Source organism: Synechococcus sp. LTW-R, assembly GCF_014217875.1.
Lineage (GTDB): Bacteria > Cyanobacteriota > Cyanobacteriia > PCC-6307 > Cyanobiaceae > Vulcanococcus.
Genome location: NZ_CP059060.1, coordinates 57,672 through 111,244 on the forward strand (window position 1 = coordinate 57,672; position 53,573 = coordinate 111,244).

Annotated in this window: 61 protein-coding genes and 1 tRNA gene (2 of these 62 cut by a window edge); 34 read left to right on the forward strand and 28 right to left on the reverse strand. The window is 65.7% G+C overall.

The window, feature by feature from the left end; all coding sequences use genetic code 11:
* Positions 1 to 4, reverse strand: partial view of a DUF2214 family protein gene (locus H0O22_RS00320; protein WP_185187111.1) — the beginning only. 494 nt of this gene lie to the left of the window's left edge; 4 of the gene's 498 nt are visible here — the first part of the coding sequence; the start codon lies at positions 2 to 4; the stop codon falls past the left edge of the window.
* Positions 5 to 196: 192 nt separating this feature from the next.
* Here H0O22_RS00320 and H0O22_RS00325 point away from each other — a divergent pair, with 192 nt between their 5' ends.
* The 5 genes from H0O22_RS00325 (at position 197) to H0O22_RS00345 (ending at position 2,649) form a co-directional block, all read left to right on the forward strand.
* On the forward strand, positions 197 to 1,132 hold the full coding sequence (locus tag H0O22_RS00325) for an RNA polymerase sigma factor RpoD/SigA (protein WP_185187112.1): 936 nt from the start codon (positions 197 to 199) through the stop codon (positions 1,130 to 1,132).
* A 44-nt stretch (positions 1,133 to 1,176) separates the two neighbouring features.
* Positions 1,177 to 1,542: a YkvA family protein gene (locus H0O22_RS00330; RefSeq protein WP_185187113.1), complete on the forward strand. Its 366-nt coding sequence runs from the start codon at positions 1,177 to 1,179 to the stop codon at positions 1,540 to 1,542.
* Positions 1,542 to 1,871: a hypothetical protein gene (locus H0O22_RS00335; RefSeq protein WP_185187114.1), complete on the forward strand. Its 330-nt coding sequence runs from the start codon at positions 1,542 to 1,544 to the stop codon at positions 1,869 to 1,871. Before H0O22_RS00330 ends, H0O22_RS00335 begins: the two co-directional genes overlap by 1 nt.
* A 47-nt stretch (positions 1,872 to 1,918) precedes the next feature.
* The gene (locus H0O22_RS00340) at positions 1,919 to 2,164 is read left to right on the forward strand and encodes a hypothetical protein (RefSeq protein WP_185187115.1); all 246 of its coding nucleotides are present in this window, start codon (positions 1,919 to 1,921) and stop codon (positions 2,162 to 2,164) included.
* 65 nt (positions 2,165 to 2,229) lie between these two features.
* Positions 2,230 to 2,649: a phosphate-starvation-inducible PsiE family protein gene (locus H0O22_RS00345; protein ID WP_255439362.1), complete on the forward strand. Its 420-nt coding sequence runs from the start codon at positions 2,230 to 2,232 to the stop codon at positions 2,647 to 2,649.
* Here H0O22_RS00345 and H0O22_RS00350 read toward each other — a convergent pair.
* Complete coding sequence (locus H0O22_RS00350; RefSeq protein WP_185187117.1) at positions 2,585 to 3,118, reverse strand: Nif11 domain/cupin domain-containing protein; 534 nt, start codon at positions 3,116 to 3,118, stop codon at positions 2,585 to 2,587. The two genes, H0O22_RS00345 and H0O22_RS00350, sit on opposite strands and share 65 nt — an antisense overlap.
* Positions 3,118 to 3,591: a GNAT family N-acetyltransferase gene (locus tag H0O22_RS00355; RefSeq protein ID WP_185187118.1), complete on the reverse strand. Its 474-nt coding sequence runs from the start codon at positions 3,589 to 3,591 to the stop codon at positions 3,118 to 3,120. The genes H0O22_RS00350 and H0O22_RS00355 overlap by 1 nt, the downstream gene beginning before the upstream one ends.
* 120 nt (positions 3,592 to 3,711) lie before the next feature.
* Here H0O22_RS00355 and H0O22_RS00360 point away from each other — a divergent pair, with 120 nt between their 5' ends.
* A complete protein-coding gene (locus H0O22_RS00360; RefSeq protein ID WP_185187119.1) occupies positions 3,712 to 4,077 on the forward strand; it encodes an AbrB family transcriptional regulator in 366 nt (121 codons plus the stop codon).
* 3 nt (positions 4,078 to 4,080) lie between these two features.
* Here H0O22_RS00360 and H0O22_RS00365 read toward each other — a convergent pair whose 3' ends face one another.
* From H0O22_RS00365 to H0O22_RS00390, 6 genes are all read right to left on the reverse strand, one after another.
* Entirely contained in the window at positions 4,081 to 6,780 is a 2,700-nt protein-coding gene (locus tag H0O22_RS00365) for an AAA family ATPase (protein ID WP_185187120.1), read from the reverse strand.
* 3 nt (positions 6,781 to 6,783) lie between these two features.
* Positions 6,784 to 7,962 carry a DNA repair exonuclease gene (locus tag H0O22_RS00370; RefSeq protein ID WP_185187121.1) on the reverse strand — a complete coding sequence of 393 codons (1,179 nt, stop codon included), beginning with the start codon at positions 7,960 to 7,962 and terminating at the stop codon, positions 6,784 to 6,786.
* 58 nt (positions 7,963 to 8,020) lie between these two features.
* Positions 8,021 to 9,409 carry a UDP-N-acetylmuramoyl-L-alanine--D-glutamate ligase gene (gene murD, locus H0O22_RS00375; protein WP_185187122.1) on the reverse strand — a complete coding sequence of 463 codons (1,389 nt, stop codon included), beginning with the start codon at positions 9,407 to 9,409 and terminating at the stop codon, positions 8,021 to 8,023.
* A 22-nt stretch (positions 9,410 to 9,431) separates the two neighbouring features.
* Positions 9,432 to 9,503: transfer RNA gene (locus tag H0O22_RS00380), tRNA-Val, on the reverse strand.
* A gap of 40 nt (positions 9,504 to 9,543) precedes the next feature.
* A complete protein-coding gene (locus H0O22_RS00385; protein ID WP_185187123.1) occupies positions 9,544 to 10,326 on the reverse strand; it encodes a photosystem II S4 domain protein in 783 nt (260 codons plus the stop codon).
* Positions 10,327 to 10,337: 11 nt separating this feature from the next.
* Entirely contained in the window at positions 10,338 to 10,841 is a 504-nt protein-coding gene (locus H0O22_RS00390; RefSeq protein WP_185187124.1) for a hypothetical protein, read from the reverse strand.
* A gap of 106 nt (positions 10,842 to 10,947) precedes the next feature.
* Here H0O22_RS00390 and serA point away from each other — a divergent pair, with 106 nt between their 5' ends.
* From serA to H0O22_RS00410, 4 genes are all read left to right on the forward strand, one after another.
* A complete protein-coding gene (serA, locus tag H0O22_RS00395) occupies positions 10,948 to 12,534 on the forward strand; it encodes a phosphoglycerate dehydrogenase (RefSeq protein ID WP_185187125.1) in 1,587 nt (528 codons plus the stop codon).
* A 5-nt stretch (positions 12,535 to 12,539) separates the two neighbouring features.
* Positions 12,540 to 13,451, forward strand: coding sequence for a 50S ribosomal protein L11 methyltransferase (gene prmA / locus H0O22_RS00400; protein ID WP_185187126.1), 912 nt, complete (start codon positions 12,540 to 12,542; stop codon positions 13,449 to 13,451).
* Positions 13,452 to 13,630: 179 nt separating this feature from the next.
* On the forward strand, positions 13,631 to 13,930 hold the full coding sequence (locus tag H0O22_RS00405) for a ferredoxin (RefSeq protein WP_010310832.1): 300 nt from the start codon (positions 13,631 to 13,633) through the stop codon (positions 13,928 to 13,930).
* A gap of 96 nt (positions 13,931 to 14,026) precedes the next feature.
* Positions 14,027 to 14,413, forward strand: a complete 387-nt coding sequence (locus H0O22_RS00410; RefSeq protein WP_185187127.1) for a hypothetical protein — start codon at positions 14,027 to 14,029, stop codon at positions 14,411 to 14,413.
* 65 nt (positions 14,414 to 14,478) lie between these two features.
* On the opposite strand, the gene psbV is transcribed toward H0O22_RS00410, so the two are convergent.
* Together psbV and H0O22_RS00420 are read right to left on the reverse strand one after the other, a co-directional pair.
* Positions 14,479 to 14,988, reverse strand: coding sequence for a photosystem II cytochrome c-550 (gene psbV, locus H0O22_RS00415; protein ID WP_185187128.1), 510 nt, complete (start codon positions 14,986 to 14,988; stop codon positions 14,479 to 14,481).
* Positions 14,989 to 15,094: 106 nt separating this feature from the next.
* Entirely contained in the window at positions 15,095 to 16,045 is a 951-nt protein-coding gene (locus H0O22_RS00420; protein WP_185188195.1) for a ribonuclease Z, read from the reverse strand.
* A 103-nt stretch (positions 16,046 to 16,148) separates the two neighbouring features.
* Between H0O22_RS00420 and H0O22_RS00425 the strand changes: the two genes are divergently transcribed.
* Positions 16,149 to 17,450: a SpoIID/LytB domain-containing protein gene (locus tag H0O22_RS00425; RefSeq protein WP_185187129.1), complete on the forward strand. Its 1,302-nt coding sequence runs from the start codon at positions 16,149 to 16,151 to the stop codon at positions 17,448 to 17,450.
* Positions 17,423 to 18,202, forward strand: a complete 780-nt coding sequence (locus tag H0O22_RS00430; RefSeq protein ID WP_185187130.1) for a glucosamine-6-phosphate deaminase — start codon at positions 17,423 to 17,425, stop codon at positions 18,200 to 18,202. The genes H0O22_RS00425 and H0O22_RS00430 overlap by 28 nt, the downstream gene beginning before the upstream one ends.
* On the opposite strand, the gene H0O22_RS00435 is transcribed toward H0O22_RS00430, so the two are convergent.
* On the reverse strand, positions 18,195 to 18,956 hold the full coding sequence (locus tag H0O22_RS00435; RefSeq protein WP_185187131.1) for a YebC/PmpR family DNA-binding transcriptional regulator: 762 nt from the start codon (positions 18,954 to 18,956) through the stop codon (positions 18,195 to 18,197). The two genes, H0O22_RS00430 and H0O22_RS00435, sit on opposite strands and share 8 nt — an antisense overlap.
* A gap of 18 nt (positions 18,957 to 18,974) precedes the next feature.
* Complete coding sequence (gene truB, locus H0O22_RS00440) at positions 18,975 to 19,811, reverse strand: tRNA pseudouridine(55) synthase TruB (protein WP_255439533.1); 837 nt, start codon at positions 19,809 to 19,811, stop codon at positions 18,975 to 18,977.
* 100 nt (positions 19,812 to 19,911) lie between these two features.
* Between truB and H0O22_RS00445 the strand changes: the two genes are divergently transcribed.
* Both H0O22_RS00445 and H0O22_RS00450 read left to right on the forward strand, forming a co-directional pair.
* Entirely contained in the window at positions 19,912 to 20,646 is a 735-nt protein-coding gene (locus tag H0O22_RS00445; protein ID WP_185187133.1) for a queuosine precursor transporter, read from the forward strand.
* Positions 20,647 to 20,652: 6 nt separating this feature from the next.
* Positions 20,653 to 21,399: a bifunctional 2-polyprenyl-6-hydroxyphenol methylase/3-demethylubiquinol 3-O-methyltransferase UbiG gene (locus tag H0O22_RS00450; protein WP_185187134.1), complete on the forward strand. Its 747-nt coding sequence runs from the start codon at positions 20,653 to 20,655 to the stop codon at positions 21,397 to 21,399.
* A 59-nt stretch (positions 21,400 to 21,458) separates the two neighbouring features.
* On the opposite strand, the gene rpmA is transcribed toward H0O22_RS00450, so the two are convergent.
* Complete coding sequence (gene rpmA / locus H0O22_RS00455; RefSeq protein ID WP_185187135.1) at positions 21,459 to 21,722, reverse strand: 50S ribosomal protein L27; 264 nt, start codon at positions 21,720 to 21,722, stop codon at positions 21,459 to 21,461.
* Positions 21,723 to 21,763: 41 nt separating this feature from the next.
* Entirely contained in the window at positions 21,764 to 22,117 is a 354-nt protein-coding gene (gene rplU / locus H0O22_RS00460; protein WP_185187136.1) for a 50S ribosomal protein L21, read from the reverse strand.
* Between the two features lie 143 nt (positions 22,118 to 22,260).
* On the opposite strand from rplU, the gene H0O22_RS00465 reads away from it, so the two are divergent.
* From H0O22_RS00465 to kaiC, 3 genes are all read left to right on the forward strand, one after another.
* Positions 22,261 to 23,106, forward strand: coding sequence for a circadian clock protein KaiA (locus H0O22_RS00465; protein ID WP_185187137.1), 846 nt, complete (start codon positions 22,261 to 22,263; stop codon positions 23,104 to 23,106).
* A gap of 38 nt (positions 23,107 to 23,144) precedes the next feature.
* Complete coding sequence (gene kaiB / locus H0O22_RS00470; protein WP_185187138.1) at positions 23,145 to 23,492, forward strand: circadian clock protein KaiB; 348 nt, start codon at positions 23,145 to 23,147, stop codon at positions 23,490 to 23,492.
* Positions 23,493 to 23,569: 77 nt separating this feature from the next.
* A complete protein-coding gene (gene kaiC, locus H0O22_RS00475; RefSeq protein WP_185187139.1) occupies positions 23,570 to 25,111 on the forward strand; it encodes a circadian clock protein KaiC in 1,542 nt (513 codons plus the stop codon).
* Here the strand turns inward: kaiC and nblS are convergent.
* Positions 25,108 to 27,120: a two-component system sensor histidine kinase NblS gene (gene nblS, locus H0O22_RS00480; RefSeq protein ID WP_185187140.1), complete on the reverse strand. Its 2,013-nt coding sequence runs from the start codon at positions 27,118 to 27,120 to the stop codon at positions 25,108 to 25,110. The genes kaiC and nblS overlap by 4 nt on opposite strands.
* Positions 27,121 to 27,144: 24 nt before the next feature.
* Positions 27,145 to 28,437, reverse strand: coding sequence for a phosphoribosylamine--glycine ligase (purD, locus tag H0O22_RS00485; protein WP_185187141.1), 1,293 nt, complete (start codon positions 28,435 to 28,437; stop codon positions 27,145 to 27,147).
* Between the two features lie 79 nt (positions 28,438 to 28,516).
* Here purD and H0O22_RS00490 point away from each other — a divergent pair, with 79 nt between their 5' ends.
* From H0O22_RS00490 to H0O22_RS00530, 9 genes are all read left to right on the forward strand, one after another.
* Positions 28,517 to 29,566 (forward strand): hypothetical protein, encoded by a 1,050-nt coding sequence (locus tag H0O22_RS00490; protein WP_255439363.1) that lies wholly within the window; start codon positions 28,517 to 28,519, stop codon positions 29,564 to 29,566.
* Positions 29,563 to 30,321, forward strand: a complete 759-nt coding sequence (gene purC / locus H0O22_RS00495) for a phosphoribosylaminoimidazolesuccinocarboxamide synthase (RefSeq protein ID WP_185187142.1) — start codon at positions 29,563 to 29,565, stop codon at positions 30,319 to 30,321. The genes H0O22_RS00490 and purC overlap by 4 nt, the downstream gene beginning before the upstream one ends.
* A 41-nt stretch (positions 30,322 to 30,362) precedes the next feature.
* Positions 30,363 to 32,624 carry a BamA/TamA family outer membrane protein gene (locus H0O22_RS00500; protein ID WP_185187143.1) on the forward strand — a complete coding sequence of 754 codons (2,262 nt, stop codon included), beginning with the start codon at positions 30,363 to 30,365 and terminating at the stop codon, positions 32,622 to 32,624.
* A gap of 10 nt (positions 32,625 to 32,634) precedes the next feature.
* On the forward strand, positions 32,635 to 33,477 hold the full coding sequence (gene lpxC / locus H0O22_RS00505; RefSeq protein WP_185187144.1) for a UDP-3-O-acyl-N-acetylglucosamine deacetylase: 843 nt from the start codon (positions 32,635 to 32,637) through the stop codon (positions 33,475 to 33,477).
* 5 nt (positions 33,478 to 33,482) lie between these two features.
* Positions 33,483 to 33,941 carry a 3-hydroxyacyl-ACP dehydratase FabZ gene (gene fabZ, locus H0O22_RS00510; protein ID WP_255439364.1) on the forward strand — a complete coding sequence of 153 codons (459 nt, stop codon included), beginning with the start codon at positions 33,483 to 33,485 and terminating at the stop codon, positions 33,939 to 33,941.
* A gap of 9 nt (positions 33,942 to 33,950) precedes the next feature.
* Positions 33,951 to 34,784, forward strand: coding sequence for an acyl-ACP--UDP-N-acetylglucosamine O-acyltransferase (gene lpxA / locus H0O22_RS00515; protein ID WP_255439365.1), 834 nt, complete (start codon positions 33,951 to 33,953; stop codon positions 34,782 to 34,784).
* The gene (gene lpxB / locus H0O22_RS00520) at positions 34,781 to 35,971 is read left to right on the forward strand and encodes a lipid-A-disaccharide synthase (RefSeq protein WP_185187145.1); all 1,191 of its coding nucleotides are present in this window, start codon (positions 34,781 to 34,783) and stop codon (positions 35,969 to 35,971) included. Before lpxA ends, lpxB begins: the two co-directional genes overlap by 4 nt.
* Positions 35,968 to 36,603: a peptide-methionine (S)-S-oxide reductase MsrA gene (gene msrA, locus H0O22_RS00525; protein WP_185187146.1), complete on the forward strand. Its 636-nt coding sequence runs from the start codon at positions 35,968 to 35,970 to the stop codon at positions 36,601 to 36,603. Before lpxB ends, msrA begins: the two co-directional genes overlap by 4 nt.
* Before the next feature lie 143 nt (positions 36,604 to 36,746).
* Positions 36,747 to 36,941, forward strand: a complete 195-nt coding sequence (locus tag H0O22_RS00530; protein ID WP_185187147.1) for a hypothetical protein — start codon at positions 36,747 to 36,749, stop codon at positions 36,939 to 36,941.
* Here the strand turns inward: H0O22_RS00530 and H0O22_RS00535 are convergent.
* The 5 genes from H0O22_RS00535 to H0O22_RS00555 are packed head-to-tail and all read right to left on the reverse strand — an operon-like array spanning position 36,938 to position 40,770.
* On the reverse strand, positions 36,938 to 37,180 hold the full coding sequence (locus H0O22_RS00535; RefSeq protein WP_185187148.1) for a hypothetical protein: 243 nt from the start codon (positions 37,178 to 37,180) through the stop codon (positions 36,938 to 36,940). The two genes, H0O22_RS00530 and H0O22_RS00535, sit on opposite strands and share 4 nt — an antisense overlap.
* Before the next feature lie 32 nt (positions 37,181 to 37,212).
* Positions 37,213 to 38,709 (reverse strand): leucyl aminopeptidase, encoded by a 1,497-nt coding sequence (locus H0O22_RS00540; RefSeq protein WP_185188199.1) that lies wholly within the window; start codon positions 38,707 to 38,709, stop codon positions 37,213 to 37,215.
* Between the two features lie 37 nt (positions 38,710 to 38,746).
* Positions 38,747 to 39,346 carry a GIY-YIG nuclease family protein gene (locus H0O22_RS00545; protein ID WP_185187149.1) on the reverse strand — a complete coding sequence of 200 codons (600 nt, stop codon included), beginning with the start codon at positions 39,344 to 39,346 and terminating at the stop codon, positions 38,747 to 38,749.
* A gap of 3 nt (positions 39,347 to 39,349) precedes the next feature.
* Positions 39,350 to 40,027 carry a type II secretion system protein GspK gene (locus tag H0O22_RS00550; protein ID WP_185187150.1) on the reverse strand — a complete coding sequence of 226 codons (678 nt, stop codon included), beginning with the start codon at positions 40,025 to 40,027 and terminating at the stop codon, positions 39,350 to 39,352.
* Between the two features lie 32 nt (positions 40,028 to 40,059).
* Complete coding sequence (locus H0O22_RS00555) at positions 40,060 to 40,770, reverse strand: response regulator transcription factor (protein ID WP_185187151.1); 711 nt, start codon at positions 40,768 to 40,770, stop codon at positions 40,060 to 40,062.
* A 126-nt stretch (positions 40,771 to 40,896) separates the two neighbouring features.
* Between H0O22_RS00555 and H0O22_RS00560 the strand changes: the two genes are divergently transcribed.
* Positions 40,897 to 41,220 (forward strand): DUF1825 family protein, encoded by a 324-nt coding sequence (locus H0O22_RS00560; protein WP_185187152.1) that lies wholly within the window; start codon positions 40,897 to 40,899, stop codon positions 41,218 to 41,220.
* 42 nt (positions 41,221 to 41,262) lie between these two features.
* On the forward strand, positions 41,263 to 42,525 hold the full coding sequence (gene tyrS, locus H0O22_RS00565) for a tyrosine--tRNA ligase (RefSeq protein WP_185187153.1): 1,263 nt from the start codon (positions 41,263 to 41,265) through the stop codon (positions 42,523 to 42,525).
* A gap of 143 nt (positions 42,526 to 42,668) precedes the next feature.
* On the opposite strand, the gene H0O22_RS00570 is transcribed toward tyrS, so the two are convergent.
* The gene (locus H0O22_RS00570) at positions 42,669 to 43,082 is read right to left on the reverse strand and encodes a cupin domain-containing protein (RefSeq protein WP_185187154.1); all 414 of its coding nucleotides are present in this window, start codon (positions 43,080 to 43,082) and stop codon (positions 42,669 to 42,671) included.
* A 140-nt stretch (positions 43,083 to 43,222) separates the two neighbouring features.
* Here H0O22_RS00570 and pyrF point away from each other — a divergent pair, with 140 nt between their 5' ends.
* Positions 43,223 to 43,894 carry an orotidine-5'-phosphate decarboxylase gene (pyrF, locus tag H0O22_RS00575; RefSeq protein ID WP_255439534.1) on the forward strand — a complete coding sequence of 224 codons (672 nt, stop codon included), beginning with the start codon at positions 43,223 to 43,225 and terminating at the stop codon, positions 43,892 to 43,894.
* Here pyrF and H0O22_RS00580 read toward each other — a convergent pair.
* The 5 genes from H0O22_RS00580 to hpf are packed head-to-tail and all read right to left on the reverse strand — an operon-like array spanning position 43,891 to position 48,534.
* The gene (locus tag H0O22_RS00580; RefSeq protein ID WP_185187156.1) at positions 43,891 to 45,051 is read right to left on the reverse strand and encodes a glycosyltransferase family 4 protein; all 1,161 of its coding nucleotides are present in this window, start codon (positions 45,049 to 45,051) and stop codon (positions 43,891 to 43,893) included. The two genes, pyrF and H0O22_RS00580, sit on opposite strands and share 4 nt — an antisense overlap.
* 28 nt (positions 45,052 to 45,079) lie before the next feature.
* A complete protein-coding gene (locus H0O22_RS00585) occupies positions 45,080 to 46,429 on the reverse strand; it encodes an MFS transporter (protein WP_185188200.1) in 1,350 nt (449 codons plus the stop codon).
* A 5-nt stretch (positions 46,430 to 46,434) separates the two neighbouring features.
* Entirely contained in the window at positions 46,435 to 47,244 is an 810-nt protein-coding gene (recO, locus tag H0O22_RS00590; protein WP_185187157.1) for a DNA repair protein RecO, read from the reverse strand.
* Positions 47,241 to 47,912, reverse strand: coding sequence for a deoxyribose-phosphate aldolase (deoC, locus tag H0O22_RS00595; RefSeq protein ID WP_185187158.1), 672 nt, complete (start codon positions 47,910 to 47,912; stop codon positions 47,241 to 47,243). Before deoC ends, recO begins: the two co-directional genes overlap by 4 nt.
* Before the next feature lie 34 nt (positions 47,913 to 47,946).
* Complete coding sequence (hpf, locus tag H0O22_RS00600; RefSeq protein ID WP_185187159.1) at positions 47,947 to 48,534, reverse strand: ribosome hibernation-promoting factor, HPF/YfiA family; 588 nt, start codon at positions 48,532 to 48,534, stop codon at positions 47,947 to 47,949.
* Positions 48,535 to 48,581: 47 nt separating this feature from the next.
* On the opposite strand from hpf, the gene lipB reads away from it, so the two are divergent.
* The 5 genes from lipB to queA form a co-directional block, all read left to right on the forward strand.
* Positions 48,582 to 49,277, forward strand: a complete 696-nt coding sequence (gene lipB, locus H0O22_RS00605) for a lipoyl(octanoyl) transferase LipB (protein ID WP_185187160.1) — start codon at positions 48,582 to 48,584, stop codon at positions 49,275 to 49,277.
* Between the two features lie 27 nt (positions 49,278 to 49,304).
* Positions 49,305 to 51,221, forward strand: coding sequence for an AMP-binding protein (locus H0O22_RS00610; RefSeq protein ID WP_185187161.1), 1,917 nt, complete (start codon positions 49,305 to 49,307; stop codon positions 51,219 to 51,221).
* A 76-nt stretch (positions 51,222 to 51,297) separates the two neighbouring features.
* The gene (locus H0O22_RS00615) at positions 51,298 to 51,741 is read left to right on the forward strand and encodes a YlqD family protein (protein WP_185187162.1); all 444 of its coding nucleotides are present in this window, start codon (positions 51,298 to 51,300) and stop codon (positions 51,739 to 51,741) included.
* A 67-nt stretch (positions 51,742 to 51,808) separates the two neighbouring features.
* Positions 51,809 to 53,137 carry a dihydrolipoamide acetyltransferase family protein gene (locus H0O22_RS00620; protein ID WP_185187163.1) on the forward strand — a complete coding sequence of 443 codons (1,329 nt, stop codon included), beginning with the start codon at positions 51,809 to 51,811 and terminating at the stop codon, positions 53,135 to 53,137.
* Positions 53,134 to 53,573: the beginning of a tRNA preQ1(34) S-adenosylmethionine ribosyltransferase-isomerase QueA gene (gene queA / locus H0O22_RS00625; protein ID WP_185188201.1), read on the forward strand. The gene runs 655 nt beyond the window's last position; the window shows 440 of its 1,095 coding nt (coding positions 1-440); it begins with the start codon at positions 53,134 to 53,136; its stop codon lies beyond the right edge, outside the window. Before H0O22_RS00620 ends, queA begins: the two co-directional genes overlap by 4 nt.

Consider the following 53,573-nt stretch of genomic DNA (forward strand, 5'->3'; position numbering starts at 1 on the left):
GCATGGCCTTGGACGGGATGGGCTCCAGACCGTAGCGACTGAGGGGCTGCGCTGGTTTTGTTCAGGCTTCGGAAGCCAATCTGCAGTTGCGAAGCAAATATGAATTAGGGAAGAACTTTGAAACTTGGAAGCTTTTTAGTGCCTTTTTTTATTGAGCAAAAAAGCCCTTAGGTTCAAATCAGCAGAACGCGCAATCATGGCCAGCTCGCTGAGTGCTTTCTTGGGTGAAATTGGTCGTCACCAATTGTTGACACCAGAGCAAGAGCTGATGCTTGGCCGCAAGGTACAAGCGATGGTGCACTTGCATGAGCGCTGCGCTATGGCTGGTGGTGTTGGCGAGGCCTGCAGCTACAACGACATCGAAAAGCGCACGATGCGCGTGGGCGAGCGGGCCAAAGATCAGATGATCACCGCCAACCTGCGCCTGGTGGTCAACCTGGCCAAGCGTTACCAGGGCAAGGGTCTTGATCTGTTGGATCTCATCCAAGAGGGGACCCTCGGTTTGACCCGGGCCGTGGAGAAATACGACCCCACCCGTGGCCATCGCTTTAGTACTTATGCCTACTGGTGGATTCGTCAGGGTCTCAATCGTGCGCTTTCGACCCAAAGTCGCACGATTCGGATCCCTGTCAATGTCAATGAAAAATTGACACGCCTGCGGGCGGCGAAGGCGCGTTTGATGCAGCGCAATGGCATGGCGCCGACCTCACAACAGTTGGCGACGGCATTGGGTTTGCCGCTCGATGAAATTGAGGATTTGCTGGGTTGCGAACTGCGCAGCGTCACGGTCAGCCTGCAGGGCATCGTCAAATCCAAATCCGATCCCACGGAGTTGGTCGATGTGCTCCCCAGCGAGGACCTTCCGCCGATGGAGCGTTGTGAATTGGCGGAGCGCAATGCCGCCGTTTGGAAGCTCCTGGATCAGTCGAACCTCACCCCGAAGGAGCGCACCGTGGTGATGCTGCGCTTCGGCCTGGATGGCAGCCATGAATGGCGGACCTTGGCCGAGGTGGCGCGCCTGCTGGGCTGCAGCCGGGAGTACTGCCGTCAGGTCGTCCAACGGGCCCTGCGCAAGCTGCGCAAGGTGGGGATTCAGAGCGGCCTGGTGGACGTCAGTTCTGTCGTCCAGTAAGTCGGCCCTCAGAATGGTGTCATCGCTTGAGGTGACACCAGCCCATGGCTGTCGACCCTGCTGCCCAACCCATTGATGCCCAGGTGCTGGGCAGCACCGAGGTGGATGAGGGGGCGCTGCGCCAGCTGTTGCGCCGTGCCGGTCGTGCCATCGCCCGGCCAGCCCTGGAATGTCTGGAGCTGATGCTCGATCCGGGCACGCCACCCCAGGTGCGCCTGACGATGCTGGCGGCCTTGACCTATCTCCTGGTGCCGGTCGATCTGATCCCTGATTTCATTCCGGCTGCGGGCTTTAGTGATGACCTGGTGGCCTTGACCGCTTTATTGGGGCTCTGCACGCGTCACATGAGCGACCCCATTCGGATCCGGGCGCAACGCAAACTGGATCGCTGGTTCCCCCCGACGCGCTGATGGCTGCTCTGACCTCTGAGCAGTTAGACGAACTGCAATCGTTCATCAAGGACTGGCTCCGCCACAGCGGCAGGACGCAATCGGATTTGCGCCGGGCGCTGCGGGCCAGTTCGATTCGGATGCCGGTGCTGCTCGATGAGCTCGACCGCACCTACCGGCGCGATGGCCTGGTGGGGTTGGCGGAACGTCTCTGTGACATTGAGGCGGTCTGGCAAAGCGAGGATCAAGGCGGGGGGGCTGTGGCTGATGCGTCACCCGCTGTCGAGGATTCCTTGGGGCAATTGGACCTGCTCCTGGAAGAAATCCGACTGGAAGTCGGAGATGGCTGACGGCTGCCGTCAGTCACGTCACAGTGGGTGCACGTTGCACCGCTGAGATGTCCCGCACCCGTTGGCTGGCCTGGGCTTCCGCCGTTGCCCTGGGCGCGGCCTACCCCGCTGCCGTTCAGGCTCAGTCGGAGAGCTTCCTCTGGGGACCGGGCAGCAATGTGGGTCCGGCAACCACGGTCGAACCCAAAAACTGTGTGACCGCAGCGGACGGAAGTATCACCTGCGACACCAAGTTGGTGAACCCTCCGGGGGATACTCCGGCGAAGCCCCAGTACACGCCCTTTCGTAATTGAAGTCTCTGTTCTGTGATCGCGCTTTCCTGAGAGGGATCTCAGGGTTTGAGCGCGCGCTCGCCAAGGTGCTCTCGGTCACCCTCACGGTGGTCCTGGTGGTGGCGACCCTGCAACTGCTGCTCTTCCTGGGCAGCGACCTGCTGGATCTTCAGGTCAATTGGACCGGTGAGGGCCTGGTGGGTCTCCTGGATCAAATCCTGGTGATTTTGATTGCCGTGGAGGTCCTCCAGAACCTCACCGCCTACCTGCGGGAACACGTCGTTCAGATCGAGCTGGTGCTGGTGACGGCGTTGACGGCGGTCGCCCGCAAGGTGATTGTCTCCCCTCCGGGCATGCAGAAGGACCCGGCTGTGCTGATCGGTTTGGGGGTGGCGATCGTCTCCTTGGCGGCGGCCTACTGGCTGGTGCGCCAATCGCACCTCAAGCGTCCGCCGACCAGAACAGAGCCAGCCACACCGTCCCCGGATCCGGATCGGTTGCCGTAACCCGATGCCGGCGATGCGGTGCGATCAACAGTGCATCGCCGACGCAGAGGTCCCGAGGCTGGCCTTCGTCTTCAAAGTGCAGCGTCGCGCTTCCACGTAGCAGCAGGACCCATTCGCTCTCCGCCTGGTCGTACCAGCCTTGCGCTGGGCTGATGGCCTGGCAGGAATGAATGCGCTCGAGCCGCCAATGCTGGCCGCTGGCTAGGACCTCGGTGTGTTCCTGGCCGGCGGCCGGGCACGCCCCCCGCAGCAGGTTGGGTTGATCCGACGGTCCAGCCGGTTTCGCTGGGCTGTCCCCCCAGCGCCGGCCGATGTCAAAGCCGAACTGGGCGGCCAGTTGCACCACATCGTGGTGATTGCTGCAGTCCCGCAGCGCCTGGCGCAGGGCGGGCTGCGCTTCGCTCAAGGCCACGAAGGCATTGAGTTGCTCGATCTTGTTGAGGAACTGTTGGAGCTGCGCTTCGGCCATCAATTCAGTATCGGTTTCAGCGATCTGCTGAGGTTGAACCGCTCAAAGGGGACTCCGCGGATCAACAACGTTTCTCTCCAGCGAATGCGCCAGCCCAGGGAGAGCAGCAATGGGGTGGAGATCAAGCTGGCTTCGGTGTGCAGTTCTGCGAGGTTCTCCTGTGCAGCTGCGGTCTCCGCGGCCTTGACCAAGGCACTCCCATGGCCCTGGCCTTGGGCCTCGGGATGGCAATAGAGAAGCGAGAGTCGCGCGTTGGGATCGCGCAGCGCAAAGGCGAGTAGTTGTCCGTCTGAACCTTCGCTGGCCAGGCCTTGGCCTCGCGTCAGGGCTGCATGGAGGGATGGACCTTGCGAAGCCCAGGCTTCTCTTTGTGCCTGTGTGTACAGCTTCTGGTCGCAACTCAGCACCGCCTGCTGATAGATGCGGATCGCTTCAGTGTGCTCCTCCCTGCGTAATTCTCGGATCCGATGCATCGAGGGCTTTGTTAGTCAACGTCTTGCCGAATTCTCCCTTGATTTGGATTTCTTGGCGCTGGTCGCTAGCTAAACCGTGCTGTATGTTGCACCAGTATCCGGCTAACACCCTCTACTTCGATGCTCACGGGTTCTGATCTGCTGGCCAAAGTTAAAGAGCTTGGCGATGTAAGTAAGTCCGATATCGTCCGCGCCTGCGGTTATGTGTCCTCCAAGAAGGACGGTGGTGAGCGCCTGAACTTCACCGCCTTCTACGAGGCCCTGCTGGAAGCCAAAGGCGTTGAACTGGGTGTCAGCAGCAAGGTTGGCAAGGGTGGCCGCAAGCTCAGCTATGTCGCTACCGTTCAGGGCAACGGCAACCTGCTGATCGGTAAGGCCTATACCGCCATGCTCGATCTGCAGCCCGGCGACGAGTTCGAAATCAAGCTCGGCCGCAAGCAGATTCGTCTGATTCCCGCCGGCGGTAGCGACGAAGACGAGGAGTGATCCTCAGCTCGAACGGCTGAGTTTCACCTCAACACCAGTAGCCCCTTCGATGGAGTCGGAGGGGCTTTTTTCTTGGGCCCAGTTCAGGACGTGTTGATAGTCCTCGGGATGGCAGCTCAGCAGGATCAATTGCAGGCCCTGCTCCATCCCCCGTTGGAGCATGCCTTGCAACTGGGCGAGACGCTGACGATCGGTATTCGTGAAGGCATCGTCAAAGACCAGAGGCAGGGCGCCGTCATAGGCCTGCATCAGGACTTCGGCCATGGCCAGACGCAGTGCCCCCGCCAGTTGTTCGCGCATGCCTCCACTGAGTCGCCCAAAGTCGTAGGCCTGGTTGTCTTGCAGCAGTTGCAGTTGCTGGAAGCCGTATTTGGGATTGAACTCCAGTAGGGCCCGCTCAGATCCGGCATTCAGCAACACATCGAGATAGGGGTTGAGGGCGGCGCAGAGCGGTTCGCTGTAGCGATTCGCGAGCTCGGCTTGGGCCTGATGGAAATGCTCCTGCAGGAGTTGGAGGGCTTGGGCTTCCCGCTCCTGCTGGCGCCTCTCCCGTTGCACGTTCTCCAAGCGGGCCTGGGCCAGCTCCAGTTGCGCGCTGGGGTTTTGGGCTCCGAGGCTGGCGCAGCGTTGTTCGTTTTGACCCCGTTCATTCAGCAGGAGTTCTTTCTCCTGGTTGAGTTGCTCGAGCAGTTGTGCGGCCCCCAAGGAGCCGGGGCGCTGCCGCTGCAACTGTTGGCGTTCGGCCTCGATGGCGCCCAGGGTGCCTCGGCGTTGCAGAAGCTCCTGTTCGAGTTCCTTCAGCCGCTCGGCGCTGGCTTCGGCTGGGGCCTCCTCCTGCAGCCGGGCGTTCAGCATTGCCAAGGACCCCGAGAGTTGCTCGAGGCGGCTTCGTTGTTGCTCGAGCTGGCGGGCCTGAACCTGCTCCTGTTGGCGCTCCTGGTTCTGCTGTTGTTGCTGCGCCTCCAGAGCGCTGCTCTGCCGCTGGATGCTCTCGCGCAGCTCCGCATCCAGCGCTTCAAGTGCCGTAGGGGCATCCGGCAGTTCTTCGGGGCTGGCCTGGGCGATCGCCCGCTCGAGCTCACCCTGCCGCGGCAGCAGTGCAGCGAGTCGCTCGCTGAGTCCGGACCAGGGGATGGCCTTGGCGGCTTGGCGCAGGGTGGAGAGCTCCTGCTCGAGGCTTCGCCGTCGCTGCTCGATCGCCTCCGCCGCTTCGCTGTTGGCGACTCCGAGTTGTTTCGCGAGCAGCCCGCAGTCCTGATGGCAACGCTCCAGTTGGGCCTGGGACTGGGGCAGGGCGTCGCCGCCCCCGGGACTCACCCTCAGGCGCACCCCATCGCCGACCTGGAGATCGCTGATGCTGTTGAGTTGTCTCCGCTCACCTGGCTGGATCAGCGCTCCGCCCAGCTGGATGGCTTGATCGCTTTGGAGCACCTCAATGCTGGTGGCCATGGCCTCGAGCCGCGCTTCTGCTTGGGCGATGGCTTGCTCGGCCCGCCGCAAGCTGCGCACCTGTTCGGCGGTGATCATCGGCAGGTCGGCCAGGGTCTGCTTGAGCCGCGAGGCTTCCGCCTGCAGGCGGTTCATCTCCTGCTGATGGGCCTCGAGCTGTTGGCGTTCACGCCGCACTTGCTGTAGATCCAGCCGCTGGCGAACCCGCTCTTGCTTAGCCCGCAGGTGTTGCAGGTGCTGCTCTGCTGCTTTGCTCTGCTGGGCCTGCCGCTCCTGGTCCGCGCTCCGCTGGGCCTGCTGCGTGAGGGCTTGCTCGAGTTGCTGTTGCAGTTGGCGTTGTTCCTTCTGTTGCTCCTGCTGGGTTCGCTCGAGCTCCTGCCGTTGTTTGTGTTGCCGCTCGAGGGCCTGGTGTTGGAGCAGCACCGGCTCGAGTTCGGCTTGGAGCAGGTGTTGGCGTTGCTCGAGTTCCCGCTCCCGCAGTAAGCCTGGCCGCAGGTCCTGATCAATGCTGTTGAGGCGTTCGGCGATGGCCCCCAGCCGCTCCATCGCCTGCTCCAGCTCCAGCAGCTGTTGCTGGGCCGCATTGCACTGCTCAATGCCCTCCTCTTCCCGCTGGATGACCTGGGCGAGGGGGGAGCCGGCCTTGATGCGGCCCGTTGCGGTGAACAACTGCCCCAGCCGTTGCTGCAGTTGCTCGACCACTTGGCGATCGAGCGGTGACTGCATCGTCCCGAGGTTGGTCTTGGCTTGCAGTTGCTGCAGCAGCCGCTCGTAGTCGTAGCTCTCCGGTTTGCCCTCCAAGGGATTGAATCCCGAGTCCCCCTGGCGCACCCAGAGGTGGGCCCAGCGCTCGGGCAGTTGGGCAATTCGCCGCCCTTCGATGGGTCCCTCGAGGCCGAGCAGGCGAGCCAGCTCCTCTTCCGCGGCGGGACCGCTATGGGCTTGGCCCTGCTGGTTGCTCAGCTGACAGGTCCCGCCGGCGCCCGCAAAGCGTTTGCGCAAGGTCCATCGCTGTCCCTGGGCGGCAAAGCAGAGCTCGATCTCCGGTAGGCCGCCATGGGTGCGCGAGCGGAGTTCTTCGACGCCACGGCCGGTGGCGGTGGAGCGCAGGAAGAGGGTTTTGTGCAGCGCCTCCACCAGGGTGCTCTTGCCGGACTCATTGACCCCACCAATCAGGGTCAGCTGACGGCCAAAGCTCAGTTGCAGATCCAGGTGTTGGCGGACCCGTTGCAGGCGGCAGGAGAGCAGGTGCATGGCTCAGGTCCCCGCGCAGCGGTGCAGTTCGGCCAGGGCCAGCTGGAGGAGTTCGCGGCGTTCCTCGACCAGTGCGCTGTCACCCAGTTCGCTTTGGAGGCGCTGGGCAACGTTGGCGATCAACGGGTCGCTGGGCCGTTGGCTGAGGGCCCGGAGCTCGCTGGGGTCTGGAGCCTGGGCGCAGCGACCCCGGCGCTTCAGCCGCAGGAGTTGGGCCTCGAGGCGCTCCAGCAGGGCGTCGTAGCGGCGATGGCCCTCGAGGCTCAAACTGCCGCTCTCCTCGAGTAGGAGGAGATGCCCTCCGGGTTCATCCCCGAGCAGGGTCTGGAGTGTCGCTTCAAAGTGCTCCAGCTCGTCGTCGCCACTCAGGTGGACCGCCGTGGTGTGCCATTGCAGGGCTGCAGTGGGGAGTGGTGAGACCTGGGGCGGCACTCCCCGTTCGACGTGGACCGCCAGCACGACACCATCGCGGTAGGCGTCATGGCGGGGAAAGCGATCGGGCTCCGGGGTCCCGCTGTACCAGCCCCTGGCATGAACCTGTTTGAGGCCATGCCAATCGCCGAGGGCGACGTAGTCCAGCTGCCCCATCAGTCCGTCGTCCAGGCGCAGTTGGTTCTGGCTGCTGGCGAGGTTGTCTCCATCCGCGTCCAGGTCCTCGGAGCCGAAGCCATGGATGGAGCCATGGGCCAGGAGGATTCGGGGGCGGTCGCTCGGGAGAGCCTCCCAATCGATGCTGCGCACCCAAGCGGTGGGGTCCTGGCTGTCTGTTCGGCGCAGTAGGGGGCAGGGCAGCACAATCGCCTGCTCCAGCACGAGCGGTTCGCGGTTCAGGAGCACCTGCAGGTTGGGGGCCCGTCGCTGGCACTCCTCCTGGAAAAAGCGTTGGTGCCAGACGCTGCCTGGGGCGCCGTGGTCATGGTTCCCGGGGATGACCAGCACTGGACAGCTCAGTCGCCCGAGGGCTTGGCAGACGGCGCTGATGTCGCTGCTGCTCGGGGTTGGTGAGTCGAAGAGATCCCCTGCGACAAGCAGAAAGGCGGCCTGCTGATCCCGGGCGCACTGGCCGATGCGATCGATGGCCTCAATGCGCACCTGCCGCAACTTGGCCCGCTTGTCAGGGTCCTCGACCCGGGCGTAGGGCTTGCCGATCTGCCAGTCGGCACTGTGCAGAAAGGACAACATGAGACGACGAATGAGATGTCAGTAAATACCGCTGAACGGATATTCCGTTGTCGCGGAATCAATTCCTTTTCAAACAAAGCACCAGTGATCTGAAATGCTCGCCCCGCGCTTCAAAGTCGCGGTATTGGTCGAAGCTGGCGCAGGCCGGTGAGAGCAGGACGGCGCGGCAGTCTCCCCCTTGGCTCAGGCGCTGGGCCGCCGCCACGGCAGCGCCCAGATCGTCGCAGCATTCGATCACCCCGTCGTACCCGCTGGCGTGCAGCAACTCCTGGAAGTGGGACTGGGCGGCACCAAACAGCACCACGGCCTTGGCTTTGCGTTGCAGGGCAGCGATCCAGGCGCCCGCATCCCCCTGCTTGGCTTCGCCGCCGGCCAGGGCCACCAGCGGGCCCTCGACGGCCCTCAGGGCCACTTCGGCCGCGTCGTAGTTCGTGGCTTTGCTGTCGTTGATCCAGGCGACCCCATCGAGGTTGCGGATCAGCTCCAGGCGGTGGGGCACACCCGGGAATGCCCGTAGGGCCGCTTCCATCGAGGGGCCGCTGAGCCCCAGCTCGAGGCCAACGGCCACGGCCATCACCATGTTCTGGCGGTTATGGGCCCCCGGCATGGCCAGGGCATCGGCCGCCAAGAGCGCGCCGCTGCTGTGCATGACCTGATCCCCCTCGATCCAGAGCCAGGGATCAATGCCTTTGCCGAGGGCCGCTTCCCTGGACTCCGCCGTCGTCCAGCGGACGTTGCTCCAGCTCGCGGCATGGGCGCAGAGGTCCGGGTCATCGGCGTTCAGCACTGGGATGGCCGAGCGCTCCAGCAGGCCCCGTTTGATTGCCCGGTAGTTCTCCAGGGTTCCGTGGCGCTCGAGGTGATCGGGGGTCAGGGTGGTCCAGAGGCCGATGGCCGGTGCCAACTCCAGGGCCGATTCGATCTGATAGCTGCTCAGCTCGACCACCAGGGCCTGGGGAGGCGTTTGCCCGTCTTGAAACCGTTCGAGCGCCAACTCCGCAGCGGAGTGGCCGACGTTGCCGCACATCGGCGCATCGAGGCCGCCCTGCTCCAGCAGGTGGGCCACCAGGTGGGTGACGGTTGTTTTGCCGTTCGTGCCGGTGATCCCAATCCAGGGGGTGGGCTGGCTGGCCTCCCAGGCCGTGCTGATCTCGCCGTTGGTGGGGATCCCCCGGTCGCGCAGCCAGTCCAGGGTGGGGTGGTCCCAGCGGATGCCCGGACTGACGATCACCCGTTCGCAGGTCGCCAGGAGCGGCTCGAAACTGTCCGGCGTCAGGGGCCTGCCCAGTTCAACGGCGATGCCTTCGGCACGCAGCCCCTCGGCTTTGCGTTGATGCTCCGGCCCCTCACCGCTCTCCAAGACGAGAACGTCGGCGCCCTGCCTGGACAAGAGTCGGGCGGCACCCAGTCCAGATCGGCCCAGCCCGAGAACCACGGTCACTGGCATGGCCTGAAGCTGGATTGAAAAGTGGGCGATACTGGAATCGAACCAGTGACTCCTACCGTGTCAAGGTAGTGCTCTACCTCTGAGCTAATCGCCCTCAGAAGCCTCTCGGCTTGAGGAACTTAGCAGTCGGTGGATCAGCGTCTCTGCATGGTCAGTCGCCAGCGATCCCGCTTGGTCGGCTGAATCTCCAGGATCTCCAGCTCTCCGCGGCCGTCGAGGCGAATGCGGTCGCCTTGTTTGAGCTCACGGCTGGGGCTGGTGACCACCATCCAGTTCACCCGAACCGCGCCGGAACGGATCCAGTCGGCCATCTTGTTGCGGGAGACCCCAAGGCCCGCGGAGGCCACGGCGTCCAGGCGCAGCGAGGCCTCGACACTGCTGAGCTGCTTCGGACTGCGGCTGGCGGGACGTTGCAGCCCACTGATCTCAAGGGGTTCGGTTTGGACCTCGACGCTGCGCACCTGTGCCCTTTGCCCCTGCCAGGCGTCGGCGACCTCGTCGCGCACGATCAGCTGCGCTCCGCGGTCACCGCGCATCCAGATGTCCCCCAGATCTCCGGGTTGGGCCCCCGCAGCAATCAGGCCCGTACGGACGTCCGCGGGTTCAGCCGGGTCAAAGAGGAAGTTCCCGCTGACCACCAGCCCCCGCAGCGGTGCGGCCGGGATCTCGCCATCACTGATTTCGACCCGGCGCAGGAGCAGCCGCCGGCGTTCGGCCTGGGGCCAGCCACCGTCACTGGCCAGGCGCAGTTCGGTCAGGCTTCCGAAGCGCTGCTCGGCCTCCTCCAGCAGGTCGGCGGCGAGAAAGTCACTCCAGATCGGTTCCCAGGTGCGCAGGGCTTGCTCGGCTAGGCCAATCAGCCTCCCCATGGCCGCGGGGTTGCGGCAGCCCTGCAGCAGCTCATCGCGCGGAAGCATCGGCGCCGCTCCTAGTTGTCGCCGAGTCGCACCACGCTTTGTGGCTTGGCCTCCTGGAGCCGGGTCCAGGGCACCTCAACACCGGTGGCGGTTTCCAGCAGCAGCAGCCAATTGCCCTCCTCGAGGCGGTTGCGTAGCGCGCGGATGCGGTCGTCGCTGTCGGAGCTGACGCTGGCTGCCGCGGCATAGCTGCCCATCAGGCCTGAACCGAGGCCGAGCAGGCCACCGATGAGATGGGAGCCCACCTCGCCGGCAAAGGCGAAGGTGTCGAGGTCGGTCATGAAGGTGAACGTCACCCCGGCGAAGAATCCGAAGGGCATCAGCCAGGTCGCCATTCCCTTCTGACGCCGCTTGCGGGCAATCGAGGGGTTGAGCTCATCCACGTCGGCCATCGCGGTTTCTCCCGCGCCGACGGCGACCAGGCGCGCCGGGGCGGGGCTTAAGGAGGCCAACTGTTCTTTGAGCTGGTGCAATCGCTTTCGCGACGAGAGCACCACCACCACGCTGCTGCCCACGGGTCACGCTTCAGACCTGCCGATTCTCCATGCTCCGGCCGGCCGCTGTGGGGGCTTCAAGGTCCCTCTCTACACTTCACCTCCGGCCGCTCCACCCCGCCGGGTCATGACGAAGGTTCTGGTATCCGATCCCATCGATCAAACAGGGATCGACATCCTGTCCCAGGTGGCTCAGGTGGATGTGCGAACGGGCCTGCCACCGGAAGAGCTGAAGTCGATCATTGGCGACTACGACGCCTTGATGATCCGCTCCGGCACCACGGTGACCGCCGACATCATTGAGGCGGCCTCCAAGCTGCGGATCATCGGCCGGGCTGGCGTCGGCGTCGACAACGTGGACGTGCCCGCGGCGACCAAGCGCGGCGTGATTGTCGTGAATTCCCCCGAGGGGAACACGATTGCGGCGGCTGAGCATGCCTTGGCCTTGATGCTGTCGCTCTCCCGGCACGTCCCCCACGCCCATGGCAGCACCATGGCTGGCGGCTGGGACCGCAAGAAATACGTCGGCAACGAGCTTTACAAGAAAAAGCTGGGTGTGGTCGGCCTGGGCAAGATCGGCTCCCACGTCGCCCGTGTCGCCAAGGCGATGGGCATGGACGTGATGGCCTACGACCCCTTCGTCTCGGCTGAGCGGGCTCAACAAATGCAGGTGCGTCTCCAGGAGCTCCCCGCCCTGTTCGCTGAGGCCGACTACGTCAGCCTCCACCTGCCCCGCACCCCGGACACCGAAAACCTGGTGAACGCGGAGCTGCTGCGCACCATGAAGCCCACCGCGCGGATCGTGAACTGCGCCCGCGGCGGAATCATCGATGAAGCGGCCCTCGCCGAGGCCGTCGAGAACGGCGTCATCGCCGGTGCGGCCCTGGACGTCTACGCCAAGGAGCCCCTCGCCGCCGACAGCCCCCTGCGCAAGGTCAGCGAGCGCCTGATCTTGACCCCCCACCTGGGTGCGTCCACCGAAGAGGCCCAAGAAAACGTCGCGGTTGACGTGGCGGAGCAGATCCGTGACGTCCTGCTGGGTCTTCCCGCCCGCAGCGCCGTGAACATCCCCGGCCTGAATGCCGAGGTGATGGAGCGCCTGAAGCCCCACCTGCAGCTGGCCGAGATCCTGGGACAACTGGTCAGCCAGCTGGCCGGTGGTCAGATCAGCGAGCTCGAGGTGCGTCTGCAGGGTGAATTCGCCAACCACCCCGCCCAGCCCCTGGTGATTGCGTCCCAGAAGGGTCTGCTCTCCACCGCCCTGGGCGATTCGATCAACTTCGTGAACGCCGGCCTGGAAGCCAAGGAGCGCGGCATCCACGTCGTCGAGGTCAAAGATGACGCGGCCCGTGACTTCGCCGGTGGTTCGCTGCAGCTCAGCGCCAAGGGCGCCAACGGCACCCACGTGGTGACCGGTGCCGTCTTCGCCGACGGCGAGTTGCGGGTGACCACCATCGACGAGTTCCCCGTCAGCGTGACCCCGAGTAAGCACATGCTCTTCACCCGCCACCGCGACATGCCCGGGATCATTGGCCACATCGGCTCGGTCCTTGGCGAGCACAACGTCAACATTGCTTCGATGCAGGTGGGACGCCGGATCGTTCGCGGTGATGCCGTGATGGTGCTCAGCCTCGATGACCCCCTGCCCGCGGATCTGCTGGCCGGCATTCATGCCATTGAGGGCATTCAGCAGGCTCACCCCGTCACCCTCTGATTGCGATGGCCCTGGCTTGGTGGCGGCTTGAGCTGCTTGCGCTTCCAGAACTCGAGGAATCGCTGACCTGGAAGCTCAATGCCCTCGGGATTCCCCGGGTGGCGGTGCGGCACAGCCCCGAGCAGCCCCAAGATCGGAAGTTGGTGGCCTGGTTGCCGGCCTCAGATTGGCCGGAGAGCGAACGCCAGCAGCTCGAGCAGGCCCTCAAGCCCCTCGCGGACACCTTTGGGTTGGCCCTGCCGACCATCCATTGGTTCGAGCAGGACGACGAGGACTGGAGCCTGAGCTGGAAGCAGCACTGGGAACCCGATCCGGTCGGCCAGCGCCTCTTGATCCTTCCGGCCTGGCTGGAGCTGCCCCCCGAGCACGCCGACCGTCAGGTGATTCGGATGGACCCCGGCAGTGCCTTTGGCACGGGGAGCCATCCCACGACACGGCTCTGCCTGGAGGCGATCGAGGAGCTTTCAGACGAGCGTGGCGGCAGCCTGGGCTCCATTCACGTGGCCGATCTGGGCTGCGGCAGCGGGATTTTGGGGATCGCCGCCCTGCTTGAGGGCGCCAGCAGCGTGGCGGCCGCCGATACGGACTTTCTGGCGGTCCGCGCCACCCGAGACAACGCCGTGGTCAGCGGCTTCGAGGAGCAGTTCCAGGTTGATCTGGGCTCGATTGAACGCTTGGCCGTGCTGCTCGAGGGGCGCCCGGCGGACCTGCTGCTCTGCAACATCCTTGCCCCGGTGATTGAGGCCCTCTGCCCTGCCTTTGACACCGTCCTGGCTCCAGGCGGCCTCGGCCTCCTCAGTGGCCTGTTGGTGAGTCAGGCCCCGCGCCTGCAGGAGGTCCTCGCGGAGCAGGGCTGGAGTGCGGAACTCACCGCTCAGCAGAGCCAGTGGGGCCTGATGACCATCAGGCGCTCCTGACAAAAATCCAAAACAGCGGCTTGTTGCATAAGTCACGCTGATGTGTGCCCTTGGTTCCCATTGGCCTTCGCCTTGGGATCCCCTCGAAAGCCCAGGAACTGCCCTTGTCGGATGTAGGAAGGGTCCGTCCTACAGGGCCTGGGTGTTTTCTCCAGGAGCCTGTGAGCCCCATTCCTTTCATGGCTTCCTACAAGGTCACCCTCATCAGCGAGGCAGAGGGCCTCAACAAGACCATCGAGGTTCCTGACGACCAGTACATCCTCGATGCCGCCGAAGAGCAGGGCATTGATCTCCCCTACTCCTGCCGTGCTGGTGCTTGCAGCACCTGCGCCGGCAAGATCACCGCTGGCACCGTCGACCAGTCCGACCAGAGCTTCCTCGACGACGACCAGATCGAAGCTGGTTTCGTTCTGACCTGCGTGGCTTACCCCACCAGCGACTGCACCATCAAGACCCACGCCGAAGAAGAGCTGTACTGAGCTCGATCCGGGGCGTGCCCGTTCACGCCCCGTCTCTTTGTGCTTCCTGAACCACCCCTCGGGGTGGTTTTTTTGTTTTGAGTCCCCGCTGCCCTCGTGACTGCCTCAACCCCTCCTCAGGTTCAAGAGGTCTATGCACCAGGCAGTGAGCACACCAGCCCCGGTGCGCAGTACAGCTTTCGTGTGATTGGCCCCTGCTGCCGTCTCTTCGACCGGGAAGAGCTGCCATGGCCCTGTTGCCGGCTCTCCTGGCGCAGCAAGGAACCCAGCTGGCGCCGTGTCGGCAAGCGCTTTGTACCCGACCTGGCGGCCCGCCGTTGCCCCTCCTATGCGGTCGAGCTGCTGCAGCCCGGCTCAAGGCCCACCCAGACGGTGCTCACGCTCTTCTCCCAGCGTTTGAGTGGCCCTCTCCAGGAGTGGTGGTACAGCAAGCAGCCAGCCTCCTGTGACCCTGGCAACGACCGACCGCCGGACGTGGCCTGAATCCAGGCCACAAAAAAGCCCCGCCGGTGAGGCGGGGCTTTGAGCTCAGAGGCGTTGAGGCGGGATCAGAAGTAGATCTTGCCGCCGCCCCACTGGGGACCAAGCACTTTCGGTGCGGTCAGGATGAAGCCGGCCATCAGGCGCAGGTCTTCATCGTTCATGTTGCGCATCTGCACGAAGACGTCGCTGCTGCGGATGCTGGGGTGCACGTCAGCAATGCTGTACTCGCCGTCGTAGCTGGTGGGGTCCTTCATGTAGTCCACCAGGGCCTCGACGTTGTCGCGGGCCGGGCTGGCCAGGGCGAGGGTCTCGGGGTCCAGGCCAACGTTGTGGTTGGTCTTGGTGATGCCGCCGGCGTGGCAGACGCCGCAGCTGTTGTTGAAGGTCTTGCGACCGGCGTTGATTTCCTGCTCGCTGAAGGTCACCGAGGTGCCAGCGGGATCGGCTGGAACGGTGAGCTGCTCAGTGGTCCACTGGGCGGCCTGAGCAGGGCCTGCAAGACCCACCAGCAGAGCCAGGGGCAGAAGCATCAGCCGGGCCAGGGACCGGAGTGCAGAGGAGAAAACAGAGGCCATCGAAAAAGCCGGCAACGTGGCGTTTAAAACGCGCCTGAGTCCTTGTATCACGGCCACTGGGCCCACCGCTGGGCCAGGCCCAAGGCACTCACGAACTGTTGCAGGCTTAGGCCTCTGACGCGGCTACCTCGAGGGTCAGGAAATCCTTGGCCAGAACCGTGTTCGGAAAGATCGCCTGGGCCTCGGCCTGCAGGTCGTCCGGCGTGACCGGGTTGCCGGGGACGTAGCGCGGGCTCAAGTGGGTCAAGGCGAGTTGCTTGACCCCTGCCGCGAGCGCCGTCTGGGCGGCCATCGTGCTGGTGGAGTGCTGCTTGGCGAAGGCCATCTCGGACTCCGCATGGGCAAAGGTGCTCTCGTGGATCAGCAGGTCAGCCCCGGCAGCGAGCTCCACGGCGGCCTCGCTGAAGACGGTGTCGGTGCAGTAGACGACGCTGCAGCCCGGACGCTCCGGGCCGCACAGGGAGGCGCCATTGATGACTCGGCCGTCCTCCAAGCTGACGCTGCGGCCGGCCTTGAGCTCGGCGTAGATCGGTCCGGGTGGGATCCCGAGGGCTTTGGCCTGCTCCACATCGAAGCGCCCTGGGCGGGGTTTCTGGTCCACCCGGTAGGCGAAGGCCGGCACCCGGTGGGTCAGGGCGGTGCAGCGCACGGTGATGTCGTCGTCATCCAGCAAGACGGCGCCGCTGCGGGCGGCCTCCTTCACCCGGTGGCTGCGCAGGGGGTAGCCGATGCGCATGGAGGACGTGCGCATCACCCCCTCGAGGTAGTCCCGCAACGGATCCGGCCCGTAGAGGTCGATGCCGCTGCAGGTGCCGGCCAGCCCCAGGCTGGCCAGGAGTCCCGGCAGGCCAAAGGTGTGGTCGCCGTGCATGTGGGTGATGAACACCCGGCGCAGCTGGCTCACCCGCAGCTCGCTGCGCAGGAATTGGTGCTGCGTCCCCTCGCCGCAATCAAACAGCCAGAGCTCCGCCCGCTGCGGGAGCCGCAGGGCCACCGCCGACACGTTGCGGGCTCGTGTTGGGACTCCCGAGCTGGTGCCGAGGAAGGTGACCTGCACGGCCGGTGTTCTCCCCGGTCTCTCTGGCTTGATCGTGCCACGGCGGGGCTGGCGGGGCACGATCAGGCTCGTCACAATGGCCTGCCCGTTCCCCCTGGGGTCGATGCCGCCGCGCACTTCTCTCCGAGCCGTCGCCTCGGTCGCGGGGATCTGTGCTGCCCTGGCGGTGGCGCCCCTGCGGGCGGCGGAGCCCTGGTTGCGGGTGCTTGTCCTGGAGGCCCCCAGCCTGCGCCTGCGGGCGGCTGTGCCCTCGGGCGGCCTCCGCGTTCTCGATCGACGTGGTCAGCAGCTCGGGCTGGAGCCCCCCGGGGCTGAACTGCGCTTCGAGGCCCAACGGCAAGAGAAAGAGTTGTGGTTTGAGGCGGTGCCCCAGGGGGGCGACCCCGACCCTGGGGTCTGGCTCGGCCAACGTCGCTACCGCGGTCGCCTCCAGCTGCGGCGTCAGGGGGGGCAGCTTCAGGTGGTCAATCACGTTCCCGTGGAGACCTATCTCCCCAGCGTGGTGGGCAGCGAGATGCCGGCGAGCTGGCCCGATGCGGCCCTGAAGGCCCAGGCGGTGGCGGCTCGCACCTATGCCCTCAAGGCCCGCAAGCCCGCCTCGGCCTTTGATCTCAAGGCCACGGTGGCCAGCCAGGTCTACAAGGGGGTGGAGGCGGAGACCGCCAGCACCTTGGGCGCGGTTCAGCAGACCCGGGGACTGGTGCTGACCTTCAACGATGCCCTGATTGATGCGGTGTTCCACAGCAGCAGTGGTGGGGCGACCGAAAGCAGCGGTGACCTCTGGACCCGCCAGATGCCCTATCTGATCAGTGTCCCGGACTTTGACCATGCCTCGCCTGTGCATCAGTGGAGCAAGCTCCTCGATGGGCCGCTGTTGCGGCGGGCGTTCCCTGAACTCAACCAGGTCCTGGCGATTGACGTGCTCTCCAGGACGGCCACGGGTCGTGTCCGTGAGGCGCGCGCGGTTGGGGCTGGCGGTCAGCAGGTCCTGCTCAGCGGTGCCCAGCTCCGCAGTCGCCTGGGCCTGCGCAGCACCTGGGTCCGCTTTGAGTTGGCCCCGACCAAGACCGCCAGCGTTGAGCCCTTCGGATTGACGGCCAGCCATGCCCCCCTGGGCTGGCCGGCGCCGCCTCCGCCCTTGCCGGCCTTCTCCTTGCCCCAGGCCCGGCCGCTTCCAGGGGCGGCCGTTCAGCTGGTGGCCGTCGGCCGCGGCTACGGCCATGGCATTGGCATGAGTCAGTGGGGGGCGATGGCGCTGGCCCAGCGGGGCGAGAGTTTCGACGCGATCCTGCGCCACTACTACCGAGGTGTTCAGCTCGAGTCCTACGGGGCCCTGGCACAACGGACCCGACCTCAGCCAGGCTCAAAGCCGGAGGCATGGCAGGCGATGGCCCCGCGGTTGTGAGAACCCAGCTGATCAACCTGACGCTGGCCGCCGATGCCGGCGCCGTGGCGGAGCTCGTCGCCCGGCGGCTGCTGGAGGCCCTGCGCTCGCGGGGCAACCTCGGTCTGGCCACCGGGCGCACCATGCTGCCCGTCTACGGCGCGTTGGTGCGGCTGCTGCGTCAGTTGCCGCCGCAGGAGCGCCAGGCGCTCTTGGAGGATTGGTGCAGCTTCAACCTCGATGAATACGTCGGTCTCGGGGCGGAGGACCCCCGCTCCTTTGCGGCCTTCATGCAGGTCCAGCTGGGGGCACCGCTGCAGCTTCCCGGGGGTGCGCTGCGGATTCCCGATGGCCAGGCACTGGACCCCCAGATGGAGGCACTTCGCTATCGCGAGGACCTCGAGAGCGCCGGCGGCCTGGGTCTGCAGTTGCTGGGTTTGGGCAGCAACGGCCATGTGGGGTTCAACGAACCCCCGTGTGGTCCCGAGATGCCCTGCCGTGCCCTGACCTTGAGTCGAGCGACCCGGGAGCAAAACGCGGATGCCTTTGGGGGGAACCCGGACGATGTCCCGGATCAGGCCATCACCCTGGGGACGGCCGAGATCCTGGCGGCCGACTCCCTCCTGCTGGTGGTCACCGGGGCCGCGAAGGCTGAAATCCTGCGCCGGACCCTGCAGGAGCCGCCCTGCGACGCCGTGCCCGCCAGCTGGCTGCAGCGCCACCCCCGGCTGGAGGTCGTGGCGGACCGGGAGGCTGCCGCCGCCCTTAGCTGAGGGCCGCCTCAATCAGCGCCTCGTCCGCCTCCAGGTTGGAGGTCACCGTGCGGACGTCATCCAACTCCTCGAGGGCATCGAGCAGTTTCAGGCACCCCGCGAGGGGCTCTGGATCCTCCAGTTGGCAGGGGGTCTGGGCGATCCAGCGGTGTTCCCAGCTGCTGACCGGCAGCCCGGCGCGGCGAAGGTTGTCTTGGAGGGCCTCCAGCTGCTCAAACGGGCCGATGATCTCCGCTCCGTCGGCATCGATCTCGTAGCTGAGGACCTGGTCCTCAAGGTTGAGCAGGTGCTCGAGCAGCACCTCCTCTTGGAGGCCGGGTTGGCTCAGTCGAACGACGCTGCGGTGCTCGAAGAGGTAGCCCACGCAGCCGGTTTCGCCGAGGTTGCCGCCGTTCTTGTTGAAGGCCAAGCGAATTTCGGCGGCGGCCCGGTTGCGGTTGTCGGTCAGCGATTCGATCAGGACAGCCACGCCTCCCGGGCCGTAGCCCTCGTAGCGGACCTCCTCAAATGGGTCGGCCCCACTGCCCCCTTGCCCGGAGCCCTTGGCGATGGCCCGCTCGATGTTGGCGTTGGGCACCCGCGCCGCCTTGGCCTTCTCGATGGCGGTGCGCAGCTGGAAATTGCCCGCCGGGTCGGCTCCAGCGCGGGCCGCCACCATGATCTCCCGGCCGAGGCGCGTGAAGACCGCCCCGCGCTTGGCATCCACCACGGCCTTGGTGCGTTTGATTTGGGCCCATCGGCTGTGGCCGGCCATGTGTGAAGTCGAAGTGAACTAGCCCGCCGCGTCGAGCACGAGCTTGGGTTGCAATTGCCCGGGGGAGGCAACCCGGGCCATACCCGCCAGGTTGCCATCTGGATCCACCACCACCACCGGGCTCTCGAGGACCCAGCTGGGGTCACAGCTCTGGATTCGACCGCAGCGCCAGCCCGTCATCCCCTCGCCATCGAGCTGATGCTGGGGCAGGTGGCCAAGCACCTCCAGGGGATTCAGGAGGGCGGGGGGCTCCCCCTCCAGCTGCTCCAACGGCACGCTTTGCTCAAGACCAAACCCCAGGGCCCGGGTTCGCCGCAAGCGCGCAAGGCTGCCGCCGCAGCCCAGGGCGTCGCCGAGGTCGCGGGCCAAGGAGCGGATGTAGGTGCCGGCGCTGCAATGCACCTCCAGTTCGAGACGGCCCTGGACTGGATCCCAATCCAGCAACGCGAGGCGGTGAATCGTGACGGGCCGGGGGGCGAGCTCCGGGCATTGGCCGGCGCGGGCCAGCTTGTAGGCCCGCTCGCCATTGACATGAACCGCGGAGACCGCCGGCGGACGTTGCTGGATGGCTCCGCGGAAGGGGGCGAGGGCGCTGACGAGGTCCGTGTCGCTGAGGCTGGGGATCGGCCGCTCCTCGAGCACCTCCCCCTCCAGGTCATCGCTGTCGGTGCGCACCCCTAGCTGGACGATGCCCCGGTAGGTCTTGTCGCCCTCCAGGTAAGGCAGCAGCCGGGTGGCGGGGCCCAGGGCGATGGGGAGGACTCCGGTCACGGCCGGGTCCAAGGTCCCCCCATGGCCCACCCGTTTGAGCCCATAGGCCCGGCGGATGCGCGAGACACAGCTGTGGGAGCTCATCCCTGCCGGCTTGTCGAGTACGAGAAAGCCGCAGATCAACGCTGGATTGAGGCGAGCAGGTCGCAATGCTGCCACCGTGTGGCGCAGCTGATGGCCCCGAATGCCCGTGGATGAGGCTCTGCAACAGCGCCGGGAGCTGGCCTTTCTGGTGCTCTCCGGTCTGTTCCTGGGAACGATGGGGATGTTGAACATCCTCGGGCTGACGCGCTTTCTGCAGCTCGGTCAGATCGGGTCCTGGCCGGTGGTGGTGGCCGTCGGTGCCCTCCCCTATCCGGTGACTTTTCTCTGCACGGACTTGATCAGTGAGATCTGGGGCGAGCAGCGGGCCAATCAGCTGGTTTGGGTGGGGCTGCTGCTCAATGGCTGGATCGTGCTGGTGCTCTGGCTCGGCGGCATCTTGCCGGGCCTGCCCGGGGCACCCGATGAGACCTTTTTCGCGGTGCAGGGCTTGGCCTTTGGCGCGGTGGGCGCCTCGATGGCGGCCTATATGGCGGCGCAGTTCACCGATGTGCGTCTCTTCCATTTCTGGAAACGCCTGACGGGTGGCCGGGCGCTGTGGTTGCGCAATAACGGCTCCACCCTGGTGAGTCAGCTGGTGGATACGACGGCGGTGGTGCTGATCAGCCACTACGCCGCCCATGTCTTGCCGGTTCGAGCGGATCTCCCGGTGGCGCCCCAGCTGCTGAGCTTCATCGCCAGCGGCTATCTCTTCAAGGCCTTGGCGGCCTTGCTGGACACCTTGCCCTTCTATTGGCTGACGGCCTGGTTACGCCGTTGGTTGAAGGTGCCTGGGGCCGGGGCGGAGTTGGTCCCTGAGCAGCGACCTCTACGGTGAGCAGCCATGACCGTCACCGCCCCTCTCTCCCTCGATCATTTCTTCGCTGGAGGCTTTGATCTGCGCCAGCAATTGGGGGCCCATCTCTCGCTCTCGGCGGCTGAGCTCGAGCGGCAATTGCCCTTGGCCACCGAAGCCCTCGCCGCCGCCCATCCGGGGGCCTTCAATCCCGATCAGGCCGGCAGCTTCTACGAAAACGAGGTGGGCCATGCCCATCTGCTGGAGCTCGCGGCTTGGCACCTGAGCAGCGCCGATTACATCGCGGACACCCTGCGGCTGCAGGCGATGTTTGCCAAAGGGCATGTGCTCGATTTCGGCGGCGGCATCGGCACCCACGCCTTGGCGGCAGCGGCCCTTCCCGCCGTGGAGGCGGTCTGGTTTGTCGACCTCAACCCAGCGAACCGCGCGTTCGTGACGGAGCGGGCTGAGCGCTTTGGTCTGGCCCACAAGTTGCGCTGTTTCCGCGACCTCGGGGATGCCGCACTTCCGGCCCAGTTCGACACGGTGGTCTGTCTGGATGTGCTCGAGCACCTCAATGCCCCATCGGCGCAACTCGAGCAGTTCGCGCAGCGGATGGGGCCCGAGGCCATTGCCTTGCTCAATTGGTATTTCTTCCAGGGCTTCAACGGCGAGTACCCGTTCCACTTCGACGATCCGGCCTTAGTGGAGCGCTTCTTTCGCACCCTCCAGGCCCGTTTCCTCGAGGTGTTTCACCCCTACCTGATCACCACCCGCGCCTATCGCCTGGCCTGACGCCGGGCACAAAAAAGCCGGCACCGCGGTGCCGGGTCAAGCCTCAGGGGCAGTGGGCCTCAGCCGACGGCCACGTTGATGCGCTTGCGGGTGCGCAGGCCACGCTTGATGGTGTCGAAGCTGACCACGCCATCCACGAGGGCGAAGAGGGTGTCATCGGCACCGCGGCCGACGTTGCTGCCGGGGAGGACGGAGGTGCCGCGCTGGCGGATCAGGATCGAGCCGGCGCTGACGGATTCGCCGCCGTAGCGCTTGACGCCCAGACGCTTGGCGTTGGAGTCGCGGCCGTTACGGGTGGAGCCGGTGCCTTTCTTGTGGGCCATGGGGGAGAGAGCTCAGGGATTCAGGGGAAGGATCTGGAGGATCAGGCCAGTGCTTTGCCGCCGACGCTGATGGACTTGACCATCACGCGGGTGAGCTCCTGACGGTGACCGTTCTTACGGCGGGTCTTCTTCTTCGGGCGCATCTTGTAGACGATGACCTTCTGGCCGCGGCGGTGAGCCATCACCTGCAGCTCAACGGTGGCGCCTTTCACGTAGGGCTGACCGACACTGGCGGCCTTGCCGTCGTTCACCAGCAGCACGTTCTCGAGGGTGAGGGTGCTGTCGACCTCGGCGTGGATCCGGTTGAGGTCGTAGTAACGGTTGGGCTGGACCCAGACCTGGGTGCCCGACGTTTCGACGATGGCGTAAGGGCCGGTTTGCGAATCAGTACTCATGACAGAGGGGGCGTGGTCAGGCTGACGGGAGGACTCCGTCATTGCGGCCTGCCACGGCAATTGGAAGACAAACAACGAGTTTCACCGCTCAAGGTGACTCCCGTCAACACTGAGGTCAATCGCGAGGCCCCCAACTGCGGCCCATGACCCAGCCGGCGCTCACCATTGCTTCGCTGTTGTCGGACCCGCGTTTGGTCAAGGGCGCCACCAGCTGGCTGAAGGGCGAGCGCTATCGCCTGGAGGATCTGGGCGCCCTCTCCGATCCCATCGCCGAATTGCTCCAGCGGCGGGATGCTTTCGATGTGGTGCTGCTGCAGCAGGGCGTGACCGCCGCAGAAGCCCTCGAGGGTTTGCGTCAACACGGGGTCCTGTTGCCGGCGGTCGTCGTCGGAGAAGTCAGCGGTCGCGTCGACTATCACGACGCTGAGGTGCATCTGCCCCAGGACCAACTCGAGCAAATCGTCTACAGCCTGGATGCGGCGGTCTCCCGCTTCCTGCGTAAGGGACTGTCCCCTGGGCAGGAGTCCACCGGTGAGTCCACCTCGACCCCACAGCCGTGGCGGCTCCCCAATCGGCTCCAGGGTCGTCTGGGGTATCTGGGCGTCTTCTACAAGCGCGACCCCTCTCTGTTTTTGCGCAATCTCCCGCAGGAAGACCACGAGGAGTTGCGCCAGTCCTTGCAGCGGGGCTACCGGGATGTCCTGATCAGTTACTTCAAGGACCCCGCGGCGGCGAACCAGGCGATTGAGAGCTTCGTGCACAGCGCGTTCTTCTGCGATCTGCCGGTCAACAGCGTTGTTGAAATCCACGTCGATCTCATGGATTCCTTCTGGAAGCAACTGCGACTGGAAGGCCATAAAAACGATTTTCTTCAGGATTACAGGCTTGCGCTCTTGGACGTCATGGCCCATTTGTGTGAGATGTACAGGCGTTCGATTCCCCCAGATACCCCGTTGGCTGAGCCACCGCCCGGTGAGGTCAGTGCGTAGTCCTTAGTCCTTTCATTTTTTCTTCAGAGGTGATTTCCATGAGTCCACGCAAGACCTACATCCTCAAGCTCTATGTGGCGGGGAATACGCCGAACTCGATGCGTGCACTCAAAACCCTGCGCAACATCCTCGATACGGAGTTTCAAGGGGTATATGCCTTGAAGGTGATTGATGTGCTCAAAAACCCCCAACTCGCTGAAGAAGACAAGATTCTGGCGACGCCCACGCTCTCGAAAATTCTTCCGCCGCCCGTGCGCCGGATTATTGGTGACTTGTCCGACCGAGAGCGGGTTTTGATTGGTTTGGACCTCTTGTTTGAGGAACTCAGTGATGAGGCCTTGGCTGAGTCCTTTGCCGATGAGGATGTGGTGGGAGATCTTGTGTGAAAACCCAGGTCAAACCCTTGAGAATGGCTGCCAGACCCACGAAAACTGCCTAAATTTTCAGTAGGACCACCCCTCCCATGCAGGACCCCAGCCCACAATCCAAAAGTCTGTCCTCGCTGCAAAAGCTGCCGACGGGGATTGAGGGCTTTGATGATGTTTGCCAGGGGGGCTTGCCCATTGGTCGCTCCACGCTGATTAGCGGGACATCCGGTACGGGTAAGACGGTCTTCTCGCTGAACTTTCTCTACAACGGCATCCGTCAGTTCGACGAGCCCGGCATTTTTGTCACGTTTGAAGAGTCGCCGCTCGATATTCTTCGCAACGCCGCCAGCTTTGGCTGGAATCTGCAGGAGATGGTCGAGCAGGACAAGTTGTTTCTGCTGGATGCCTCTCCGGATCCAGAAGGGCAGGACGTTGCCGGCAGTTTTGACCTCTCCGGTCTGATCGAGCGGATCAACTACGCGATTCGCAAGTACAAGGCTCGTCGCGTGGCGATCGATTCGATCACGGCGGTCTTTCAGCAGTACGACGCCGTCTCGGTCGTCCGCCGCGAAATCTTCCGCTTGATTGCACGCCTGAAGGAGATCGGTGTCACCACGGTGATGACCACCGAGCGCATTGATGAGTACGGCCCGATTGCTCGCTACGGAGTGGAGGAGTTTGTCAGCGACAACGTGGTGATCCTCCGCAACGTGCTGGAGGGTGAGCGGCGCCGGCGCACGGTGGAGATCCTCAAGCTACGCGGCACGACCCACATGAAGGGCGAGTTCCCCTTCACCATGGGCTCCCACGGCATCAGTGTCTTCCCGCTGGGGGCGATGCGCTTGACCCAGCGCAGCTCCAATGTGCGGGTCAGCTCCGGTGTCCCCCGCCTCGATGAGATGTGCGGTGGCGGTTTCTTCAAGGACTCGATCATCCTGGCGACCGGTGCCACCGGTACGGGTAAGACCCTGCTGGTCAGCAAATTTGTCGAAAATGCCTGCGCCAATAAGGAGCGGGCGATCCTGTTTGCCTACGAGGAATCCCGCGCCCAACTGCTGCGCAATGCCACCAGTTGGGGCATTGATTTTGAAGAGATGGAGCGCCAGGGGCTCCTCAAAATCATCTGCGCCTATCCGGAATCAACGGGCCTGGAGGATCACCTCCAGATCATCAAAACGGAAATCAGTCAGTTCAAGCCCTCCCGGATGGCCATTGACTCCCTCTCGGCTTTGGCTCGAGGCGTGAGTCATAACGCCTTCAGGCAGTTTGTGATTGGTGTGACTGGCTACGCTAAGCAAGAAGAGATCGCTGGCTTCTTTACCAATACCTCTGAGGAGTTCATGGGGAGCCACTCCATTACGGACTCCCATATTTCGACGATTACCGACACCATTCTCTTGCTCCAGTACGTCGAGATCCGCGGCGAAATGGCCCGTGCGCTCAACGTCTTCAAGATGCGTGGTTCCTGGCACGACAAGGGAATCCGAGAATTCGTCATCACCAGCAACGGGCCTGAAATTAAGGATTCCTTCTCCAACTTTGAGCGGATCATCAGTGGTGTCCCGCACCGCATCAATCACGACGAGCGCAGCGAACTGTCGCGCATCGTGAAAGGGGTGGGTGAGGATCAGTTCTAGATCCCGTCTCCCAAATTGCTGCTGTAGCGGCGCTCGGCTTGGAGCCTCAGTTCCGTGTCGTCTGCATCCTCTAGTGGGAGGTCAAACCAGAAGGTGGTGCCCACATTGAGTTCGCTGACCATGCGAATTGTGGCGCCGTGTTTCTCGAGGATGCCCCGCACAATCGAGAGGCCCAGGCCCGTGCCGACTTCGGTGTGAACGGCGTTCTCGACCCGGTAGAAGCGATCAAAAATCTTCTCTTGATCTTCGCGGGAGATGCCTGAGCCGGTGTCGGAGATCTCCACCCGCAGCTTCGGCAAGGGTGCGGTCAGTTCGCAGGCGGGGTTCTCCGGATTGGAGGCGGTGCTGGGGTCGATGGTGCAGGTGTCCGGCCAGGGGTAGGCCCGCAGGCCGAGGCTGCCCCCGGCGGCTGTGAATTTCAGGCCGTTGCCCACGAGGTTGTCCAAGACCTGCAGCAGCAGGTCCCAATTCCCCCGCACCCGCGGCAGCTCCTCGCTGGCATGCAGTTCGAGGGCGACACCTTTTTCCTTGGCGTTCAGTTTGTAGTTGCGAAGGGTTTGCTCCATCGCGGGGGCCAGCTCCACCGCCTCCATCGACCAGGCCCGATCGCTCTCCAGTCGGGAGAGATCGAGCACGTCATTCACCAGACGGGTGAGGCGATCGGTCTCGGCATTGGCGATGGCCAGGAAGTCACGCCGGTCCTCCTCGCTGAGCTGCTCCCCCATGTCATGGAGGGTTTCGACGTAGCTCTTGATGTTGAACAGCGGTGTCCGCAGCTCGTGGGAGACGTTGCTGATGAAACGGCTCTGGGCGGCGTTGAGTTCCACCTCCCGGGTGAGGTCTTGGATGGTGACTGCGATGCCCTTGAGGGTTTCGCCGCTGGCATCCCGCACCGACTGGAGAACGATGCGCAGGGTGCGGGGCGGTTCGCCGAAGCTGCAGCGCACGTCCGTGCTCTCTTTGTCGTTCTCCAGCAGGCTCTCGAGGGGGGCCTGCAGCTCGACATTGAGCCCTTCGGGCAGTTCCTCCATCAAGCGGGTGCCCTCCAGATTGCGGCCCTCCCAGCGGAAGAGGCGCCGGGCGGTGGGATTCACCAGCACCACCCGTCCTTCGGAATCCAGCAGCAAGGCCCCATCCGCCATGGTGGCGATCAGGGATTGCTGCTTCACCTGGGCCGCGGTCAGCTCCTCGATGTTGGCTTCGTTGTAGGCCTCCAGCTGGGAGGCCATGTCGTTGAAGCCGTCGAGCAATTCGCCCAATTCACCACCCACAGGGAGCGCGATCCGGGCTTCGAAATCCCCGCCCGCGATGGAGCGCACACCCCGCAGTAATTCCTTGACCGGTTGGGTGATGGTCAGGGCGTTGAAGACGGCCCCCAGGATCACCAGGATCCAGATCGAGATGAAGACCGCCACGGTGACCTCGCGGCTTAAGGCGGCACTGGCCAGGGCGGCTTCGTTGGGGTTGATCCCCAGGGCCAGCACACCCATGTAGCGCCCGTTGGCCACGAGGGGCACAAAGACGTCGGTGACCTGGCCGTCGGGGGTCAGGTGCTGCCGGATAAGCGGGTTCTGCGGACGCTTGGAGAGCTCCTCGGGCAGCTCCAGCTTGCGACTGAGCAGCAGCTCACTGCTGCCCGTGGTGCCGCTGATCGGGATCCCGAGGTAGATGACCCCATCGGGGTCGGCGAAAAAGATGTAGCGAAGGCTTCGACTGGATTTCCAGAACCGCTCGGCGACGGCGGCCAGCTCCCGGTCGTTGCCCTGGGCGACCAATGGGGTGACGTTGGCGGAGAGCAGCAGTCCGAGGTCGCGGGCGTAGCGGGTGTCGCTCATGCGCACATCCGCCTGAATGCCATTCAGCGCGAAAAAGGTGATCGCGGTCATCACCAGGCTGACCACCAGGGTGGCGGCCGCCAGCAACTTGGTCTGGAGGCTGAATTCCGCCCACCAGCGCACCAGGCTCTGCCACCAACGGCGAGGGGCAAGCGGGGCGTAGCTGCTGGTCAAGGCGCTGAGATCGGCGGCGGCAGCTTAGTTGCTGCGGACCTGGTGGCCGATGTCCCGCCGGTAGGTGATGCCCTCAAAGTGCACCTGCTCAAGCCCGGCGTAGGCCTTGGCAAAGGCCGCATCAAAGTCACCGGCTTGGGCCACCATCGCCAGCACTCGGCCCCCATTGGTGTGGCAGACCCCGGCGTCATCCCGGCGGGTTCCGGCATGGAAGAGCTGCAGATCGGTCCCGTTCACCACCTGGCTCGTGATGGGATCCCCCTTGCGGATCTCCCCGGGATACCCCTGGGCGGCGGCGATCACGCAGGCGCTGCACTGCAGGGCGATCGTCAAGCTGGGGGCCGTGGCCAGTTGTCCCGTGGCGCAGGCCAACAGCACCGCCGCGAACTCCGGTCCCATCAGCGGCATCAAGGTCTCGCATTCCGGATCGCCGAAGCGGCAGTTGAACTCGATCACGCTGGGTCCGGTCTCGGTGAGCATCAGCCCCGCGTAGATCACGCCGCGGTAGATGATTCCCCGGGCCTGAAGGGCCGCCAGGGTGGGCTCGAGCACGAGCCGCTTCACCTCCTCGAGACCGGCCTGGTCCAGGAGCGGTGCCGGGGCGTAGGCCCCCATTCCGCCGGTGTTCGGGCCGACGTCGCCCTCACCGATGCGTTTGTGGTCCTGGGCGGGGGGCAGCAGCACCATCCGCTCCCCATCGCTGAGGGCAAAGACCGAGACCTCGGGGCCATGGGTGCGTTCCTCCAAGACCAGGGAGGCGTCGCCGCCGAAGCGTCCCGCAAAGATCTCTTCAATGGCGGCGCGGGCCTCGTCCACGCTCTCCGCCACGGTCACCCCCTTGCCGGCGGCCAGTCCATCGGCCTTCACCACCAGGGGCTTGCCCTGGGCCTCGAGGGCGCTGAGGGCTTCCTCGCGGCTGTTGGCTTTCCAGTAGCCGGCCGTGGGGATGCCGGCTTCCACCATCAGCGCTTTGGCCCACTGCTTGCTGGCCTCCAACTGGGCACCGTCTGCACCGGGCCCAAACACGGCAAATCCGGCGTCACGCAGCCGATCCGCGAGGCCGGCGGCGAGGGGTGCTTCGGGGCCCACCACCACCAAGTCAATGCTTTGTTCTTGGCAGGTCTTCAGCAGGGCCTCCTGATCGCCCTCGCTGATGGCCAGCTGAATGCAGCCCTCCAGTTCTGCGGTGCCGCCATTGCCGGGGGCGACCCAGACCTGTTGGACGCCGGCGCTGCGGGCGAGGGCCCAGGCCAGGGCGTTCTCCCGTCCGCCCCCTCCGACGACCAGCACGTGTTGCGGGGCAGCGGTCGCGGTCATGGGGGGCCTGAAGCGGGTGGTCGGTTCGGTGATTACAGCGGTGAGCTCCCCTAGGTTGTCCCCCAGAAGACCGCTGCCGGTGCCTTTCCTTCTTTACTCGCCGGTGGGGGCGCGTCGCCGGCGGCCGTGGGGCGTGGTGCTGGCGCTCCTGCCGTTTCTTCTGCTTGCGCCGCAGCCGGCCGAGGCGAAGTTGCCCTTCATCGGCGATTTGTTCCGCGCCCAACCGAAGCCAAAGGTTCAAGGGCCATCCGCCCCAGAGATTGAGGGCAGCACCCCGGAAGCCGAGTTTCAGGAGCTCCTCAAAAGCGGAGATTTGAGGACTCTCAACCTGGCCTGCCAGGAGGCCGCCAGTTTTGACTTCGTGACCCGCCTGCGCCTGCTGCAGCAGCGGTTGCTGACGGTGGCTCCGCCGCCCCAGCCCTTCCCGGTGGTGTTGATGAATGCCAATGCCCTGCTCAGCTGCCGGGCACCGGATGCGGCTCTGGACGTGCTCAACCGCTTTGGCCCCGCCCCTGGCGCGGAGCGTGAGCAGTGGTTGGTCCAGCGTTGGCGTGCCGCCCAGGCCGGCTTGCACCATGCGCTGGCGGCACGCTTGCTGGAGCAACTGACGGCGGCAGACCCGGACCGGCTGGAAACCCTGGCCCTGCCGATTCGGGTAAATGAGGACGGCACGGTGGTGACCCGGCCCGCCCTCGACCTCTATGTGGAGCACCTCTTGGTGTTGGAGCGCCGCCAGGAGGCCGCGGCATTGCTCCTGGCTGGGCGGCGTCCGGGGCAGGTGGCCGCCGAGCGGCTCAGCCAAGCGGTCGCGCTACTCGAACACCTGCCCTTGGCGGAGCGCGATCAACTGATGGAGCGGGCCCTGGATCAGGCGGCCGCCGCCCAGTCCTGGGGTTTGGCGATCGCGCTGTTGGAGCAGCAGCGCATCTTGATCGAATCCGAGACGCCCGGTGCGGTTGCGGAGCGTTCCCGTGCTCGCTTGATGCGGCTCAGCCAGCGCCTGGATGACGCCTACAGCGCGTGGGCCATCACGCGGGAAGATTCTGAACAAAGCGCCAGGGCCGACGCGTTGCAACAGCAACTGCGTTCCCCCCGCGACCCCGGAGGCCACGCCGCACCGCAACCATGACCGCTTACACCCTCGGATCGCTCCTCTACGAAGGCAAGGCCAAGCGGGTCTATCAGACCGATCAAACCGATTTGGTGGCGGTCGAATACAAGGACGACGCCACCGCCTTTAACGCCTTGAAGAAGGCCCAGCTGGCGGGCAAGGGGCTGATGAACTGTCAGATCTCCGCGCGGCTGTTTGAGTTGCTCGAGCGTGAGGGGATTGCGACCCACTACCTCTCTCTGCAGGAACCCAACTGGATGTTGGTGAAGCCGGTTCAGATCGTTCCGGTGGAAGTGGTGGTGCGGAATATCGCCTTTGGCTCCCTCTGCAAGCAGATGCCGATCGAGCCCGGCACCCCGCTGGATCCCCCCCTGCTCGATCTCTATTACAAAGACGATGCCTACGGCGATCCTCTGCTGACCGACGCGCGCCTGGAGCGTCTGGGTGTGCTGACCGCGCCGCAGCGCCAGGAGCTGGAGCGCCTGGCCATGGCCGTGAACATGGCCCTACGGCGTTTCTTCGCCGAGATCGCCCTGGAGCTGGTGGACTTCAAGATCGAGCTGGGCTTCACCACGGACGGTCAACTGGTGGTGGCCGACGAGATCAGTCCCGACACCTGCCGGCTCTGGGATCGCAACGTCAGCGGTGACGCCCAGGAGCGAATTTTGGACAAAGACCGTTTCCGCCAGGATCTCGGCGGTGTGGTCGAGGCCTACGGGGAGGTTCTCAAACGGGTCCAAGCCGCCTGCCCAGCACCCCGTTCAGGCAAGTAAGTTCGGCGGCATTTGCGGTTCGCCGCACCAGTCCCCGTTCCATGGCTGCACCCCGCAACGGCAAGAACCACGCATGGAGCCTGGGGCTCGCACTGACGCTGCCTCTGGTGACTGGGGTTGGTCCGGTGTGGGGGCAGGACACAAACCCCGAGCCTGAGGATCCTGCACCGACCGAGCAACCGGCGTCTGAGACACCCAGCGTTCGGCCCTCGCTTGCCCCGAGTGCGACCGAGTCCCTCGCGCCGGCCGCCCCCGCGGAGCCGCGGGTTCTGATCAGTGAGGTGGTGGTTCAGGGGGCCGAGGGCCACCCGGAACAGGAGCGGATGGAGATCGCGGTGTACGACGCGATGGCCATTCGCCCCGGCAGCCGCGTCACCCGCGGCGAACTGCAGACCGACCTCTCGGCGATCTACGCCAGTGGCTGGTTCTCGGATGTCCGCATCCAGCCGGTCGATAGCCCCCTTGGGGTGCGGCTGGTGGTCACCGTCGTGCCGAACCCGGTGCTCACCAAGGTGGAGCTCGAGGGGGTCAGCGAAACCACCAAGCTTCCCGAGAACCTTCTTCCAGACATCTTTGCCGCGGACTACGGCAAAACCCTGAATCTCAACGCCCTGCAGGCGCGCATCGCCGCGCTGCAGAAGTGGTACGCCGATCAGGGGTATTCCTTGGCTCGGGTGACGGGGCCCACCCGCGTCAGCCCCGCTGGTGTGGTGCAGCTGTTGGTGCGTGAGGGAACCGTGGCTGGCGTTGAAGTGCAGTTCCTCAACAAGGAAGGCGACAGCACGAACGACAAGGGCCAGCCGATCCGCGGGAAAACCAAAACCTGGGTGGTCACCCGGGAGATTTCGATCAAGGCCGGCGACACCTTCAACCGCCGCCAACTGGAAGACGACATCAAGCGCCTCTACGGCACGGGCCTGTTTGGTGACGTCAAGGTCACCCTGCGCCCCGTGGCCGGTGAGCCTGGGGCCGTCACCATCGTCCTCGGGGTGGTGGAGCAGTCCACTGGCTCCCTCTCCGGCGGTATCGGCTACAGCCAGAGCCAGGGCATCTTTGGTCAGATCCAGCTCCAGGACAGCAACCTCTTCGGACGCGCCTGGGACCTGGCCCTCAACGTCACCTACGGCCAATTCGGTGGCCTGGCGGACCTCTCCTTCACGGACCCCTGGATCAAGGGCGACAAGTACCGCACGGCCTTCCGCACCAAGGTCTTCCTGAGCCGGGAAGTCCCCCAGGTGTTCCAGAGCCAGCAGAACGGCAACTTCTACACCGTCTCTGATGTCTCCCAAGGCTTCTTCAACGCCCCGAGCACGGCCCTGGCGTATCAGAGCAACTCCACGGTCTACGCCGGCCCCTATGCCTCACCGACCGCGGCGAAGGCGGCGAACCCTCAGCTCGGGGACAACAACAACTGGTTCCAGCTCGATGGCAACGCCGTCGCGATCCAGCGGATTGGTGGCACCGCCTCCTTCGCCCGTCCCCTGAACGGCGGTGACCCCTACAAGAAGGCCCCCTGGAACGTCGTCGTTGGTCTGAACGCGCAGCAGGTCAAGCCGATCAACTTCGCGGGGGATGCGATGCCCTATGCCACGGCCTCCAACAACTTCACGGGCAACGGCACGACCACCGTCAGCAACGTGATTTGTGTGGCCTACAACTGCGAAAACGGCGCCACGACCAACCAACTGGTGGGCCTGCGGTTGGCGGCCTCGATGAACACCCTCAACGATCCCCGTAACCCCACGAAGGGCAACTTCCTGAGCGTTGGCACCGAGCAGTTTGTCTCCGTGGGTCAGGACTCTCCGACCTTCAACCGTTTGCGGGCGAGTGCCACCCACTACATCCCGGTGAATTGGCTGAAGTTCTACAAGGGCTGCCGTCCGAAACCCGGTCAGAAGGAGGACTGCAAGCAGGCCCTGGCCTTCCAGGCCTCCGTGGGCACCAACCTCGGCAACATGCCCGTCTACGAGGCCTTCTGCTTGGGTGGCTCGAACTCCGTTCGCGGTTACTACGACTGCGACCTGGGCGTGGGCAAGAGCTTTGGTGAGGCGACGGTGGAATACCGCTTCCCGATCTTCAGCATCATTAGCGGCGAAGTCTTCGTTGACGCCGGCAGCACCTTCGGCAGCCAGGCGGATGTCCCCGGCAACCCCGGCACCCTGCTGGATAAGCCCGGCGACGGTGTGTCTCCTGGTGTGGGTGTGATTGTTACCACCCCGGTGGGTCCCCTGCGTTTGGAGGTGGCCAGCCAGGACTTCACCGATGAATGGCGCTTCAACCTTGGCGTCGGTTGGAAGTTCTGAGGCTGATCCCGTGACGACGTGGCCCAGCGATTACAGTCAGGCGTGGACCTTGGCCCAACCCGTGGAGCGCTCCGGTGTGGGCCTCCACAGCGGCCTTCAGGCCAAGGTGCGGCTTGAACCGGCCGAGCAGACAGGCTTTTACGTCGGCTGGCTGAACGCCCTCGAGCGGCCCCACGTGCGCCTGCAGCCCTCCCAGGTCTGCGAGACCCAGCTCTGCACGGCCCTGCAGCTCGGTGACCAGCGCCTGGCCACGGTGGAGCACCTCTTGGCAGCCCTGGTCGGTGTGGGTGTGACCGCGGCGCTGATCCTGGTGGATGGTGAGGAGATCCCCCTGCTGGATGGCTCAGCTCAGCCCTGGGTGGATGCCTTGGCGGAAGCCGGTCTGCGTTGCTTGGGTCCCCGTGAGGACTCAGCGCCCCTGAGCGAACCGATCACCCTGCAGCAGGGCCAGAGTTTTGCCACGGCGCTCCCCAGTGACCGCCTGCTGTTGGGGGCCGCCATCGAGTTCCCCCACCCCGCCATTGGCCGGCAGCTCTTCAACCTTGAGCTCACTCCCCAGCGCTTCGTTGAGGAGATTGCCCCCGCTCGAACCTTCGGGTTCAAGGATCAGGTGGACCAGTTGCGGGCCGCCGGCTTGATTCAGGGGGGCGCTTTGGACAACGCCCTGGTCTGCGATGGCGAGGGTTGGCTTAATCCCCCACTGCGCTTTGCCGACGAGCCCGTGCGCCATAAGCTGCTTGACCTATTGGGCGATCTCGCCTTAGCGGGACTGCCTTTGGCCCAAGTGTTCGCCTTCCGTGGCTCCCACGGACTGCACACCTCCTTGGCTGCCGCTCTGGTTTCTTCTCGCTGAGTCTCTTGTCTTCATCCGCCACCCCATCCGCCCCTGTTCTGACCAGCGAGCAGATCCAGGGACTCCTGCCCCACCGTTATCCCTTCGCCCTCGTGGACCGGGTTATTGAGCACGAGCCGGGCAAGCGTGCGGTGGCGATCAAGAACGTCACCTTTAACGAGCCCCAGTTCCAGGGCCATTTCCCCGGTCGCCCGTTAATGCCGGGGGTCCTGATCGTTGAGGCGATGGCCCAGGTGGGCGGCTTGATTGTCACCCAAATGCCAGACCTGCCCAAGGGGTTGTTTGTCTTCGCGGGCATAGATGGCGTGCGTTTCCGCCGCCCCGTTGTCCCCGGTGATCAGCTCGTGATGACTTGCGAACTGCTCTCCCTCAAGCGACAACGCTTCGGGAAAGTCAAGGCGGAGGCCACGGTGGACGGACAGCTGGTCTGCTCCGGTGAATTGATGTTCTCCTTGGTCGACTGAATTTCCCCCATGACTCAGTCCGTGATGAACGGGGACAGCACCCGAATCCACCCCACCGCCGTCGTGGATCCCAAGGCTCAGATCGATGTGGGCGTGGACATTGGTCCCTACGCCGTGGTGGGACCTGAGGTCTCGATCGGTTCGGGGACGCGCATCGGTCCCCATGTGGTGCTCGATGGCCGCGTCAGCATCGGCCAGCGCAACCGCATTTTCCCGGGCGCATCCATTGGTGCGGAACCCCAGGACCTCAAGTACAACGGTGCCCCCACCGAGGTGGTGATTGGCGACGACAACGCCATTCGCGAATGCGTGACCATCAACCGCGCCACCCATGAGGGGGAGCAGACCCGCATCGGCAATGGCAATTTGCTGATGGCCTACAGCCACCTCGGCCACAACTGCGACCTGGGCAACCGGATCGTGATTGCTAACGGTGTGGCCGTGGCCGGCCATGTCGTGATCGGTGATCGCGCGGTGATCGGCGGCGTCCTGGGCATCCACCAATTCGTCCACATCGGCACCATGGCGATGGTGGGTGGCATGAGCCGCATCGACCGTGATGTGCCGCCTTACGCGATCGTCGAGGGGCACCCCGGTCGTCTGCGCGGCTTGAACCGGATTGGCTTGAAGCGCAGTGGTTTGACGGAACTCGATGGGGGAGCACAGACCAAGCAACTGCAGCAGGTCTGGGCGCAGCTCTACCGCGGTGATGTGGTCTTGGCTGAGGCAATCAAGGGCGTGCGGGAGCAGACCCTGCTGCCCCCGGCGGAAACCCTGGTGAGCTTCCTGGAGGCATCGATTGGACCAGGTCGCAGAGGTCCCCTGCCCGCCGGGCGTTCATGAGGCGATTGCTGATCAGCACCGGAGAGGTCTCCGGTGACTTGCAGGGGGGGATGTTGGTCCAGGCCCTGCATGACGAAGCCCAATCCCGTGGCCTGGAGCTTGAGGTGGTTGCCCTCGGCGGTGAGCGGATGCGCAAGGCAGGGGCCACCCTGCTGGCCAACACCACGGCAATGGGGGCCATTGGTCTCTGGGAGGCCCTGCCCTTGGTCTGGCCCACCCTGCAGATCCAACGCCGGGTCAATCAGTGGTTGCGCGACTCCCCCCCCGATGGCGTCGTGCTCATCGATTACATGGGGGCCAACGTCAACCTGGGCGTGAAGGTCAAGCGTCGTCTGCCCGGTACGCCGATCCTCTATTACATCGCCCCCCAGGAGTGGGCCTTCCGCGTGGGCGAAGGCGGCACCACCCGGCTGATCGGCTTCACGGATCGGATCCTGGCGATCTTTCCGGAGGAGGCGCGGTTTTATGGCTCCCGCGGGGCCGATGTCACCTGGGTGGGCCATCCCCTGATCGATACCTTGTCCCGGCAGCCCAGCCGCGATGAGGCCCGGGCGGCGTTGGGGCTGCAGCCGGGGCAGCGTCTGCTGCTGCTGTTCCCCGCTTCGCGTCAGCAGGAATTGCAGTATTTGCTGCCGACCTTGGCCCAGGCGGCAGCGGAATTGCAGCGGCGTTGTCCCGGGCTGCAGGTCATGGTCCCCGCGGGCCAGGCCAGCTTCGAGCCGGTGCTGCGGGACCTGCTGGAGCAGGCCGGTGTCCAGGCCCGGGTGATCCCCGCGGCCGAAGCCGATGGGCTGCGTCCGGTGCTGTGTGCCGCGGCGGACTTGGCCCTGAACAAATCCGGAACGGTCAACCTCGAGTTGGCCCTGCGCGGGGTGCCCCAGGTGGTGGCTTATCGGGTGAGTCGTCCCACGGCCTGGGTGGCCAAGACGATCCTGCGCTTCCACGTCGACCACATCTCACCGGTGAATCTCGTGGTGGGCGAGCGCCTGGTGCCGGAGTTGCTGCAGGACGAGCTCACCCCGGATTCCGTGGTGGAGGCGGCTTTGCCCCTGCTGGAGGACAACGCTGCGCGCCAGCGGGTGAGCGACGGCTACCGCCGCCTGCGTGAACTCCTGGGTGAATCCGGCGTCACCCGCCGGGCGGCCTCAGCCATCCTCGATGCCTTGCCGGAGACCCCCGCGTCATGACCCGCCGCGTGTTGGCCGCTTGCTTGGCCGTCGCCCTACTGCTGCTCGGATCCGTTGCTCCGGCCTGGGCGGCGACGGAAGAGGCCGTTTTGGCCGGCGGTTGCTTCTGGTGCCTTGAGCACGATCTTGAGGACCTGCTGGGGGTGATCGATGCCGAGAGCGGCTACAGCGGCGGTCACCTGGAGAATCCCAGCTACGGCCAGGTCAGTTCCGGTGGAACGAGCCACCAGGAGGTGGTGCGGGTGCGCTTTGATCCCCAACGCATTAGCTATCCCACCCTGCTGCGGGTCTACTGGCGCAACGTTGACCCCCTCGATGGCGGCGGTCAGTTTTGCGATCGCGGGGGCTCCTACAAGCCCGTGATCTTCACCGAGGGGGATCAGCAGCTCAAGGACGCGAAAGCAAGTCTCCAGGCTGCTGCCCAAGAACTTGGGAAGCCGGCCTCGGCGATCCAAGTCCAGATCAAACCCCTCAAGCGCTTCTGGCCTGCGGAGGGCTATCACCAGAACTACGCGGTGAACAACGCGATCAAATACAACTACTACCGCTGGGCCTGCGGTCGTGATCGCCGTTTGGATCAGCTCTGGGGCTCCAGGGCCCGCAGCGATGCTCCCTGGATGGCTAAGCGCTGACCGGTCATCGATCTGAATCCTGAGGAAAAGCTAAAGCTCTGAGGGCGGGAAATTCGGTTTTTCCCTGTGTTGATACGGCTTTTGCGACTTTTTTCTTTTGGCGGCCGGATTTACTGTGAACTGGTCTCGAATGCAGGTTTTGTATGTATCTGCTGACGATTCGCGATGGTCTCGTGACACGTCATATCGGCCCCTACGCCACTCCGAAGCAAGCTTCGGACGATCTAGATCGCCTGTTGAAGCTCTTTGGTGATCGGGCCCGCTGGCAAATCCACGCCTTGGAAGAGCCCGCGTCCCTGTTGGGTGATGCCGGCGCCTCCGTGGCGACGGCCGCTTAGCGGCGGCCCTGTTGCTGGCCGGGGTAGCCCCGCAGCAGGCCGCTTTCCACCATCAATCCCACAGCCGCCACGATGGCCACCAGGCTGAGGGTGCCGTACCAGAACCAGGGGCCATGGGGCTGCCCCAGGGCCTGGAGCGTTCGTCGTTGCACGGCCTCGCCGAACAGGCAGAGCCCCGCCGGCAGCAGCAGGACGCTCAGCTGGGCTTTGACGTACCAGCGAAGTTTGGGCACCGCCATGCTGCAGGTTGGGTCGCTCGCAGGGCTGCAGCCTAGGCGGCGCCCCCGGCCAGGACCCAGTTCACCAGGGTGCGCACGCCAAATCCAGTCGCGCCGGCGGGATCCAGGCCCCGACCCTTGTCGCTCCAGACGGTGCCCGCGATGTCCATGTGGGCCCAGGGGATCTCTTTCTTGACGAAGTCCTGCAGGAAGAGGGCCGCCGTGATCGAGCCGCCCGGGCGGGGACCGGTGTTCTTCATGTCGGCCAGGCCACTCTTGAGGCCAGCGCGGTAGGAGGCCCGCAGGGGCATCCGCCAGAGGTTTTCGCCACCGTCCTCGCCGGCCTGCACCAGCGCCTCGGCCATGGTGTCGCTCGGGGACCAGAGGCCGGCGATCTCCTCGCCCAGGGCAATCACGCAGGCCCCGGTCAAGGTGGCCAGGTCCACCACGGCGTCGGGCTCCAACTTGCAGGCGTAGACCAGGGCATCGGCCAGGGTCAGGCGCCCTTCGGCATCGGTGTTGTTGATCTCGATCGTTTTGCCATTGGAGGCCGTCACGATCGCTCCGGGGTGGATCGCCCCGCCACTGATCATGTTTTCGCAGGCGGCCACGAGCATGTGGACTTCGATGCCCGCGGGCTTCAGTTCAGCGATGGCCCGCATCGCGCCCAGCACGGCGCCGCTGCCGCCCATGTCGAACTTCATCATGTCGATCTGGGAGCCGGCGGTTTTGAGGTTGTATCCGCCGGAATCGAAGGTCAGGCCTTTGCCGACCAGCACCAGTCGCCGCTTGACCTCCCCTTGGGGGCTGTAGGTGAGGTGGATGAACTTCGGGGGCAGGTCCGAGCCCTGGGCCACCGCCAGATAGGAGCCCATCCCGAGGGCTTCACAGTCCGCCCGCTCGAGCACCTTCAGCTGCAGGCCAAAGTCGCGGGCGATGGTCGCGGCGCTCTCCGCCAGGGCGGCGGGGGTGACGACGTTGGGCGGGGCGGCCACCAGTTCGCGGGCGAGCTCGACACCGCTGCAGATGGCCTGGCTGCTGCTGGCTGCGCTTTGGCAGGGGGACAGCTGGTCGGTGGGAAGACCGAGCAGCTCCACCTGGGCGGGCTGCGCTGCGGGCTCCGCCTCACCCTTAAAACGCTGGTCCCGGAACAGGATCAAGCGCACTGCTTCCGCCATGGCCGAGGTGGCCGCCACCGGCGCGAAGCCCTCGAGGGGCAGGGCGAGTCCCACGCTGCTGGCACCACTGCCGTTGGCGGCTTTGGCACCGATGGCGGCCGCTTTGCGAAGCTGCTCGAGGTTGAACTCCGCGGCGGCACCTAGGCCCACCAGCACCAGGGTGCTTGGCTCTTGATTGAGGAGCTCCAGCACGAGGCTTTCACCGGGTTTGGCCTTGAAGCGGCGGCGCTCCATGCGCTCCATTAGGGCGTCGCCGAAGCGGGCCTTCAGCAGCTCGCGGCTGCTGTCGCCAGGGGCATCGCTGAACAGACCCACCACCAGGGCCTCCCCCGTCCAATCGCGGGCGGTGACGCTGCTGCAGCGGATCTCCATGGCCATCTCAAGCTCAATGGGCGCGATGGTAGAGCGATCAGCCCGGCTCGGCCGTGAAGGGGGTGGCCCAGCGGCCGCGGGTTTCCTTGTTGAAGGGGGGAAGCCAGTGGCGAATCAAGGCCTGCTCGAGGGCTTGCCGTGCCCGCCGCTCGCTGGGGGCGTCATGCCAGAAGCGGATGCTCAGCTGCGCCTGGAGGCCGGCCTGCTGCAGGGCCTCGCCGTAGGCCGCCAGGTAGTCCTTGCAGTCGTGCTCCCCTTTCCAGCGGCGGTCCGCCTGCTTGGTCTCCCCGACGTAGAGCAGGACGGACCCCTCGAGATGGGGCGGCCGGTCCAGGACGAAGTACAGGGCGGCGCCATCGAGCTGGCGCTCCGGCCAGCGCCAGAACTGCAGGTGCTGCGGAGCCAGTTGCAGCGGGTCTAGACGCTGGACAGCGGCGGCGCCGATGCTGCTGCCGCCAAACAGGTCCATCTGGCCCGGGGCGAGCTGACGGCCGCTGGCCACCGCCTCAAAGCGGGGGGCCTGGAAATCGAGGAGGCGTTGCTGCCAATCGATCAGCTGATGCTCCTGCAGGGGAAGGGTCTCGCCGCCGCCGCTGCCGGCCGGGGTGGAGTCAAAGAGTTCGCCTTGGCGTCCCATCCCTTAGGCCGAGCGGGGGAGTTCGGGGCCCGCTGACCCCTGGCCAAAACGCACCTTGCCGATCAGGTCCTCCACGACCGCGGCGGGAAGTTGCAGCCGTTGTTGCAGGTCGGCGAGGTCCTGGAACGGGGCCCGTTGGCGTTCCCGCAGCAGCCGTTGCCGCCGCTCGGGGCTCAGCTGGGGCAGCTGCCGTTCCAAGGCTTGGGCGGGCGCGCGGTTGAGATCAATCAGGAGGGGCCGGACGGCGGTCGGGGCCCCATCGCCGTACCAACGGAATTGCAGCAGGGGTTCCCAGATCGCGACCACGGCGGCGGGCAGATCCAGCAGGCGCTGCAGATCCTCCGGGCCACTCAGTTGCACGCCCCCTTGCTGCAGCCGCAGCAGCAGGTCGACCTGATCCCGCTGGATCTGGGGCAGGCGTAACCAGTCATCGGCACTGGCCCGGTTCACATCGAGCCTCCAGCCCAGGGCGGCGGCATGGTGCACCTCCTGGGCGTTCGCGAGGCGCAGGTTGGGGTTGTGCTCGAGCTTCAGTTCAAGCAGGTCCTGCTCGACGCGCTCCTCGAGGGGGCGCGGTTCTGGCGCTGCAGGACGGGGGGCAGGCGTCTCCCGCCGGGGCAGTTGTCCGGCCGCTTCCAGCAGGCCCCGGGCCAGAGGATCCAACCAGTGGCCTCGGCCCATGGCGGTGTCGGGTGCGGCGGAACCGCCCGACCTTAACGAGGGTCTGGCCACTCGACCAAGCCGAGTCGAATTCCCTGCACCGCGGCCTGGATGCGGCTCTTGGTGTTCAGTTTGTGGAAGATGTGACGGACGTGGTCCTTCACCGTCTCGACGGAGAGGTGCAGGCTCCGGCCGATGCCCTGGTTTTCGGCTCCAGCCGCCATCAGCTGCAGGATCTCCACCTCCCGTGGGGTGAGCTGAGCCAAGGGGTGGCCAGGGCCATCGGTAAAGGCCTCGAAATAGCTCTTGCTCAGGTTGCGGTCGAGATAGAGCCCGCCGGTTTGCATGGAGCGAATCGCGGCCAGGACGCTTCCAAACCCCAGGTTGCTCTCCAGGCACAGCCCGTCGCAGTTCTCCTGGAGGGCCTGGTGAATGGCCATCAGACGCCGGGGCTGGGTGACCACCATCAAGGTCGCGGGCGGCTTGGGTAGGGCTTTGGCTTGGGCCACCAGGCTGCCGCCGTTGCCCTGCTCGAGGCGGTCCGTGCAAATCAGCACGTCGGCTTGCTTCTCGGCCAGCTTCTGGAGACCTTCCTCTTGGGTGGTCACCGCGCCGACGATCTCGGGTCCCGGTTGCAGCGCCGCAATGAACAAGGTCAGGGCCAGCCTGGAGCCGCTGCAGACCACGACGCGGGAGTGACCTAGCAGCGCGTTGCCCGCCGCCACGTTGTCCCGCACGGCCGTAAGGGAGGGGGTGTAGTCCATCGCGAAGGGGAGCCCACTGTTCACTGTGTGCACTGGGGGACGGACTTGGCAGCCCATTACGCCTATCCGCACTCGTCAGGGCCGGCCGGTCTCAGCACAATCGTTGGGCCCACCCGGCTCAGCGTGATGGCGTTCTTTGAATCCGAGATCGTTCAAGAGGAAGCCAAGCGCCTGTTCGGCGATTACCAGCAGCTGATGCAGCTGGGCGGGGAGTACGGCAAGTTCGATCGGGAAGGCAAGAAGCTCTTTATCGAGCGGATGGAGGCGCTGATGGACCGCTACCGCGTCTTCATGAAGCGCTTTGAGCTCTCCGACGACTTCCAGGCCAAGCTCACAGTGGAGCAGCTCCGCACCCAGCTCAGCCAGTTCGGGATGACCCCCGATCAGATGTTTGAGCAGATGCAGCGCACCCTGGATCGCATGAAGGGGGAGCTGGAAGCCGAATCCTGAGCGCCGTCTGCGTACGATCCGACCCCAGACAGCAGGGCGGACATGGCCAAGGGCGAGTGGGGACTGCCGCAGTGGTTGGAGCGCGGTGTCGCTGACCTCTTCCCCACGGGCACGGAAGCCAGTGATGCCGACCAACAGCTCGCCGCCCGCCTCGCGGAGGCTGAGCAGCAGGGGCGTCCCCTGCGGATCAAGCTCGGCATCGACCCGACCGGCAGTGACATTCACCTGGGTCACTCGATCCTCTTCCGCAAGCTGCGGGCCTTCCAGGATGCGGGCCACACCGCGGTTCTGATCATTGGCGACTTCACCGCGCGCATCGGTGACCCCACGGGCAAAAGCGCCACCCGTGTTCAGCTGACGGCTGAGCAGGTCGAGGCCAACGCCCGCACCTATCTCCAGCAGCTGGGCCAGGGCCAGGATCCCGCCCACGCCCTGCTGGATTTCGAGACCCCGGGTCGCCTGGAGGTCCGCCGCAATAGCGAATGGCTGGCCTCCCTTGATCTGCCCAAGGTGATCGAGTTGTTGGGGATCTCCACCGTCGGTCAGATGCTGGCCAAGGAGGACTTCGCCAACCGCTACGGCTCCGGCACCCCGATCTCCCTGCACGAATTCCTCTATCCGCTGCTGCAGGGCTACGACTCCGTGGCGGTTCAGGCCGACCTGGAGCTGGGGGGGACGGACCAGAAATTCAACGTGGCCATGGGCCGCGACCTGCAGCGTCATTTCGGCCAGCGCACCCAGTTCGGGATGCTTCTGCCGATCCTGGCGGGCCTCGATGGCGTTCAGAAGATGAGCAAGAGCCTCGGGAACACCGTCGGTCTGGCTGAGGATCCGCTCTCGATGTACTCGAAGCTCGAGAAGGTGCCCGATGCGGCCGTTGAGGAGTACCTCACCCTGCTGACGAACTTGGATCTGGCGGCCCTGCCGGAGAACCCGCGGGAGCGTCAGAAGGCGATGGCCCTGGAGGTGACCCGTCAGCGTCACGGTGAGGCGGCGGCCCAGCAGGCCCAGGCCGATGCGGGCAAGTTGGTGGGTGGTGCCAAGGGCAGCGGTGCGGCCGATGCCGAAGTCCCCGAGGCCTCCCTCGCCGAGGTGAACTTCCCGGCGAAGGCCTTCTACTTGCTCAGTGCCGTCGGCATCTGTGCCAGCAGTAGCGAAGCGCGCCGCCAAATCCAGGGCGGTGGCGTCAAGCTCGACGGCGAGAAATTGGCGGATCCCAACCAGGAATTTGCCGCTGCAGCCGAGCTGGAGGGCAAGGTGCTGCAGCTCGGGAAAAAGACCTTCCGGCGGCTGGTGGCGGGTTAGACCGCGCTCACCACACCCGATTGGATATCGAAGAAGGCCGGTTGGATGCGCACCGTCCCGCTGGCCTGGGCCTCCGCCAGGCTGGGGCTGCGCTTCACCAGTTGCCCCGCCGTCCATGGCTGTCTTTGGTTGGGTTTTGTGATCTAGAGGCTGCGCAGCACCGCCAGATCTTCCGCATCCAACGGCGTCGGGATGCCGTGCTCAAGCAGGTCCGCGAAACCGCCATCGCGGCTGAGGACCGTGATCAAACAGGCCAGTCCTGGGCCTGGATTCTCCAGGTCATGGACGGCGTCGCCGGGGACGCTCACGAAGTCCCCGCCGCTGGCGGTGATGGAGGCGTCGCCCACGTGGAAGACGACCGTGCCCCGCAGCACAAAAAAGAGCTCCGCCGCCTGGTGATGGCAGTGGGCCGGGACCCGGTCGCAGGGGTCATGCACCTCCAGGAATTGGGTGCAGCCACCCGCTTCCGGCTTGCTGAGCAGGGCGAGGCGGCAATGGTCATCGCTGCCCAGCCGGTAGCCCTGGAGCTGCTCGGGATGCAGGACCCGTGGACCCATCGGCGTGGCCAGGCGTTGCCCCCATGCTGGGCCTCCTGCTGGGAACGCGCCAGGACAGTTCGTAGCCTGAGATCTCCATTGCGAGCGGATCTCCCGTGACCAGGCCAGCCGCCGAGCGGATCATCGTTGCCCTCGACGGGATGGCCCCCGAGCAAGCCCTGGCCTTCAGCCGCGGCGTGGAGGGCTTGCGCTGGGTGAAGGTCGGCCTGGAACTCTTTGTTCAGGCGGGTCCGGACGTGGTGGCCCAGCTGCGGGAGCAGGGCCTGCGGGTCTTCCTGGACCTGAAGTTCCACGACATCCCCGCCACCATGGCCGGCGCCTGCAGGCGCGCTGCCGGCCTTGGGGCAGAGCTGATCACCGTTCATGCCTGCGCCGGCAGTGAGGCCCTGCGGGCGGCTCAAGCTGCGGCCAGTGAGGGCGCGCAAGCGGCCGGCTTGGCTTCCCCCACCCTGCTGGCGGTCACCGTGCTGACCAGTTGGGAGGAGCAGCGCCTGCAGCGGGAATTGGCCCTCTCTCAGACCATTGCCGAGCGGGTGCCATCCCTGGCGCAGCTGGCGGCCAGCGCCGGCATTGGCGGTTGCGTCTGCTCGCCCCTGGAGGCCGCCAGCCTGCGGGGTCAACACCCGGAGCCGTTTGCCTTGGTGACCCCAGGGATTCGCCCCAATGGCAGTGCCGTGGGGGATCAAGCCCGGGTGCTTGGCCCCGCTGAGGCCATCGCCGCCGGCGCCTCGCAGCTCGTCATCGGCCGCCCGATCACCAAGGCCGAGGACCCCTCGGCGGCCTTCGCCGCCTGCTGCGCCGAGCTGGCCTAGGCGAGGACTGAACCGGCGGGACTGAGCTCGCCGTAGAGGCGCTCCAGCTGGTCGATGTTTTGGGTGAGGGTGTAGCGCTCAAGGGCACGCTGGCGGGCGCGCCGTCCCAGTTCGGCGGTGAGGACCGGTTGGTCCCGCAGCACCGGCAGCAGGGTGCGCAGCTGGGTCGTCACCCCCTGGGTGCTGATCACGATGCCGGCGCCGCCCTCCAGTACCTCCCCATCGGCGCCGGCATCGGTGGCGACGCAGGCGGTACCGCTGGCCATGGCCTCCAGCAGGGCCAAGGAGAGACCCTCCACCAGGGAAGGCAAGAGGAAGACCTCGGCGAGCTGCAGCAGGGCCAAGCGAACGCTTTGGTCGGGTTCGTGGCCCCGCCAGAGGATCCCGGCGTCCTCGCCGTAGTTCTGCATCAGCGATTGGCGCATCGGGCCATCGCCCACCACCACCAGCCGGCAGCCGCTGGGCTGAACCAACTTCCAGGCCCGCAGCAGCGCTTCGACGTTCTTCTCCGTCGCGATCCTGCCCATGTAGAGGAACACCCGCTGGCCGCTGAAGCGTTGGCGCAGCTCTTGGAGCCGCTCAGAGGGCTCGGCCGGATTGCCGGGAGTCCAGCGCTGGGGATCCACCCCGTTGGGGATCACCGCCAGGCGATGGCTGGGGACCCCAAGCCGCATCAGGACATCGGCCTGCAACTCCGAGAAGACCACCACCCGGTCGTACTTGGCCAGGGAGGGGGCGTAGAGCTGATAGGTCAGCTGTTGGGTGCCGGCGCTGAGGTTGCGCAGACTGGCGTCAAACGGGGGGTGGAAGGTGGCCACCAGCGGCAGTCCCAGCTGCTGGCAGAGGTCGGGGAGCCTGAAATCCAGGGGCGAGAGGGTCAAGCTGGCGTGCACCAGATCCGGCTGCAGCCGCTCCAGGGACTCCCGCAGTTCGCGCTGGGCCCCTGGCGAAGGAATCGTGTACACCTGCGACTTGACCAGATACGGCAGCACGACGTCGGGGCTGCTGGCTGTTCCTGTGCTGCTTGTACCGGAGCTGTCGAAGTGAATGAAGCTGATCTCGTGGCCGCGATCCCGCAGGGCCTCGGTGGTAGTCAGGCCGTAGGTGACGTTGCCGCAGAAGGGTGACTTTTTGCCCAGCCAGGCGATATGGGTCACGCAGTGGCTACTCGACCAATAGCCGAAACTAGCAGCGTTTCCACGGCTGCTCGAGCAGCGCGGCGGCCACCGCCAGGCCCGCCAAGGCCCAGAGCACCGGCAGCAGTCCATAGCGGCTCACGATGGCTCCGGCCAGCACCAGCGGCAGGCTCAAGGCAATGTTGATCAGGTTGTTCTGCAGGCCAAAGACCTTGCCCCGCATCGATTCCGGGGTGTCTTCCTGGATGGTGGTCTGGGCGGGGATGGCCAGCAGGGCGGCGCCGACGCCAAGCACCGCGCAGAGGGTGAGGGTGAAGCCGAGGCTGCCGCGCAGTTGGCCGAGCAGCACCAGGCTCCAGGCGATGGTCCCGAGGCCGGCGGAGGCCAGGCGACGGCGGTTGAAGCGATGGCCGATCTGCGCCACGGCGACGGCGCCCAGGGCGAGGCCGATGCCACTCATCGCCAGCAGGGTGCCGAATTGGGTGGGACCGAGCTGACGGATCGCGGAGGCCAGGCTGATGGCGAGGACATAGAGCGCCGCCAGCAGGCTGTAGAGGAGCACCAGTTGGAGCATGGCGCTGCGCACGCTGGGGCGCTGCTTGAGCACCTCGAGGCCGTCGGAGATCTCCCGCCAGATGTTCTCGTCATGGCTGCGCCGCGGGGTTTCCTCGACGCGGATCCAGGCAATCGAGAGGGCCGCCAGGCCGTAGCAGAGGGGCAATAGCGCGAACTCGCCGTTGGCGATGCCCAGGGCCCCCAGGCCGTACTTCAGGGCCCGCAGGATCGGATCACCCAGGGCGAAGCCGACGATCGTGGCGGCCATGCTGGTGGCTTGGTAGAGCGAGTTCGCCGCCAGCAACTGGCGCGTGGGCACCAGCATCGGGATCGCGGCCTGCTCCGCCGGGGCGAAGAACTGGGTCAGCACCGACTCCAGAAAGGTGATCACCAGCAGGGCCCAATAGCCCCAGCTGAGCCCGAGCCAATGGGGACCATCCAGCAGGCAGAACGGCGTCAGCAGGGCTAGGCCGGCGCGGATGCCGTTGCTGGCCACCATCACTTCGCGTTTGCGCCAGCGATCGGCCCAAACCCCAGCCACCAGTCCGAGCACCATGGCCGGGATGGTGTTGGCCACGTAGATCCCTGTGGCGAGCAGGGTGATCCATTGGGCCCGGCCCTCGATGCTCAGGTTGAAGGCCCCGGCGGCCTCCACGAGCGCTCCGCCCTCCGGTGGTGTCGCCCCCGCCCAGTACTGGGCGATCAGGAACACCATCAAGACGATGTAGAACTTGTCCGCCAGCTGGCTGAAGATCTGCCCAAGCCAGAGCTTGCGGAATTCGGGCAGGGCCAAGACCCCTTGCAATCCCGTGTTTTCTCCTGGAGACCGCGGGTCGTCGCTCACGTTCTTCAGGACCTTTCGGCTACCGATGATGCCCCATCGTTGAAGCACTGTCGCAACATCCGCCAGGAGCGGGCGCTGCGGTTGAGGTGTTCGCGGCACCAGAGCTCGAGCAGTTGCAGCAGCCGCAGCCAGACCCGCTCGGGTCCCATCAGCTCTCCATCGCGCTTCCGGGGTAAGGCCGGCCGCAGCAGTCGTTGCAGCAGGGCGAGCTCGGAGGCATTGAGCACCATCTGGGCGCCGGGTACGGCACCGATGACAAAGCCTTCACTGGGCAACAGGCTGCAGCGCCACTCCCAGTTCCCCAGGGGCGGATCCAGGGGAAGTCCGCTGCGGCAGCACTCCGCCAGGGGGAGGGCATAGCCCCCCAGGGCCAGCAGGTGGGTGAGGCCCTGAACGCTGATGGCCAGGGCTTCGAGGTTGTCCTGTTTGTCCTTCACCACCAATTCCAACCGGGACAGCTGCACCAGCAGGTCCTCGAGGACCCCTTCAATCGCGTCACCGCTGGGGACCAGCAGCAGGGCCACCTCCGCGAGGCCCTGGGCTGCCGCCAAGGTCTCCAGTCGCTCCGCCAGGTTCGAAAAGTTACGCAGGACCCGCAGTTGGCGCACGCGCTTGAGGCCACTGCGCCCCCCCACCTGCAGGCTGAGCACCGCCAAGGGGACGGCCGCGGCCAGGGAGCTTTTGGGTTTGCGGGCCCCTGGGGCGGCCAGGCGCACCAGGCCTTCGTCGTTGCTTAGGAGCGTGATCAGCCGGTCGCTTTCCCCGAGGGGACTGCTGCGCAGCACCAGGCCCTCCAGCCGCTGTTCGGGGCTCACTCGTCCTTCGCCCGCAGGGCCTCCATCAAGGCCACACCTCGGCTGGTGCCCAGGCGGCTGGCGCCCGCTTCGACGAGGGCATAGGCCTGCTCCAGGCTGCTGATGCCACCCGAGGCCTTAATGGCGGCGCGCCCCCGGGCGAGTTGGCGGAGTTGTTGGACCTGTTCGATGCTCGCCGCGGGTCCAAAGCCACTGCCGGTCTTGAGCACGCTGGCGCCCACGTCGATGCTGGCTTCGACGGCCCACTCGAGGACCTCCGGAGTCAGACGCCCCACCTCCAAGATCACCTTGAAGGGCAGCCCCAGGTCGGCGACCGGGGCGAGGTCCTCGCAGAACTGAGCGCTGTTGCCGTCGGCCAGGGCGCCAAAGTCCGGCACGACATCAAGTTCATCCGCGCCGGCGCCAGCGGCCCATTCCGCTTCCTGGCGTTTGATCTGCGCGGGAATCGCGCCAAAGGGGAAGCCGATCACGCTGATCAGCTTCGGGCCCCGTCCGCCGCTTGGACCCAGCCGCTCGCGGGCCAGATCCAACCAGCGGGAGGCCAGGCAGACCCCGGCAAAGCCGAAGTGCTTGGCCTCGTCGCAGCAGCGCAGCACTGACTCGCGGCCCTGATGGGGATCCAGCAGGGCGTGATCGATCAGGGGGGCGAGATCGGGCAGGTCGCGCACGGTGGACGCCGCAGTTGGCCTTCAGTGTCTGCGATCAGGCCTTGGCCTGAATCACACCAAAGCCCCCGTGGTTGCGCCGGTAGACCACCTGCAGCTCACCGCTCTCCGCGTCGCGGAACAAATAAAAGTCGTGGTCGATCAGCTCCAGCTGGTGCAGGGCCTCATTCAGACCCATGGCGGGCATCGGGAAGTATTTGCGGCGCACCCCCCGGGGGGGGAGACCGGCTTCTTTGCCCTCCAGCAGGGAGCCGCTGACGCTGTCATCGCCGGCCATCTCCACCACGCTGGGGGTCTGGCTGGCGTGGTGACCGTGGCTGTGGTGGTGGTCGCCGTGGCGGTCCTTGTAGCGGCGCAGCTGCCGGGTCAATTTCCCAGCCACCAAATCAATGCTGGCGTAGAGGTTCTCGCTGCGTTCTTGGGCGCGGATCACGGTGCCATTGGCGAAGACCGTCACCTCCGCGGTCTGTTGCGGAACCCGGGGATTGCGGGCCACCGAGAGATGCACGTCCGCCTCTTTCACCATCCCGTCGAAATGACTGGTCGCTCGCTTCAGCTTCTCTTCGGTGTACTCGCGGATGGCTGGAGTGACCTCCAGATTGCGGCCGTGAATCACGAGCTTCATCCCTTGCCTCCTGGGCGATGGACTCGTTTAAACGCTAGGAACGATAAGTGATTTCAACCACGGCCTCGCTCGCTCACGACGCAATCTGTTTCGAGCCCCCTGGCTGCGTCCCCTTTGCCCAGGGCTGGAGTTGGCAGCAGCAGTTGCAACGGCGGCTGCTGGAGAACCCCGATGGGCCCGAGGCGGTGCTGCTGCTGGAGCACGAGCCCTGCTACACCCTGGGCCGCGGCGCGGACCCGGCCTTCCTGGGCTTTGATCCGGCGGATCCCCCGGCACCGCTCTTTCGGATTGATCGGGGCGGTGAAGTGACCCACCACTGCCCGGGGCAGTTGGTGCTCTATCCGGTGCTCAACCTGCAGCGCCATGGCGCTGACCTGCACCTCTATCTGCGGGAGCTCGAGGAGGTGGTGATCGCGTTGTTGGCCGAACTGGGTCTGGAGGCCGAACGGATTGAGGGGCTGACGGGGGTCTGGTTGGAGGGCCGCAAGGTGGCCGCCATTGGGGTCGGTGCCCGCCGTTGGATCAGTCAGCACGGCTTGGCCCTCAATGTCGAGGCGGATCTCGCTGGTTTTGCCGAAGTCGTGCCCTGCGGGATCGCCAATCGGGAGGTCGGGCGCCTGGTGGATTGGCGGCCGGAGCTCTCGGCGGCGGCCCTGCGGCCGCGGCTGCTGGAGATCTTTGCGCGTCGCTTTGGTTTGCAGTTCCGCCCGCCAACCCGGCAGGAGCAGCTCCAGGGGTGGTAAGACCGGGGCCAATTGATTGGTGCTCCCATGCCCCTCGCCGAGATCAGCTGGACGGGCAGTCGCCACGATCAGCGCGCCTTGGCCGAGAGGCACGACTGGAGTGCCCTCCGCGGCCTTGAGCAGCTCTGGGGGCAGCTGGCGGAGCTCCATGGCGAGGCTCCGGCCCTGGAGGCCCCCCATGCGAAGCCGCCGGAGCAGTTGAGCTTCCGCCGCCTGCATCAGAAGATCGAGCAGGCCGCCGCCGGTTTTGCAGCCCTCGGAGTCCGGCCGGGCGAGGTCGTCGGTTTGTTCTCGGAGAACAGCCCCCGCTGGCTGGTGGCGGACCAGGGGTTGATGCGTCTTGGGGCCGCGGATGCGGTTCGCGGCAGCGGCGCACCGGTGGATGAGTTGCGCTACATCGCCGCCGACTGCGGCGCGGTGGCGCTGGTGCTGGAGTCCGCCGAGCTGCTCCAGCGTTTGCAGTTGAGCAGTGAGCTGCTCGGCCAGCTGCGCTTTGTGGTGCTGTTGCAGGGGGACCGCGGTTCGGTGGTGCCGGTCATCCCCTGCTTCACCTGGGAGGAACTGATGGCCAAGGGGGCCGCGAGGCCGGCTCCGGCCTGGCCCGAGGGCGGCGAGGAGCGCCTGGCCACGGTGCTCTACACCTCAGGCACCACGGGCCGCCCCAAGGGTGTCCCCCTCAGCCACGCCAACTTGCTGCAACAGCTGCGCAGCCTCGGGGTGGCGGTGGCGCCGCGGCCAGGTGATCGGGTGCTGAGCGTTCTGCCGATCTGGCATGCCTACGAGCGCAGCGCTGAATACTTCCTGCTCTCCTGCGGTTGCAAGCAGACCTACACGACCCTCAAGCAACTGCGCCCGGATCTGCAGCGGGTTCGTCCCCACTATTTGATCAGCGTTCCTCGGCTCTGGGAGGCCCTGCTGAGCGGCTTCGAAGATGCCCTCGCGGCGATGCCCGCGAGTCGCGCCAAGTTGCTGCGCTCGGCCCTGGGCGTCAGTCGGTATCACTGCCTCGCGAGACGGGTGGCGGCCGATCGCACCCTCGCCCCCGAGCGCAAGCGTCGCCGCGTGGCCGCCGCCGCCGGAGCTCTGTTGAGCTGGCCCGTGCATGGTCTGGCCGAGAAGCTGTTTTGGCCGAAGGTGCGCACCCAGCTGATCGGTGGTCGCCTGCGCACGGCCATCAGTGGTGGTGGTGCCCTGGCGATCCATGTCGACGGCTTCTTCGAGGCCATCGGCATTGAGTTGTTAGTGGGCTACGGCCTGACGGAGACCAGCCCGGTGTTGACCTGCCGGCGCCGTTGGAACAACCGCCGCGGCAGCTCCGGCCAACCGCTCCCCGGCACGGCCATCAAGATCACCGATCCCGAGACCGGGGCAGTGCTGGCGATCGGCGAACGGGGCAAGGTCTTGGCCAAAGGCAGCCAGGTGATGGGGGGCTATCTGGGCAAACCGGAAGCCACCGCCAAGGTCCTCGATGCCGAGGGCTGGTTTGACACCGGTGATCTGGGCCACCTGCTGGCGGACGGCACCTTGGTGCTGACCGGCCGCGCCAAGGACACGATCGTGCTCAGCAGCGGCGAGAACATTGAGCCGGGCCCCCTCGAGGAGTGCCTGGTGGCCTGCTCCCTGGTGGAGCAGGTGATGCTTGTGGGCCAGGACCGCAAGGCCCTGGGTGCCCTGGTGGTGCCGAAGCTGGAGAACCTGGAGGCCTTTGCGGCAGGGCAGGGACTGACGCCCTCGGACCCGGCTCTGCTGAAGGCCCTCACCAGTCGGCTGAACCGGCGCCTGCAGGCGCGGGTGGGGGCCCGTCCGGATGAACGGCTGGCGGGGGTCGCCCTGGTGGAGCCCTTCAGCATCGATAACGGTCTGTTGACCCAAACCCTCAAGCAGAAGCGCGATCGCATCGCCGATCGCGACACCCAGGCGATCGAGGCGATCTACGGCCGCTAGGGCCGGGAACCCGCCCGCACCAGACGTTGTCGGCCCTGCCCAGCCCTGACAGGCTGGGCGCCGCGATTGATCTCCCATGGCCGAGGGTTCCCTCTCCGTAAAGCGCTCCATCACCGTCCGCGCGGTGGTCACCCCCCGCTGGAAAGAGGACGCTGAGCGGGAAATCAGCGCGGCGATCGCCAACAGCGATGCCCAGCTGGGGCAGCTCGAGCAAGAGGGGCAGCAACTGGTGGAGGCGATCCGCAGCCAGAGCGCCAATCCCCTCGACCCCCGTGTCCAGGAGCAGGTGGGCTCGGTCCAGGAGCAGGTGGCGGCCAAGCGCGCCGAGCTCGAGGAGCAGAAGCGTCAGCTGCTCGAGCAGCAGCGCCAGGTCCGTGATCTGGAGATGGAGCAAATCGTCGAGCAGGGTCAGCTCGACAGCTTCACGGACGTCAAGGTGGGCGACAATCTGGTCGAGAAGCTCCAGGTGGCTGTTGTTGTCCGTGATGGGGTGATCGAGGCGATCGAGGGAGCCCTCTGAGGCGTCCCAATCAGGGGGCTGCCGCTGAGCCGCGTAAAATCCGCCTCAATTGAGCGGCAGACCTCCGTTGGCCACCCACGAAATCTTCATGCCCGCCCTCTCTTCCACCATGACGGAGGGCAAGATCGTGGAATGGCTGAAGAAGCCAGGTGACAAGGTCGGCCGCGGTGAGTCCGTCCTGGTTGTCGAGTCCGACAAGGCCGACATGGACGTCGAGTCCTTCAACGAGGGCTACCTGGCTGCGGTGTTGATGCCCGCAGGCAGCACCGCCCCCGTCGGCGAAACCATCGGTCTGGTGGTGGAAACCGAGGCGGAAATTGCTGAGGCCCAGGCCAAGGCCCCCAGCGCCCCTGCAGCGGCTGCAGCACCCGCCCCCGCCGCGGCTCCCGCTCCTGCTGCTGCCCCGGCTCCGGCCCCCGCACCGGTCGCGGCTGCCCCCGCCCCCGTTGCTGCTGCCCCGGCTCCCGTCGTGAGCAATGGCCGCGTGGTGGCGAGCCCCCGTGCCAAGAAACTGGCCAGCCAGCACGGCGTGGCCCTGGAGACCCTGCGCGGCAGCGGCCCCCACGGCCGTATCCAGGCTGAAGACGTTGAGCGGGCCCTGGGCCTGACCGTCGCGGTCCCCCGTGTGGCTGAGGGTTCGGCCCCTGCGGCGAGCGGTAGCAGCAATGGCGCCGCGGCTCCGGCCTCCGCTCCGGCTGGCAATGCCTTTGGCCGCCCCGGCGAGAGCGTCGCCTTCAACACCCTCCAGGGCGCCGTCAACCGCAACATGGTCGCCAGCCTGGCGGTGCCCACCTTCCGCGTGGGCTACACGATCACCACCACCAAGCTGGACGCCTTCTACAAGCAGGTGAAGAGCAAGGGCATCACCATGACCGCCCTGCTGGCGAAGGCCGTGGGCGTGGTGCTGGCCCGTCACCCCCAGGTGAATGCCGCCACCAGCGCCGATGGTTCCGCCATGGTTTATCCGGCTTCGGTGAACGTCGCCGTGGCCGTGGCGATGGAAGACGGTGGCTTGATCACCCCGGTTCTGGCCAACGCCGACAAGACCGACATCCATTCCCTGGCCCGCAACTGGGCGGATCTGGTGTGCCGCGCTCGCAGCAAACAACTCCAGCCTGAGGAGTACAGCACCGGCACCTTCACCCTCTCCAACCTGGGGATGTTCGGTGTGGATCGCTTTGACGCGATTCTGCCCCCGGGCACCGGCGCGATCCTGGCGGTGGCCGCCTCGCGTCCCACCGTGGTCGGCGGCAAGGACGGCTCGATCAGGGTTGCGAACCAGATGCAGGTGAATCTGACCTGCGATCACCGCGTGATCTATGGCGCCGATGCGGCGGCCTTCCTCAAGGATCTGGCCCAGCTGATCGAGACCAACCCCGAGAGCCTGGCCTTCTGATCAGCGACGATCAGCTGCTCTCGAGTTACGTCTTTGACCTCCCGGAGACGTTCATCGCCCAGCGCCCTGTCGAACCGCGCCATGCGGCGCGGCTGTTGGCGCTCGAGGGGCCAGAGGGCTGTCGCCATCAAACGGTCTGGGATCTGCAGGAGCTGCTGAAACCCGGCGATTTGCTGGTGGTGAACAACACCCGGGTGCTTAAGGCGCGCCTGCAGGCCCGCCGGCCCACAGGGGGGGCGGTGGAGCTGCTGGTGCTGGAGCCCGTGGGCGGCAGCGATTGGCTCTGTCTGGCCAAACCGGCCAAGCGCCTCAAGCCGGGCGAGATCCTGCAGCTGGAGCATCCCGGCCAAGCGCCCCAGCCCCTGGAGATCGTGGCCGTTGACGCGGAGACCGGTGGCCGGGTCGTGCGGTTTCCGGCGGAGTGCACCACCCCGGA

Bases quoted from the DNA above. Each gene is read 5' to 3' on its own strand.
- H0O22_RS00325 (WP_185187112.1), top strand. From the start codon at position 197: ATGGCCAGCTCGCTGAGTGCTTTCTTGGGTGAAATTGGTCGTCACCAA.
- H0O22_RS00330 (WP_185187113.1), top strand. From the start codon at position 1,177: ATGGCTGTCGACCCTGCTGCCCAACCCATTGATGCCCAGGTGCTGGGC.
- H0O22_RS00335 (WP_185187114.1), top strand. From the start codon at position 1,542: ATGGCTGCTCTGACCTCTGAGCAGTTAGACGAACTGCAATCGTTCATC.
- H0O22_RS00340 (WP_185187115.1), top strand. From the start codon at position 1,919: ATGTCCCGCACCCGTTGGCTGGCCTGGGCTTCCGCCGTTGCCCTGGGC.
- H0O22_RS00350 (WP_185187117.1), bottom strand. From the start codon at position 3,118: ATGGCCGAAGCGCAGCTCCAACAGTTCCTCAACAAGATCGAGCAACTC.
- H0O22_RS00355 (WP_185187118.1), bottom strand. From the start codon at position 3,591: ATGCATCGGATCCGAGAATTACGCAGGGAGGAGCACACTGAAGCGATC.
- H0O22_RS00360 (WP_185187119.1), top strand. From the start codon at position 3,712: ATGCTCACGGGTTCTGATCTGCTGGCCAAAGTTAAAGAGCTTGGCGAT.
- H0O22_RS00365 (WP_185187120.1), bottom strand. From the start codon at position 6,780: ATGCACCTGCTCTCCTGCCGCCTGCAACGGGTCCGCCAACACCTGGAT.
- H0O22_RS00370 (WP_185187121.1), bottom strand. From the start codon at position 7,962: ATGTTGTCCTTTCTGCACAGTGCCGACTGGCAGATCGGCAAGCCCTAC.
- murD (WP_185187122.1), bottom strand. From the start codon at position 9,409: ATGCCAGTGACCGTGGTTCTCGGGCTGGGCCGATCTGGACTGGGTGCC.
- H0O22_RS00385 (WP_185187123.1), bottom strand. From the start codon at position 10,326: ATGCTTCCGCGCGATGAGCTGCTGCAGGGCTGCCGCAACCCCGCGGCC.
- serA (WP_185187125.1), top strand. From the start codon at position 10,948: ATGACGAAGGTTCTGGTATCCGATCCCATCGATCAAACAGGGATCGAC.
- prmA (WP_185187126.1), top strand. From the start codon at position 12,540: ATGGCCCTGGCTTGGTGGCGGCTTGAGCTGCTTGCGCTTCCAGAACTC.
- H0O22_RS00405 (WP_010310832.1), top strand. From the start codon at position 13,631: ATGGCTTCCTACAAGGTCACCCTCATCAGCGAGGCAGAGGGCCTCAAC.
- psbV (WP_185187128.1), bottom strand. From the start codon at position 14,988: ATGGCCTCTGTTTTCTCCTCTGCACTCCGGTCCCTGGCCCGGCTGATG.
- H0O22_RS00425 (WP_185187129.1), top strand. From the start codon at position 16,149: ATGCCGCCGCGCACTTCTCTCCGAGCCGTCGCCTCGGTCGCGGGGATC.
- H0O22_RS00430 (WP_185187130.1), top strand. From the start codon at position 17,423: ATGGCAGGCGATGGCCCCGCGGTTGTGAGAACCCAGCTGATCAACCTG.
- H0O22_RS00435 (WP_185187131.1), bottom strand. From the start codon at position 18,956: ATGGCCGGCCACAGCCGATGGGCCCAAATCAAACGCACCAAGGCCGTG.
- truB (WP_255439533.1), bottom strand. From the start codon at position 19,811: ATGAGCTCCCACAGCTGTGTCTCGCGCATCCGCCGGGCCTATGGGCTC.
- H0O22_RS00445 (WP_185187133.1), top strand. From the start codon at position 19,912: ATGCCCGTGGATGAGGCTCTGCAACAGCGCCGGGAGCTGGCCTTTCTG.
- H0O22_RS00450 (WP_185187134.1), top strand. From the start codon at position 20,653: ATGACCGTCACCGCCCCTCTCTCCCTCGATCATTTCTTCGCTGGAGGC.
- rpmA (WP_185187135.1), bottom strand. From the start codon at position 21,722: ATGGCCCACAAGAAAGGCACCGGCTCCACCCGTAACGGCCGCGACTCC.
- rplU (WP_185187136.1), bottom strand. From the start codon at position 22,117: ATGAGTACTGATTCGCAAACCGGCCCTTACGCCATCGTCGAAACGTCG.
- H0O22_RS00465 (WP_185187137.1), top strand. From the start codon at position 22,261: ATGACCCAGCCGGCGCTCACCATTGCTTCGCTGTTGTCGGACCCGCGT.
- kaiB (WP_185187138.1), top strand. From the start codon at position 23,145: ATGAGTCCACGCAAGACCTACATCCTCAAGCTCTATGTGGCGGGGAAT.
- kaiC (WP_185187139.1), top strand. From the start codon at position 23,570: ATGCAGGACCCCAGCCCACAATCCAAAAGTCTGTCCTCGCTGCAAAAG.
- purD (WP_185187141.1), bottom strand. From the start codon at position 28,437: ATGACCGCGACCGCTGCCCCGCAACACGTGCTGGTCGTCGGAGGGGGC.
- purC (WP_185187142.1), top strand. From the start codon at position 29,563: ATGACCGCTTACACCCTCGGATCGCTCCTCTACGAAGGCAAGGCCAAG.
- H0O22_RS00500 (WP_185187143.1), top strand. From the start codon at position 30,363: ATGGCTGCACCCCGCAACGGCAAGAACCACGCATGGAGCCTGGGGCTC.
- lpxA (WP_255439365.1), top strand. From the start codon at position 33,951: ATGACTCAGTCCGTGATGAACGGGGACAGCACCCGAATCCACCCCACC.
- lpxB (WP_185187145.1), top strand. From the start codon at position 34,781: ATGAGGCGATTGCTGATCAGCACCGGAGAGGTCTCCGGTGACTTGCAG.
- msrA (WP_185187146.1), top strand. From the start codon at position 35,968: ATGACCCGCCGCGTGTTGGCCGCTTGCTTGGCCGTCGCCCTACTGCTG.
- H0O22_RS00530 (WP_185187147.1), top strand. From the start codon at position 36,747: ATGTATCTGCTGACGATTCGCGATGGTCTCGTGACACGTCATATCGGC.
- H0O22_RS00535 (WP_185187148.1), bottom strand. From the start codon at position 37,180: ATGGCGGTGCCCAAACTTCGCTGGTACGTCAAAGCCCAGCTGAGCGTC.
- H0O22_RS00540 (WP_185188199.1), bottom strand. From the start codon at position 38,709: ATGGAGATCCGCTGCAGCAGCGTCACCGCCCGCGATTGGACGGGGGAG.
- H0O22_RS00545 (WP_185187149.1), bottom strand. From the start codon at position 39,346: ATGGGACGCCAAGGCGAACTCTTTGACTCCACCCCGGCCGGCAGCGGC.
- H0O22_RS00550 (WP_185187150.1), bottom strand. From the start codon at position 40,027: ATGGGCCGAGGCCACTGGTTGGATCCTCTGGCCCGGGGCCTGCTGGAA.
- H0O22_RS00555 (WP_185187151.1), bottom strand. From the start codon at position 40,770: ATGGACTACACCCCCTCCCTTACGGCCGTGCGGGACAACGTGGCGGCG.
- H0O22_RS00560 (WP_185187152.1), top strand. From the start codon at position 40,897: ATGGCGTTCTTTGAATCCGAGATCGTTCAAGAGGAAGCCAAGCGCCTG.
- tyrS (WP_185187153.1), top strand. From the start codon at position 41,263: ATGGCCAAGGGCGAGTGGGGACTGCCGCAGTGGTTGGAGCGCGGTGTC.
- H0O22_RS00570 (WP_185187154.1), bottom strand. From the start codon at position 43,082: ATGGGTCCACGGGTCCTGCATCCCGAGCAGCTCCAGGGCTACCGGCTG.
- pyrF (WP_255439534.1), top strand. From the start codon at position 43,223: ATGGCCCCCGAGCAAGCCCTGGCCTTCAGCCGCGGCGTGGAGGGCTTG.
- hpf (WP_185187159.1), bottom strand. From the start codon at position 48,534: ATGAAGCTCGTGATTCACGGCCGCAATCTGGAGGTCACTCCAGCCATC.
- H0O22_RS00610 (WP_185187161.1), top strand. From the start codon at position 49,305: ATGCCCCTCGCCGAGATCAGCTGGACGGGCAGTCGCCACGATCAGCGC.
- H0O22_RS00615 (WP_185187162.1), top strand. From the start codon at position 51,298: ATGGCCGAGGGTTCCCTCTCCGTAAAGCGCTCCATCACCGTCCGCGCG.